Here is a 42,214-nt window from a genome sequence, read left to right on the forward strand (position 1 = left end):
CCCTCGCGGATCACGTCTTTTGGAGCGCAGCATTTTTGACACCCCAAAACGGCGTGTGCGATAACCCCCGGTCAAGCCTTTTCTCACCACCCACAAGGAGTGGCAGGCGATGTTCACGGGCGTGAAGGTCTTCTCCGCGACGAAGGCCAAGGAGCGGGAAGAGTTGGGTGAGAACGTCACCCGCTGGATCAAGAGCAACGCGGACCTGGAGATCGTGGACCGGGTCGTGTGCCAGTCCTCTGACAACGAGTTCCACTGCTACACGCTGGTGCTCTTCTACAAGCACGCGAAGCCGCCGGCCTGACCGCCGCGCGTCCCCTGGACTCTCCTCCCGGGCCCGTCCTCTTCCAGGCACTCACCTTTGTCGGTGCGTGCGGGGAGGCCGGGCCTTTCCGTTTCCGTATGTTATGGTCCGCGCCGTGGCGCGCTTCGGGGACGACAGCGGGGAGGAGGACCGGCAGCTACGCACGGACGCCCTGCCGGCGATGCGCTCGGCGCGGGTGCGGGTGCGGCTGTTGGTGCTGTCCGGCCCGGACGCGGGCCAGAGCTACCCGCTGGCGCCCGGGCGTTACCGGGTGGGCGCGGACGCCAGCTCGGATGTGATCATCGCGGACCGGGCGGTGTCTCGCAGCCACCTGCTGCTGGACGTGCGCGAGGACAGCATCCAGGCGGTGGACGTGGGCTCGCGCAACGGCTCCTTCTGCGAGGGCATGCGCTTCACCACCCTGGAGGTGCGCCCCGGCGCGGTGCTCACGCTGGGCACCACGGAGCTGAAGCTCGTCCCGGAGGGAGAGAAGGCGCACACCCTGCCCCTCTCCAACCGTGAGCGCTTCGGCAACCTGGTGGGCCAGAGCCGCCGGATGCGCGAGGTCTTCACCCTGCTGGAGCGCGTGGCCCAGGGCGAGTCCGACGTGCTCATCCAGGGCGAGACGGGCACCGGCAAGGAGCTGTGCGCGGAAGGACTGCACCTGCATGGCGGGCGCTCCAAGGGGCCCTTCGTCATCGTGGACCTGGCGGGCGTGGCGCCGCAGCTGTTGGAGTCGGAGCTGTTCGGCCACGTGAAGGGCGCCTTCACCGGCGCGCAGGCGGACCGGGCGGGCGCCTTCGAGCGCGCGCACGGCGGCACCCTCTTCCTGGATGAAGTCGGAGAGCTCCCGCTGGAGGTGCAGCCCCGGCTGTTGCGCGCGCTGGAGCGCCGGCAGGTGAAGCGGGTGGGCGCCAATGACTACCGCTCGGTGAACGTGCGGGTGGTGGCGGCCACGCACCAGGACCTGGAGGGCGCGGTGAAGACGGGCCGCTTCCGCGGAGACCTGTTCCACCGGCTCGCGGTGCTGCGCGCGACGCTGCCGCCCCTGCGCGAGCGGCCGGAGGACATCCCGCTGCTCATCGACACCGTGCTGGAGCGGATGGGCAAGCCGCCCAGTGCCCTGTCGGACCAGACGCGCGCCCTGCTGGCCCAGTACCCGTGGCCGGGCAACGTGCGGGAGCTGCGCAACGTGGTGGACCGGGTGGTGAGCCTGGGTGAGTCCGCGCTGCCGGAGCTGCCGGACGCGCCGGTCGCGCGCCCTGCCCTGTCGCCGGACCTGGATCCGGAGGACACGCTGTCGCTGGCGCTGGAGCTGCCCTTCAAGGAAGCGAAGGAGCGCCTCATCGAAGGCTTCGAGCGCGACTACCTGCGCACGGTGCTCGAGCGGTGCGGCGGCAACGTCTCCAAGGCGTCGCGAGAAGCGGGCATCGACCGCGTCTACCTGCGGAAGCTCCTGCGCAAGCACGGGCTGGTGTCCGGGCCGGACTGACGGCGGTCCCCTGCCCCCACCCGGAGTCACGGTCCCCGTGGCCCGGGTGACACTGGGGCGGGCCTCCCTGCCGGGGGTGGTTGTCGGTGCGGGTTTCCGCCCCATCTTGGGAGCACCAACGCACGAGAGGTGGGTGCCATGCGCCAGGGATGGGGGAGGTGGCTGTTCGTCGGGGGGCTCGTGCTGGGCGTCAGCGCGTGCCAGTCGCGGGACGGGGCTGTCTCGGAGAGTGGCATGGTGCCGCGGCTCGCGGTGTTCCAGGCCGGGGCGGCGGTTCCCACGGAGGAAGGCACCGGCGGGAGCGGAAGCGGAGGCTTGGGCTCGGTGGTGGCGGAGGACGTGCCGGACTTCTACGGCACGGTGACGATTTCGGGCGCGCGGGGCTTCACGGTGCGCGACGACGACGGCGTGGAGCGGCCGTTCGTGGTGGCGCCGTCCACGCGAATCCTGCGCGACGGAAAGCGCGTGGCCCGCGCCCAGCTGTCCCCGGGTGTGCAGGTGCACACGACCTACGGCGAGCGGCTGGGGTCGTGGGTGGCCACGGACGTGGAGATCTACTCCGGCACGCCGTCGCGGGACATGACGGCGACGGCGGGACCGGTGAAGCGCTGACGGGCGGGCGCTTGCGTCAGTAGACGGCGAGCGCCTGCGGCAGGTGGTAGCTGACGATGGTGAGCACGGGGATCTTCGGGCCCTCGTCCTCGTCGTCGGTGGTCATGCCGGAGGTGACGCGCAGGCCGTCGAAGCGCGCGAGGATGACGTAGTCGCGGCGGGTCTCCAGGAAGGGATCCGGCGCGGCGAGTCGACCCAGGGCTTCGCGGCCGGTCTCCTCGGAGAGGTTGTCGTAGGTGCGCTCGGAGGCGGACTGGGTGGTGCTCTCGCGGGTGAAGATGGAGCCGCCCACGCGGCCCTCGCCGGTGATCGCCGTCCGTCCGCCCAGGTCGCCGGAGGCCTGCGTCACGGTGTCGGTGTGGTAGGCGATGCCGACCTCGCGGCGGGAGGCCACGGACTGGAGGCCCTGCTCCACCAGCCACAGCGTGGGGCGCTCCCCTTCCGAGCGCTGGTCGGCCACCTGCGCGCGCAGGAGGACGTAGCGGCCGCGGTAGGTATCCGGCTGGGCGACGGCGGACGCGAGCGAGAAGATGGGCACCTTGCGCGCGTGGAGCAGGCGCAGCTCACCGTCCACGCTGCCGCCGCGCTGGGCCACGACGCGGGCGATGAGGTTGGCGGCATCCGGACGCACGCGCAGGTCTTCCGCCCACGCACTGCCCAGCACGGCGCCCAGCTGGGTGAAGCCGGGGGCCTCCGAGCACAGCTTCAGGGCCAGCCACGCGTCGTCGCGTGAAGTCGCCTGGAGCTTGCGGGCGGCGGTCTCGCACGAGGCGGGCGTGGAGTAGCGGGCCAGGAACGCGCGGGCGTCATGCGGCGACGTGGGCGGTTGCTCCGCGACGACGGAGCGCTTGGGCGCGGGGGGCGGCGTCCGCGGCGGAGGCGAGTCCGTGAGGGCGCGGTCCTCCAGCGCGACGTGGGAGTGCGAGGCACCGCAGCCGGTGGCGAGCGCACCCAGGAGGGTCAGCAATGGAAGACGGGGCATGGCGCGAGGCTCCTTGAAGTGCGACAGCACGGTGGACGCGCTACAGCGAGGCGGAGTCGGTGTGCTGCGAGTTCGCGCGCGACGGCGACTGGCGCGGAATGGACGCGGACGGGGGCAGCATCATGGAGCAGGCGTCGTGGCAGCGCTCGTCCATGCACGCGAGCGTGGTGGGCCCTGCCTGCTGCCGCGACACGGCCGCGTAGCAGCTCTCGCCGTTGCCGGGGCACTGGCTGCGCGCCGCGCACTCACAGCAGGTGGAGGCCACGGAGGCCATCAACTGCACATCCTGGAGCACGGAGGACAGCGCGCGGTAGCAGGCGCGAGCCGCGGGCGCGAAGCGGCCCTTGGAGTCCACCACCGGCGTATTGCCTTCGATGCCGCAGCGGCCCACGACGTCCGCGTACTTGCGCTCGCAGACAGCGACGAGCTTGGGGTCGGGCGAGCCGTCCCGCGCGTTGCTCACGGCCTCCGAGCAGAGGGCGCGAGATGCGTCCTTCAGCAGCTTGATGTTGGCGGACTCCACGTCCGAGTTCGCGTTCTTGGGAGGCGGCGCATCCGCCTCGAACACGCACTCCTTCCCCGCACGCAGCGTGTCGATGGTGCACGACCACGCGGTCGGAGACGCATCCACGAGCGGGGGCGCCCCCAGCGCTTCGGGAGGCAGGGACGACGGCGCGGGGCCGGACGGCGCGGCGCCGAGGAAGAGCAGGGACAGGAGCATCGCCTTCATATGGGACGCAGCGTAGGACTTTGGCCCGCGCCGCTCAAACCGCTCCGCCGGGTGGGTGTTTGTCCACCATCATGTCCGTGGGTCCGGGCGGACCAGTCTCCTCCAGCATCGGAAGGGCCTTCGTCCGGTGAATGACGATGGGCGGCTCGATGAGCCGGGGCGGTGTCGCCCGCGTGTCCGTCGGGTCCGGAATCCACACCGGATCCTCGGGAGAACGTCCCCGCTTCCACCGTCGCGGCACCCGCCGGAAACCCACCGGGTACACCGTGAGCTGGCCGTCTTCGTCGAAGTGGAGCCGGAGGAAGTTCTTCCAGTCCGGAATCGACAGCGACGAGAACGCCTCGTTGGGGTGACAGGAGAACACGTTGAGCGACAGCAGCAGGTACACGCCCACCACCAATGGCCCTATCAGCGCGCCGCCGCCAAACAGCAGCAGCCCGCTGAGGAAGTCCCTCCGCAGGCTCCATTGAAGCTCCGCCGCCAGTGGCGCGGCGACGGCGGATACGCCCCAGGTGAGCAGCAGCGCCACCGCCAGGTGCACCAGTCCATGCACGATGCCGGCGGTCTTCTTCCAGAGCGGCCCCCGGCGGCCATCCGCGAACGCGAACGTGCCCAGCACCACGCCGGCCCCCAGCACCAACGAGCCCGTGCTCTGCACCCCCGCGTTGATGACCTCCCGGAACGAAGGCGCCCCCACGGCGCCCTCATTGAGGTTCGCGGCAATGCCCCAGCCCAGCAGCGTATAGACGACGCCCATGAACACGCCGAACCACGGGTTGAGCGCGGTGAACAGCAGGTTGCGCCAGGCGAGCCACTGGGACGCCCGCTGCGGCGGGTAGCTCGCCTTCTGCACGAAGCCGCCTGGACTCTGATCCACCTTGGGCAGGTGCGTGGGATGCAGGAACGCCCCTCCCCCACCCGCGATGATCTTCTGCCGCCCGTCCGCGTTCTCGTGCCGGCGGTAGTGGTGCAGGTCTCCCGCCAGGAAGACGCTCACCTTCTTGCCCAGCACCTTCTGCTCCAGGAAGTCGATGTTGTGATCCAGGAAGCCGCGCCCCGCGCGAGGCATCACCTGCTGCTTCACCCACGCCGGTTCCGCGTTGCAGAGGATGATCCGGTCCGTGCCGCGCATCTGTGCGGCCACCTTCTGGAAGAACTCCACCTGCGGCGCGTCCAGGTCGGACTCCAGCTGCATGTCCGTGCCCAGCAGCCACCAACCGTGCGGCAGCCTCAGCGCGAAGTAGCTGCGCTGCTGCTGCGTGCGCCAGCCATTGGAGCGCCGGCCCTGGCAGAACAGGCGCGTGAAGGACACCAGTCCGTCGTACCAATCATGGTTGCCGGGCACCGCGAACAGGTGCGGCCGGTGTCGCCGCTTGTTCAACGCGTCCTCGTACGGCACCACCGTGCGCGCCTGGTACTCGTCCACGCTCGCGGTCGGATAGACCTCGTCCCCTCCGAACACGAGCACGTCGCCGCCCCGCGTGACGTGCGTCTCGCCGGACTCGCCCGTGAGCGCCAGCTCCGGCGCCATCACCGCGGACGCCACCGCGTAGGTGGAGTCCCAGCCGTCGCCCAGGTCCGCCACGTAGTCCAGCCACAGCTCGTCGCGCGGATGACCGGTGTCGTCCACCGAGTAGTCGAAACAGAGCGGCTGCGGCCGGGATACGGCGTCCAGCAAACGCCGGTCCGCCTGTCGTCCGAACGTCCCAGACAGCAGTGCCTTCATCCCTGACTTCGCGAGCACGGTCGGGTCGAACCACGACACCATCTTCCGGCCCGGAGGCGTCTGTGGCTCGGGCGTGGGCTCGACGCGCTGGCCCGGAAGGCGGCTCACATCGGAGGCGCGGACGGCCATGGCCCCTCCTCCGTCGCCCGCCACGCACGTTCCCGAGTGCCCCTGCGGTGCGAATCAATGAGCGCATCCGCGAACCGGTCCGCGAGCGCGGCGATGGTGAGGCTCGGGTTGGGCCCGACGGGGCCCGGCATCATCGAGCCGTCGGCCACGTACAGCCCCGGGTGGCCAAAGGCCTCGCCCGTCGCATCCACCACGCCCTCCTCAGGCCCGCGTCCCATGGGACAACCGCCCAGCGGGTGCACGGTGATGACCCGGCTCAAGTAGCTGAGTGGGTTTTGCAGCAGCCTCCCCTCCAGCGTCCGAGCGATGTCCGCCATCGACTGGCGCACCTGCTGGAAGTACTCGCGCGAACCGCTCATCCGCCAGTCGATGGCCAGCATCCCGTCGTCCGTCAGCCGCATGTGGCCGGTGGGAAGGTCGCGCCCCATGCCCAGCAGCGGCAACGACGTCGCGGAGCCCAGGCAATCCCCCAGCAGCTCGGCGATCTCCTCGCTCACGTCGGAGTCGTGCGTGCGTCCCGTCCACCCACGAATCAGGCGCCACGCCAGCTTGAGGCCTCGCTCCACCAACGGCGCCTGATACGCGCCCTCGTAGAGCCAGTTGACGAACTCCGGGTAGCCCGCGTCCTCGATGTAGTAGCCCCGGCCCGTGCCGCCCTCCTCCTGGCTCCGGAAGTGCAACGCGCTGGTGATGACCGGCCCGTGCCCTCCCTCCAGGATGCGAGGCAGCTGCTTGCCGGTGCTCGAATCGTGGCACTGGCGCATGAAGCCCAGCAGGTCTCCGTTGCCGCAGAAGCGCGTGCCCAACCGTCCGCTCAGCCCGGGGAAGCTCCGCTGGTTCTTCAGGAGCAGGAACGGGGTGCCGAAAGTGCCCGCCGCCAGCACCAGCCGGTCCGCCGTCACGGTGCTGCGCGGCAACATGGACTGCGGGCCTTCGCGAGGCACGTCCTCCGGCGTGTCCGTGTGGTCCAGGTACCGCACCACGTAGCCGCCCCCCTCCGAGGGCCACAGCTCCGTCACCTCCGCGCGCGTGCGCAGCTCCGCCCCCGCGTCCTTCGCCGCGGACAGGTACGTGTAATCGAGCGTGTTCTTGCTGCCCGTGTTGCAGCCGATGTCGCACTCGCCGCAGAGGTGACAGGTGGTGCGCGTGCGGCCGTGGAGGTTGGGATGCTCCTCGCGGATGGGCTCGCCCGGAACGGGCACCTCGCCGGGGTTGCCGAACGTCACGGCCAGCGGTGGCAGCTGCCAATCGCCCGCGCGGCCCAGGCGCTCGGCCGCGAGCTTCATGGCCAGCGTCTTCGCGGTGGAGGCGTACGGCGGATGCTCCAGCGGATAGCGCTGCACGTGCATCATCCGCTCCACCTCATCGTAGTGCGTCTCCAGATCCGCGCGGGTGACGGGCCAGTTCTCGTAGCCTCCGTCAAGGAGGTCCTCGTGGATGAAGGTCTTCTCGTCCTTGCGCAGCAGCACGTTCGCGTAGATGAGCGACCCGCCTCCCAGCCCCGCGGACACCACGCCGCCCAGCCCCTGGAAGGACCAGAGGTTGAACAGGCCGTGCATGCCCTTGCGAGGGTCCCAGAAGTTGCGGCGCATGTCGTGCGGACTGCGCGCGAAGGAGCCCGGCGGATACGCCTTGCCCCGCTCCAGCACGCACACCCGCAGGCCTGCTTCCGCCAGCCGCCACGCCATCACCGAACCGCCGAAGCCCGAGCCCACGATGACGACGTCGAAGTGCTCAGCCTTCGTGGCCATGCGTGGCCTCCTCTGCGCGCTCGCGCACCGGTGCCTCCGGGGCGTAGAGGTCCCAGAGCGCGCCCAGGAACAGGTGGCCGAAGCGGGCCATCATGCCCGCGCCCTCCACGCCCCCGCGCGACGAGCGCATGCTGGCCACCAGGTGGAGCAACTCGCGCATGCCCAGCACCAGGACGCCCGCGCCCACCACCGGGCCGCGCGCGTCCACGCCCGCGTGCAGGTAGCTGTAGAGCCGCGTGGTGTCGCGCCAGAGGTCCGGGCCCGGGTCGTCACGCAGCGTCTTCGTGCCGTCCAGATAGTAGTCCTGGCCGTTCGCCTGGAAGCGCAGGCCGTAGGTCATGATCTTCGTGCGCGGATCATCCGTGCTGCGGAAGAGGTTGAAGCTCCCCTCGCGCACGGGCAGGTCCATGCCCAGCGGCTTGTATTGCACGTGCGCCACCAGCCGGGCCGCGTGGTCCGGGTCGCGGATGAACGCCTCCATGTCGTCGATGGTGATGGTGCAGTGCATGGTGAAGGGCGTGGAGCGCCCGTCGTGGGCGCCCGCCTCGGGGTCGGTGGTGCCCATCGCGAGCGGACCGGCCATGGTCTCGCGGAAGGTCAAGTCATAGGCGGGTTCGGTCATCTGCGTGATCTCCGGGGTGAGGGGCAGGCCCTGGCCGTCCGCCACCGCCAGGTAGCGACAGGCGTCCGAGTAGCCCTGGTCGATGAGGGTCGAGGCCGTGACGTGGCCCGCGTAGAAGTCCGGGTCCAGGGGCAGCGGGTGCTCGGGCCTGATGAGGTGCACGGTGATGGGCCGCACGTGTCCCGGCACGTGCTCGCCCGCGAGGATGCGCGTGTTGAGCTCGCGCACCTGCTCCAGCTGGGCGAAGAGCGCGCCGTTCGCGCTCAGTTCAATCATGTGGACGTACTGGCGGAAGAAGCCGTCGGCGTAGGTGGACGTGTTGCCGATGCACCAGACAATCCACACCTCGTCCGCGCCCCGGTGCACGGCCTCCATCACGTTGGCGTCCTGGATCCACACCGAGTCCAGGTACAGGTGGCTGTCCTTCACCACCGGGGGCATGAAGAGCGGCAGCGAGATGCCGGCCACCAGCAGGTCGCGGTCCACGTCCGTGTGCGGGATGGCCTCGTTCGTCTTCCGGGCGAAGTCACACACGTTGAAGGTGCCGGAACGCTCGCGGTTCGCGCGGATGGCGTCCACATCCACGCCCAGGTGCGGGAAGACGCGCTGGACGATGCCGTCCGCGTCCCCCGGCGCGGTGAGCTTCCAGGGCCGCGCGTATTCGTCCAGCGGCATCAGCGACACGAAGTCCTTCACGTCCAGCGTCCGCCACCGCTCACACATCTCCGCGGGGGACTGGCCGGACAGCCACATCGCCAGGGTGATGATGCCGCCGGACGTGCCGTCCGCGTGGGTGAAGGACAGCCGCGCGTCCGTCAGCGCGCGCAGCACGCCCGCCTGCCACGCGACGCGCATGCCGCCTCCCGCGAGCACCAACGAACGCCGGGGAGCCTCCGCCGGGGACACCTGGATGGCTATGCCCTCGTCGAACGTGCGCTGGAGCCGCCGCGAAGGCACGCCATTCCGGGTCGCATCCGCGACACGCAGCGCGCTGACGGAGGGGCTGGTGGCCTCCGGAGCCGCTACTTCTGTCTGCGGCCTGAGCACGGTGATGATCTGCTCGCGCTGGCGCAGCGACGCGTAGAACCCCAGCACCAGCACCGCGGACAGCGCGTCGACCGCAGCCACCCCCAGCGCCAGGGGCGACAGCAGGTCGCGCGCCACGCCCGCCGCCACCATCCCGCAGGCCCCCACCTTCTGGAGGCCGGTCCACAGGAAGGCGGCGGGGTTCGCGCGAGGCTCGTGCAGGCCGTGCAGGAGCAGGCCGCCGAACAGCACCATGAACATGCCCACGATGCGGAAGAAGTGCGCGGGCGCGGCGGACGCATCCGCGTGCAACAGCCGTAGCTCCAGCCCCGGCAGGAACATCTGCGCCGCGCCGGTCGCGACGGTGATCCACCCGATGGCCGCGAGCGCCCAGCGCCACGGGCGCCCGCGGACGCGGGCCTGGCGCTCCAGCCATCGCGACGCGGCCGGGCTCATGCGTGGGCCTCCCGGCGCGAAGGCACGGACAACCCCAGGCGCCAGCGCTCTCCCACCGGCTGCTCCGCGCGCAGCACCCGGTGCACGAAGTAGCCCAGCGTGAGCAGCCACTGCACCGTCCACAGCCCCACGCGGATGCGGTTCATCCGCATCCACGCGCCCAGCACCTCCGTCAGCCGTTCGGGCGACGTGATGCCGGCGGCCATCTCGTCGTTGTACGGGAAGATGTAGATGCGCGTGAGCAGCGTGGCCACCACCACCGCGACGAGCACGCCCAGCGGGTACCAGCGAAGGGCCGTCTTGCGCTCGCGCCACGCCAGCACTCCGGCGGACAGCAGCATCACCGCCGTCATCCAGGTGAAGAACCGCGTGGCCGCCTGCACCTGCGGCACGAACTGCAGGTAGTAGTTGTCCACCGTGAGCTGGGGCGCGATGGGGAACGTGAAGAGGATCAGCGACCAGCCCGTGCCCAGGTACATGGACGTGCACAGGAACAGCAGGCACGCGTTCCCCAGATCCAGGCGGCCGCCGCGCTTCATGGCCGCGTTTCCTCGGGCAGGGGCGCCACGGCCTGGAGCACCCTCGGCGGCGCTCCGTCCGACTCCGGGTCCGGCATGGGCGTCTGGTCCTGGCCCAGGTCCACCACGCTCTCGAGCCCCTCCGGATACGTGTCCGGAGGCAGCGTGGGCTGGGTGAGGAACCACGCCTCGAAGTGGTCATCCAGCACGCCGCTGGACGAGGGGAAGAACCCGGTGAGGAACGGGCGCGGGGAGATGCTCAATTCCCGCAGCACCTGCACGCGCGGATGGTCCCCCACCTCCAGCGTCCCCCACGCGCGCTTCCCCACCCGGAAGCCGAAGCGGCCCCGGAAGTAGATGGTGGACTTCATCAGCATCCCCCGGAAGGCGCAGTAGTTCACCGCCGCCATCCGCAGCGGAAGCCACGCGAGCTTCGGGCGCTCGATGCGCACGCGCACCGCCTGCTGGCCGCCCTCCTCGTAGCGGCTGCTCACGGAGCCGTTTTCCACCCGGAAGTCCAACCGGGCCAGGTGCTTGGGCATGCCCCAGATGCCCTTGCCGCCCTTCACGGAGACCTCCGTATTCACCGGCAGGTCCACCACGTACTGCCCCACGCCGAAGCGCTTCTGGAACAGCAGGGGCAGGAGCGGAGGCGAGGGCCTGCGTCCATGCGTGCACGCGAGCGCGATGCTGAACTCGATGTACGCGCCAATGTCCGTCCGCTTGTAGTCGATGACGGAGACGAGCAGCACACCGCGGTCGCGCGACAGGCGCAGCGGGTGCAGTTCATTGCCGGGCAGCAGGGCCGCGGCGCGGCGAGCGTCCACGGTGAAGGCGGCCACCATCGCCGGTGCCCCCTTCGAGTCCACCGGCAGCGCGTACGGGATGTCGTCCACCCGCGAATAGCGGCCGTACTGGGTCTGGATGCGTCGAGGCAGGAACATGGCTTTGCCTTTCGTCAGTGGAGCGCGGAGCGATCCAGCTCGGAGAGGATGAGGGGGAAGACATCCTGGGACGCGCGCTTGCCCATGAAGACGTCCAGGTGGCCGTAGCCCGGCAGGAGGTGCAGCGCGTGCCGGCCCGGGTGGAAGTGCTCCAGATGTTCGAAGCTGCGGCGTTGGCTCTCCGCGAGGAAGCAGCGGTTCTCCTCGCCCGCGAAGAAGACGAAGCGCGCGTCCGTCTGGGGCTCGCGCACGCCCAGGTCCTCCGGCAGCGCGCGGAAGCCCTCCACGGGCACCAGGTGGCCGGCGCGCACGCACTGGTACATCTGCTTGAAGAAGCTGAAGGGCACCGGACCGAACTCGTGCTGGAGCCAGTCGTGCGTCTGGGCGTTGAGGTTCTCGTGGCGCCACAGCACCGGGAAGCCCGTGCCGTAGGTGAAGCTCGTCCAGCGGCAGACCAGGTTCTCGCACTCGTGATGCGTGGCCTGCACCACGCGCGTCAGCATCCGGGCCGTGCGCGTGGGGCCGCCGTAGGCCCACTGCGGATCCAGGAAGGGCGTCAACTGCGCGACCAGCGGCACGGCGTAGTGGAGCTTCACCTTCGCGGTCGCGGGCACCACCGGGTGCAGTGACACCGCGTTGGTGATGATGAGATCCACCTCTGGAAGGAGCCCCGCCACCGCGGCCATGGTGAAGCTGGTGGATCCCTGGCAGTGGATGACGGCCTTGATCTTGTCCGCGCCCGTCTTCTCCCGCACGGTGCGGATGGCGGGCGGGTGGTCCAGGACGGCGGCCTGATCCAACGTCCACTCGCCCGGCTCCACGTCCATGCTGGCGCGCCAGTTCTCCAGCCACACGTCGTAGCCGTCTTCAATCAGCGCATCGACCACGGTCTGGCGCACCGGCGCGCGGAAGATGTTCCCGCGCACGCCGGCTCCGTGCACCAGCACCACCGGCCCCTTGTCCGCCTTCTCGACACCGCGCAGGTGAACCAGGTGCAGCGCGCGGCCGTCACCCGCGAGGAAGGGAATGATCTCCTCGGTGTAGCGCGGCTCATGGATTGTTTCCGCGGACATGACGGCATCCCCCCACTCCGCAAACGTTGGGCGGTGCGCGGAGGCCGACAACCGGCGTGCAACCCCACCCGGGGCGCCGCTCGCTGCACCAGACCGGGACCACGGGCAACGGCGCGGCGCCTCCCTGTCACGCCGCCCGTGTCAGCCCTTGGGGTGCTATGCGTGGGGCATGAACGCGGACTCAGGCTGGAGCGACTACGAGGGCGGCGCGACGCTCGGCGGCATGGGCAGCCAGGGCGGCACCATCGTGCGGGACGAGGGCTTCCGCGGCCTCCTGCGCCTGACATATGAGTCGGATGACTCGCGGTCCTTCCATGTCGTCACCTGCGGCATCTCCGGTTGGTTGTTGCATCCGCGCTTCTTCGACAACGCGGCGGAGGCGCTCCACGCTTTCGACTCCATGAAGCCCGCGCTGGAGGAACTGGGTACGACGCTCCCCGAAGGCGGTCCCCGCTCCACGGCGGACGGACGGGCAGCAGGTCCACTGCTCGCCGCCTTCCGCGTGCGCTTTTCCTGAGTCGCGGACCTTCCGCGCAAGGATTGCTTAAGGTTCTCCCGAGATAACCCGGTTCGCCATCCGGTCAGCCCCGGGCGGCCCCGAGGGCGGCACTCTCGCCGCCCCTGGCTCCCGAGCTCCCGGAGGAACCCCGGATGAAGAGCGAATCCCCTCAGGACCTTTCCCCCAAGGTCGTCACGCGCCGGAGCATCTTGCGCGGCATTGGCCTGTCGCTGGCCGCGGTTCCCGTGGCGAAGCTGCTCGTCGCCTGCGGAGGCGACGACACGACGGGCGACGACACGAACACCGGAGCCGACGCGGGCACGGGCACCGACGCGGGAGTGGTGGACCCGGGCTTCTGGGCCACGGGCGGCACCGCGGCGATGACGGCCGCCGCCGCGTATCCGGATCCGTTCGCGTCCGGCCTGGGCACGGTGTGCAACCTCGCATGCGAAGCCACGCTGGGGCCCTGCTACGCGACCACGGTGGACCGCAAGGACATCAGCGAGGGCCATGACGGCCTGCCGGTGCGCCTGGCCTTCCTCGTCGTGGACGAGTCCTGCAAACCCATCCCGGGTGCCACGGTGGACATCTGGCACGCGGGCCCGGAAGGCCTCTACTCCGGCGAGGACGCAAGCGACTTCTGCACGCCCGGAGACGCGACGGCCCGCGCGGCGCGGTGGTTCCGCGGGGTGCGGACCACGGACGCCAACGGGCGCGTGGACTTCGACACGTGCTTCCCCGGTTGGTACAGCAGCCGCACCATCCACATCCACTTCACGGTGCGGGTGAACGGCCAGGAGTTCGTCACGTCGCAGCTGTTCTTCGACGACTCGACGAGCGACGACATCGTCAACAGCCAGCCGCTCTACAACACGCGTGGCGAGCGCGACACGACCAACCAGAACGACACGGTGGTCTCAGGAGACGCGGTGGGCGACTACCTCTTCGCCACGCAGCGCATGTCGGACGGCGCGATGCTGGCGTCCAAGACGCTGGTCGTCCGCTCCTCGCTGAACACCGCGTCCTGCGCCATGCCGGGCGGCAGCGGCGGCGGTGGTGGGCCCGGCGGTCCTCCTCCAGGCGGCGACGGTGGCATGGGTCCCCCGCCTGGCTGGGATGGCGGCATGGGGCCTCCGCCGGGCTTCGACGGTGGCATGCCCTGAAATAGGGTGAGCCGGGCCACCCCGGAGTCCTCCGGGGTGATGTGTCCGAAGGGAGGCATGGCGCATGGGCGACCGCATCCTGCTGGTGGAGGATGACGACCAGCTCGGGTCCCAGATTGTCGGGCACCTGCGCTGCGCGGGCTTCGAGCCCGTGTGGTGGCGCGAGGGCCGGCTGCTGGTGTCCGGAGACCTGCCGGACGTGAGCCTCGTGGTATTGGACCTGATGCTGCCGGGCACCTACGGCCTGGACATGCTCAAGGCGCTGAGGACCTTCTCGGAGGTCCCGGTGCTCATCCTGAGCGCGCGCAACGACACGCTGGACAAGGTCCGGGCGCTGAAGCTGGGCGCGGACGACTACATGACGAAGCCCTTCTGGCCGGAGGAGCTGGTGGAACGCGTGCGAGCGCGTCTGCGCCGGCCCACGTTGCAGAAGGAGCAGGCGGTGGTGGAGGTGGGCCCGCTGCGCATCGACCTGCAGGGGCACACGGTGCAGGTGCAGGGGCGGCCGGTGGAACTCACGCGGGTGGAGTTCGAGTTGCTCGCGGCGCTGGCGCGCAGGCCGCAGGATGCGGTGACGCGGCAGTGGCTGGTGGAGCACGTGTTGGATCCGGAGCGTGAGGGCACGGAGCGCACGCTGGACGTCCACGTGTCGCGGCTGCGGCGCAAGCTGGGTCCGGTGAAGTGCGTGGAGACGGTCTGGGGCGTGGGCTACCGGCTGGTGCCCGGGGAGGATGCGTGAAGCTGCGGTTGCGGCTGGCCCTCACTGCGGTGGCGGTGACGGTGCCCGCGGTGTTCGCGCTGGTTCAGGTGGAGCACTCGGTGCGCCGCCGCACGACGGACGAAGTCATCATCGCGTCCACGCTGTCGCAGATGCAGTCCGGGGGCCGAGAACGCTGCGAGGCCACACCCGAGACCTGGATGGTCCGCTCCCGTTCACCCCAGCGTCCGCCGTGGGAGCGCGAAGGCCTGCCCGACGGCAACGGAGGCCCGCCCTCCGGCACGGTCGCGCCGAACGAGCCATCAGGCAATGGGCCCGCATCGGGAGGCCCCAGGCCCAGAGACGAAGGTCCGCCGCGATTGGGGGCCCGGGGGCCGCTGGGGCGGCGCCTGCCGCCAGTGAGCCTCTACCCGTTCGACGGCCAGTTCGTTTCGCGAAACCCGCAGGCACCGGCGCTGGACGACGAACTGCGCAAGGGCGTGCAGGACGACGGCGTGGGCGTGCGCCGCTACTCGAAGGCGGACGGCGCGCTGGTACAGGACCTGCTGTTGCGCATGTCCTGGGATGGAGGCCCCTGCGAGTACGTGCTCGCGCGTCGGGTGGAGCCCGCGGAGTCGCCAGAGGTGGGGCTGCCGCCGCTGTACGTCTGGGGAGTGCCCACACTCATCCTCCTGTCCGCGATGGTGGTGGCGCTGGGGCCGGTGGTGCAGCGCCTGCGCCGACTGACGGACGAGGTGCGAGCCTCATCGGGCAGCCGCTACGAGCAGCCCGTGACGGTGAACGGCACCGACGAGATCGCGGAACTGGCCCGAGCCTTCCAGCAGGCCCGAGCGGAGATCCAGGCGCAGATGGCGCACCAGCAAGCGCGCGAGCAGACGCTGCGAGACTTCCTGGCGAACACGACGCACGACGTGATGACGCCGCTCACGGTGTTGCAGGGGCACCTGGCAGCGATGCAGCAGCGGATGCGCGCGGGTGAGCCATTGGAATCGGGACTGATGCTGTCCGCGATGAACGAGGCGCACTACATGGCCTCGCTGGTGCACAACCTGGGAGCGGCGGCGAGGCTGGAAGCGGGAGCACCGCAGGTACAGCACGCGCCGGTGGACCTGAACGCATTGGTGTCACGGGTGCTGGGCCGGCACCAGCCCATCGCGAGGCCGCAGCGCATCGCCCTGGAGAGCGGAGTCCCGGCGACGCAAACCTGGGTGATGGGCGACGAAACCTTGCTGGAGCAGGCGGTCAGCAACGTGGTGCTCAACGGCATCCGTTACGGACGCGAGGACGGCCACGTGGCGGTGGTGCTGGAGACGACGCGCCAGCAGACCTTCCACCTGCGGGTCATCGACGACGGACCGGGCATCTCCGAGGAGGAGCGTTTCAGGATCCTGGAGCGCCGCTTCCGAGGCAACTCGGCACGAACACGAGAGCCGCAAGGCCAGGGCCTGGGCCTGAACATCGTGCACAACGTGGTGGAGCTGCACGGCTGGAAGATGACCCTGGCTCCCTCGGAGTACGGAGGTCTGGAGGTCGCCTTCACCGGTCCGCTGATGTCGCCACCGGGGTGACAGGAGGCAGGCTCTCAACGAACCAGAGCTGCTTGTGGCGAGGCTCCTTGTTGTACTGCTCCGCCAGCCACTCCAACTGCGAACGCCAGGGCGAGCGCGCGATCTCATATCGCACGCCGTTCTCGTCCTGGCGCAGCAGGACCCAATGCATGGGGCCTGGGCCTCGGGACGGAAGAGGAGGCAGAGGGTCCTGGTTCTCTACGAAATAGCCCTGCTTGTGTGCGCGATGATCCAGGAGGTCCGCGAAGCAACGAGCGGACCGTTCACGCGAAAAACTTGCCACCTCGAACGTGCCACCATGCGTGTCGATTCGAAGGACGCGCCAGCCGCCATGCCCATCGCGCCGCGTCCGCTCCTCGGAGGAGGGCCCCATTTGGAAGGGCTCTTCCGCGGGAAAGGAAAGGTGCGCGAGGACATGCTCGAACTCCGCTGTTTCTTCCGCGATGACCCTGGCGTTCCCGGTGAGGAAGTCCTGCGACAGGACGAACTCCAGACCGCACTGCGCCTCGAGCCACCACGTTTTGATGGAAGCCTCCACGTCCTTCCCTTCGAAGTTCGGAGTCCCCAGTTGGTCCAGGTCCGACAGCGAGAACGTCGCGCTCCCGACCTCGCGCAGGGGAGCCAGGCTGGGAGTCGAAACCTGCTTCAATGATGGAAGCCCGCGTTCCCAAGTGCCCATCAAGACGACCTTTTCACCACGTAGTTCACGAGCTCCGGCCATGCGGCCTCGAGCGAGTCCTGTGACGCTTCCCCGAAAAGAGCGATGGCGTCCACCGGCCGAGCCTCCCCGGTGAGCTGCTCGACGCACCATACCTCCAGCACATTCCGCAGTCCGAGCAGTGGTCCGTTGAGATTCTCCAGCGCCGCATCAGCCAGCAGCTCGCGAGCCTCGGCCCAGCGCCCAAGCAGGGCGAACATGACGACGGGGAATATCGTCAGCGCCAGCCGCCGGTCGGGAATGAAGTGGCGCAGCAATCTGGGCACGCCAACGAGCACCAGCAGCATCACCACTGCGTACGGCCAGGATTTCCGCATGGGCCGTCATCTACGCAAGTCGTCAGCAAATCCCGCGCCCCGAAGCATTCCACCCGGAGCCTGACTCACGGACTGCGGCCGTGGGCCCGCGACGTCGTGCATGCGCGAACACGAAGGTGAGCCACGGACAGACGCGCCCGCCCGGGCCCTGTTGCCTCAAAACCTGTCCGACTGTCGGACAAGTTTCCGCAGCATGGTCCCCAGGCTGCGCCGGCCCGTCAGTGGGCACAACGTCATGCGCGCACGGATACCAATGTGGTGCACGCACAGGGTCGCCCGCCCGGGCCCGGTTGCCTCAAAACCTGTCCGACAGTCGGACAGGTTTTCGCCCCATGCGGCCCGGGAGCGCGCTGGCCCGGCAAGCGACGCGGCGGGTGGGCCCGCACGTCCATGTCAGACCCCTGTGGTTGGATGGCGATGCTGGGACGAGGAAGGGGATGGGGATGGAACGGCGAGGACTCGTGGCCTATGTGGAGGCGCAAATCGAGCGCGACATCGCGCTGGGGCGGCTGCATCCGAGCGGGCAATTCGGCTCCGAAGCGAAGCTGGCGCGCCGCTATGAGGTGTGCCGGGGCACCATCCGCGAGGCGCTGCGGCGGCTGGCAGCGCGAGGCCTGGTGGTGCAGCGCCCCGGACGCAAGACGCGCGCGGTGCCGCTGGATGAGTCGCTGACGCTGGAGAACCTGGGGCTGGCGCTGCATGACGCGAGCAACCCGGATGCCCGGTGGCTTCTGGAGGGCTACTTCAGCCTCAAGCGGCAGGTGCTGGTGGAGCTTCTGGCCGACTGCTGCGCGAGGGCCTCGGACCTCGACTTGGACCGGCTGGGGAGCACGTGCTACCAGCTCCAGGACGCGGCGCGCTGGGAGTCGGGGGAAACCTGCGCGCAGGCGGAGTTCGAGTTGCTGCGGCATGCGGCGCGGGTGGCGGCGCGTCCGGGGCACGTGCTCCTCGTTCAGTCCCTGCACCGGGCCTTCCTGGGAGGCGCCGCCCAACTGCTGCCGCTCATGGGCGGAGCGGCGCTGCGCGAGTGGGCCTTCCGCGTGATGGCAATTCTGAACGAGCGCGACGTGCAGGCACTTCAGCATGAGCTGCCGGCACTGCTGAAGGCGCGCGATGAGCGCGTGCTGAACGCCTTCGCCCCTGCGCCCCAGTCACCTGCGTCCCCCGAGGCCCCATCCGCCCAAGAGGGACCCATTGGTACGCCCGCACAGGCCAGCGGCCTGGCGGATGAGGCGAAGGCACGCCCTGGCGTCGAGGAACGTGGCGCTGGCGACTCCGCGCAAACCACTGCGCAGGCGGTCGCGCAGGAGGCACTCCCCGGTGTCGAGGAGCATGGAGCCGACACCTCCAGGTCAACCACCGCGCAAGACGACGCCCTGGAGGTACGCCCCTATCTCGAGGAGCATGGCGCCGGTACCTCCGCATCAACTATCGCGCAGGGCGAAGCGTCGGAGCTGCACCACCACGACGAAAAACATAGCGCCGCCGATTCTGCATCAGCCGTTGCACATGACGAAGCGTCGAAACTGCACCTCCGCGGCGAAGAGCGTGGTGCCAGCGCCTCCTCATCAGCTCCCATACATGACGAAGCGACGGAGCTGCACCTCCGCGGCGAAGAGCGTGGTGCCAGCGCCTCCTCATCAACTCCCGCACATGACGAAGCGTCGGAACTGCACCTCCGCGGCCAAGAGCGTGGTGCCAGCGCCTCCTCATCAGCTCCCGCACATGACGAAGCGACGGAGCTGCACCTCCGCGGCGAAGAGCGTGGTGCCGGCGGCTCCGTGTCAGCCACCGTGCAGGACGATTCTGCGTCGTGTGCGGCGAGGGCCCTTCGCGTCCCCTCTCGCCCATGAAGCTCCGTACGCTGGCCCTTGAGTTGGAACGCTGGTGCCGGTGGGACCTGGACTCCGCCGCTTGCTCCGGACTTTCGCGCCGGCTTTGTCGGCGACCTTCTGGCGATGGGCTCCGCTCACGCCCACCGTGTCCGCCCCAATGCGGGGCGGACACAGTCCAGCTCCCCTCCCCCTCGCCAGGCCACGAGCTGGACGCGACCCGGCTTCCCTCCCCCGAAATCCGCTACCGCGTCGCGGCCCGGCGCGCTGGCGTCCGCCCCTTCACGGTCCGGTGCGCCTGCGCCTTCATCGCCGGCATGCGCCGTGCCTTGTGCGCCCGTGCCTTCACCGCCGGCATGCGCCGCGCCTTGTGCGCCCGTGCCTTCACCGGGCCCCGGCGCGCATAGCCCGCGGGCCGCATCGCCTTCTTCGTCACCACCGCCTTCTTGCGCTGCGCCGTGGCGCGGGCCGCGGGCCGCAGCGTTTTCTTCACCGCCGGCCGCTTGCGCATCGTCGGCCTCGCCTTGCGCGCCGGCACCATCTCCATCCGCCGCAGCTGCGACTCGAAGCGCGTCAGCGCCTTGCGGAACAGGGCCGCCTTGCGCCGCGTGTCCATGCGCCCGCCGATCACACGGCTCCCCATGGGGACGCGCATGGCCTCACGGCGCAGCCGGCGCGCCAGCTTTTCGTACTGGTCCACCATGCCGCGCGCGCGCCGCACCATCCCCATCAGCTCGCGCCGGGACAGCTCCATCAAGTTGCGCGGCGCGCTGGCCAGCACCAGCCGCATCTCCCGCGCGTTCATCAACGCCGTCCCCGTCTCCCGCATCTTGCGCATGTCCGCCCCCTCCCTCGGGTTCGCCAAACAGTCGCAACGTTTGGGGCCCCACCCGACAGCGGCAAGGAGGACGTGGCCGGGGCCTGCCCCACCGCCCGTCCCCGCGGAACAGGGCTGCTGTCCTGCACTCAGCCGGACGCGCTCACCGGAGGCGCGTCCAGCAGCACCGCCAGCTTCTCCAGCGCCAGCCGCGCACGCGTCTTCACCGTCCCCAGCGGTTGGCCCGTCTTCTTCGCGATCTCACTCTGGGACAGCCCGTCGAAATACCCGAGCAGCACCACCTCGCGCTGCTCCGGCGGCAACTGCGCCATCGCCGCCCGCACCCGCGCCTGGTCCTGCGCCGCGGCGGCGGAGTCATCCGGTGACGGCGGCGTCGCGCTCACCGGGGGCGGCTGCTGCGCCACCCCATCCACCATCCGCGACACCGTGCCCAATGAACGCAGTCGATCAATGGACCGCGTGCGCGCGATGGTCGTGACCCACGTCTCCAGTCCGCCGCGCGCCGGGTCGAACTCTCGCGCGCGCCGCCAGACCTCCAGGAAGGTCTCCTGCAGCACCTCTTCCGCGTCCGCCCGCGTGGGCAACAGCCGCACCCCGATGGCGAACGCCCGCGCGGAACACCTCGCGTAGACATCTCGCATGGCCGCGGCGCTGCCGAGTGCCACCTGCTTCAACAGGTCGCGGTCGGCCGACTGGTCACTCGCTTGCTGAGCAGCGGAGTCGTTGGGCGCCATGTTCGTCCCGGATACCGCAACCGGAGGGGCGGATCCCAGCTTCAACTATCAGGGCCCGTCTACCCGGTTCCTCGGGCTGGGCGACCGCTCCCTCCGTTCCTAACGTTGACAGGCCAACGCGACCAGGCGGCGGCCATCTTCAATCATCAACACCCGCGCAATGCCGCCTGGAGCCACTGACTCAGAGTCCTATAAGGGGCCGCCAGCCGATATGACCGAACGACTCGGAAGCGTGTTCATCGAGAACGTCCAGCCGGAGCTGGACGCGGGGCGCTACGCCATCAAGCGCGTCGCCGGGGAGAGCCTCACCGTCCGGGCGGACATCTTCAAGGAAGGCCACGACGTCCTCGTGGCCGTCGCCCGCTGGCGCCAGGTCACCCCCGCTGCCCAGAAGACGGACTGGGCGGAGGTCCCTCTCGCCTTCAAGAACAACGACGCCTGGGAAGGCTCCATCCCGCTCGCGAAGAACGGCCGTTACGAATTCACGATTGAAGCCTGGCCGGATCTCTTCCGCACGTGGGCGCACGAGCTGAAGCGCAAGGTGGACGCCGGCCGTGACGTGAAGAGCGAGCTGCTGGAGGGCGCTGCCCTGCTGGAAGGCGCCGCCGCTCGCGCCAAGGGCAAGTCAGCGGAGGACCACCGGTTGCTCGCCGAGGCAGGGGCCCGCCTGCGCACGCCGCCCACGCCGGACCACCTCCTCGCCGCGCTGTCTTCCGAGCTGGCGGACGCCGCGTCACGGCATCCGGACCGCACGCTCGCCAGCAAGTACGACAAGGTGCTGGAGGTGTTCGTGGACCGGGAGAAGGCGCGCAACGCCGCCTGGTACGAATTCTTCCCCCGCTCCGCGAAGCGCGACGGCAAGACGCACGGCACCTTCAAGGACGCGCAGGCCTGGCTGCCATACATCCAGAAGCTCGGGTTCGACACCGTCTACCTGCCGCCCATCCACCCCATCGGGCGCACCGCTCGCAAGGGCAAGAACAACAGCCTGCGCGCGGAGCCCGGCGACGTGGGCAGCCCATGGGCCATTGGCGCCACGGAGGGCGGCCACAAGGCCGTGCACCCGGAGCTGGGCACGCTGCAGGACTTCCGCGCGTTCGTGGACGCGGCGAAGGCGCACGGCATCGAAGTGGCGCTGGACCTGGCCTTCCAGTGCTCGCCGGACCACCCGTACGTGAAGGAGCATCCGGAGTGGTTCCAGCACCGCCCGGACGGCACCATCAAGACGGCGGAGAACCCGCCCAAGCGCTACGAGGACATCGTCAACTTCGACTGGATGGGCCCCGCTCGGGACGCCCTCTGGAAGGAGCTCAAGTCCGTCGTGCTGCACTGGGTGGACAACGGCGTGCGGACCTTCCGCGTGGACAACCCGCACACCAAGCCCATGCAGTTCTGGCACTGGCTCATCCGGGACGTGCAGGACCTGCACCCGGACGTGCTCTTCCTGTCCGAGGCGTTCACCCGCCCCAAGGTGATGAAGGCCCTGGGCAAGGTGGGCTTCACCCAGTCGTACACGTACTTCACCTGGCGCCTCTTCAAGGACGAGCTGCGCACGTACCTGGAGGAGATCACCCAGCCGCCCGTGGCGGACTACTTCCGCGGCAACCTCTGGCCCAACACGCCGGACATCCTCCCGGAGAACCTCCAGAACGCGGGGCCCGGCGCCTTCCGCGTGCGCGTGGCGCTGGCCTCCACGCTGTCGTCCGTGTGGGGCATGTACTCGGGCTACGAGCTGTGCGAGGGCCGCCCCGTGCCGGGCAAGGAGGAGTACCTGGACTCGGAGAAGTACCAGCTCGTCGCCTGGGACTGGGACCGGCCGGGCAACATCTCTGGATGGATTTCCAGGCTCAACGCCATCCGCAAGGCGCACCCCGCGCTCCAGCACTACCAGGCGCTGCGCTTCTTCGAGTCCGACAACGACCGCGTCCTCTTCTATGGCAAGCGCTCACCGGACGGCCTCAGCACGGTGCTGGTGGCGGTGAGCCTGGATCCGTACGCGCCACAAGAAGCCCTGCTCCGCGTGCCCATGGAATGGCTGGGCGTCACCGCGGAGGAGACCTATCAGGTGCAGGAACTGATGGCTGATCAGCGCTCGCTCTGGCAGGGCCCGGACGTGCAGGTGCGCCTGACGCCCGAACAACCCGCGGCCATCTGGGCCGTGTACCGCTACCGCCGCACCGAACACGCGTTCGACTACTTCGAGTGACTCCCTCCGAGAGGCGTATGGACCTGGATCCGCTTTGGTACAAAAAAGCGCTCATCTACGAGCTGCACATCCGCGCATTCCATGACTCGAACGGGGACGGCCACGGGGACATCCCGGGCCTGATTGAAAAGCTGCCGTACCTCCAGGACCTGGGCGTGGACTGCCTGTGGCTCCTGCCGCACTACCCGTCTCCGCTGCGCGACGACGGCTACGACATCGCGGACTACTACGGCATCCACCCGGACTACGGCACGCTGGCGGACTTCCAGCGGCTGGTGGAAGAGGCCCACAAGCGCGGACTGCGCATCATCATCGAGCTGGTGGTGAACCATACCAGCGACCAGCACCCCTGGTTCCAGGAGGCGCGCAGGGATCCCCAGAGCCCCAAGCGCAACTGGTACGTCTGGAGCGACACGGACGAAGCCTACAAGGGCGCGCGCATCATCTTCACCGACACGGAGCGCTCCAACTGGACGTGGGATCCGGTGGCCAAGCAGTACTTCTGGCACCGCTTCTTCAGCCACCAGCCGGACCTGAACTACGACAACCCCGAAGTGCAGGAAGCCATGCTGGACGTCATGCGCTTCTGGCTCAACATGGGCGTGGACGGGTTCCGCTGCGACGCAGTGCCCTACCTCTTCGAGCGCGAGGGCACCAACTGCGAGAACCTCCCGGAGACGCACGCGTTCTTGAAGAAGCTGCGCAAGACCATCGACTCCGAGTACCAGAACAAGGTGCTGCTCGCGGAGGCGAACCAGTGGCCCGCCGACGTGCGCGTGTACTTTGGCGAGGGCGACGAGTTCCACATGGGCTTCCACTTCCCGGTGATGCCCCGCCTCTTCATGGCGGTGCGCCGCGAGGACCGCACGCCCATCGTCGAAATCATGCAGCAGACGCCGGACATCCCGGACACCTGCCAGTGGGCCATCTTCCTGCGCAACCACGATGAGCTGACGCTGGAGATGGTGACGGACGAGGACCGGGACTACATGTACCGGGAGTACGCCACCGACCCGCGCATGCGCATCAACCTGGGCATCCGCCGCAGGTTGGCGCCGCTGATGGACAACGGCCGGCGCCGCATTGAATTGATGCACAGCCTGCTCTTCACCCTGCCCGGCACGCCGGTCCTCTACTACGGGGACGAAATTGGCATGGGCGACAACATCTACCTGGGCGACCGCAACGGCGTGCGCACGCCCATGCAGTGGACCGGCGACCGCAACGCGGGCTTCAGCCGCGCGGACTACGCGCGCCTCTTCGCGCCCGTCATCGCGGATCCCGTCTACGGCTACCAGTCCATCAACGTGGAGGCCCAGGAGCGGCAGAAGTCCAGCCTGCTCCAGTGGGTGAAGCGGATGATTGGCATCCGCCAGCGCTACCCCGTGTTCGCCATGGGCACCTTGCGCTTCCTCACCACGGAGAACCGCAAGGTGCTGGCCTTCGTGCGGGAGTGGGAGGGCCAGACGGTGCTCGTCGTGTGCAACCTGTCGCGCTTCGCGCAGCCGGGCGTGCTGGACCTGCGCGAGTTCGAAGGCAGCATCCCCGTGGAGTTGATTGGAGAGACGCCATTCCCCCGCATCAGCGACCTGCCCTATCAGCTGTCGATGGGGCCTTACATGTTCCTGTGGTTCCGGTTGGACAAGCCGCTGCAGGCGAAGGAGTAACCCCGCGTGACCCCCCTGGACCTGACCAAGCTGCCAGACTTCCTCAAGGCCCAACGTTGGTTCGCCGGCAAGGCGTGGCCCATCAAAAGTGTCAGCGTGGCGGACCACGTGAACATGGACCTGGGCACGTGCTCCTTCACCCTGGCCATCATCGAAGTCGTCTACGAGTTGGGAAATCCGGAGCGCTACCAGCTCCAGGTCCGGCACACGGCCGACGGACTGGTGAGCGCGCTGGAGGATGACGACTGCGTGCGCGCCGTCTTCAACCTCGCGCGCGAGGGCCGGCAGGTGGTGTCCGGCTCCGGCCGCGTGGTGGGTGAATGGATCGCCTCCACGGACAGCGGCGTGGCGCTGCCGGATCCGCTCTCCGTGCGCCGGCTCAACGTGGAGCAGAGCAACACCTCGCTGGTGCTGGGCGAGCGGGTCATCGTCAAGGTCATCCGCAAGCTGGAGGCCGGCGTGAACCCCGAATACGAGGTGGGCCGCTTCCTCGCGACGAAGACGTCCTTCCGCGCGACGCCGCAACTGGTGGGCGCGCTGAACCTGGAGGGCCCCGCGGGCGCGACGCTCGCGCTGGCGCACCGCTTCGTGCCTGACGCCGTGGACGGCTGGAAGTACACGCTGGAGCGGCTGCGCCAGGAAAAGGCGCTAAGCGAGCGCTTCCTCGGGGACATGCGAGACCTGGGCGCGCGGTTGGGAGAGCTGCACAAGGCGTTCGCCTCCGCGGAGCCGGAGGACCTGGCGTTCTCCCCGGAGCCGCTGCTCCAGGAGGACCTGCAGCGCTGGAGCGCGTCCATCGTGGGCGAGCTGGGCGTGACGCTGGCGGACGCCGGCCGGCTGCACGCGGACCTGGAGAACAAACGCGACGGCCTCATCGCGTACGCGAAGCGGCTGGCGCAGGTGGCGCCCTCCGGCCAGAAGATCCGCATCCACGGCGACCTGCACCTGGGCCAGGTGCTGCGCTCGGAGGGCCAGTGGCTGTTCTTCGACTTCGAGGGCGAGCCGTCCCGCTCCTTCACCGCGCGCCGTGAGAAGTACAGCGCGCTGCGCGACGTGGCGGGGATGATCCGCTCGTTCGACTACGCGGAGGCCACCGTGTCGCTGGAGGGCGGCCAGCCGCGCGGGCGCGTGGGCCCCACCCGCGACGCGTTCCTGGAGGGCTACCGCCAGGCGACGCGCGGCGCCACCTTCCTGCCCGACAACGATGAAGCCTTCAACGTGATGTTGCGCGCCTTCGAACTGGAGAAGCTGTTGTACGAAGTGCGCTACGAACTCGCCAACCGGCCGGACTGGGTGCGCATCCCCGTCGAGGCCCTGTTGCGGATGGAGGATGCCCAGTGAGGAAGCCTGCGGACAGAGCACAGGTGGACGCGGAGCTGCAACGCGTGGTGGAGCTGCGCCACCCGGAGCCCCACTCCATGTTGGGCGTCCACCCGGACGGCGACGCGGTCGTGGTGCGCGCCTACCGCCCGGAGGCCGTGGCCGTCCACGTCCTGCCGGAGTTCGGGGGCAAGGTGCCCATGCAGCACCGCACCGGCGGCGTCTTCGAGGCGCGCATCAACGGCCGCACGGAGCCCTTCGGGTACCTGCTGGAGGTGGAGTACCCGGGCAAGAAGGTCTTCACGCTGCGCGACCCGTACAGCTTCCTGCCCACCATCGGGGAGATGGACCTGTACTTCGCCGGCGAGGGCCGCCACGAGCGGCTCTGGGAGCGCATGGGCGCGCACCTCATCCACCACAACGGTGTGAAGGGCACGTCGTTCGCCGTCTGGGCCCCCACCGCCCGGGGCGTGTCCGTGGTGGGTGACTTCAACGGCTGGGACGGCCGCCTGCACGCCATGCGGCGCATGGGGTCCTCCGGCATCTGGGAGCTGTTCGTCCCGGAGGTCGGCGAGGGCACCCGCTACAAGTTCGAAATCCGGCCCGGCCACGGCGGCGGCCCGCTGCTCAAGGCGGACCCCTTCGCCTTCCGCACGGAGACGCCGCCCGCCACCGCGTCCGTGGTGCACGACCTGCAGCGCTACGCCTGGGGCGACAGCGCGTGGCTGGAGACGCGCGAGAAGCACGTGGACGCGGCCCAGCACCCGTGGAGCGTGTACGAGGTCCACCTGGGCAGCTGGCGCCGCGTGGTGGAGGACGGCGACCGGCCCATGACGTACCGCGAGCTGGCGCCGGAGCTGTCTCGCTACGCGAAGGAGCTGGGCTTCACGCACGTGGAGCTGCTGCCCGTGTCCGAGCACCCCTACGGCGGCTCCTGGGGCTACCAGGTCGGTGGCTACTACGCGCCCACCTCGCGCTTCGGCCACCCGGACGACTTCCGCTACCTGGTGGACTACCTGCACCAGGAGGGCATCGGCGTCATCGTGGACTGGGTGCCGGGCCACTTCCCGCGCGACAGTCATGCGCTGGGCCAGTTCGACGGCACGTCCCTCTACGAGCACTCGGATCCACGCCAGGGTTCGCAGCCGGACTGGGGCACGCTCGTCTTCAACTTCGGCCGCAACGAGGTGCGCAACTTCCTCATCGCCAACGCGCTGTTCTGGCTGGAGGAGTACCACATCGACGGGCTGCGCGTGGACGCGGTGGCCTCCATGCTCTACCTGGACTACAGCCGGAAGCACGGCGAGTGGGTCCCCAACCGCTGGGGCGGCCGCGAGAACGAAGAGGCCATCCAGTTCCTGCGCGAGCTCAACGACACCATCCGCCGCAAGCACCCGGGCGTCGTGGTCATCGCGGAGGAGTCCACCGCGTGGCCCAAGGTGTCCCAGCCCGTCAGCGAGGGCGGCCTGGGCTTCCACTTCAAGTGGAACATGGGCTGGATGCACGACACGCTGTCGTACTTCTCCAAGGACGCCGTCTACCGACAGTTCCACCACAACCAGCTCACCTTCGGCCTGCTGTACGCGTTCAGCGAGCACTTCATGCTGCCGCTGAGCCACGACGAGGTGGTCCACGGCAAGGGCAGCCTCTACGGGCGCATGCCGGGCGACGCGTGGCAGAAGCGCGCGAACCTGCGCGCGCTGTTCGCGTGGATGTGGGCCCACCCGGGCAAGAAGCTGCTCTTCATGGGCGGCGAGTTCGGCCAGCCAGCGGAGTGGAACCACGACAAGAGCCTGGACTGGCACCTGCTCAATGACCCGGGCCACAAGGGCATCCAGAACCTGGTGGGCGACCTGAATCGCATCTACCGCGACCTGCCCGCGCTGTACGACTCGGACAGCGAGCCCATGGGCTTCCAGTGGCTGCAGCCGGACGCGTCCGCGGCGAACGTGCTGGCCTTCGTGCGCCGCTCGCGCACGCCCGGCCGTCACGTGGTGTGCGTGGCCAACATGTCGCCGGTGCCTCGCGAGGATTATCGCGTGGGCTTCCCGCTCCACGGCCGTTATGTGGAACTGGTCAACACCGACGCCGGGGAGTACGGCGGCAGCGGCATGGGCAACCGGGGCCAGGTGCACACGGAGCCCACGGGTTGGGACGGCCAGCCCGCGTCCGCGACGCTCACCCTGCCCCCGCTGTCGGTGGTGTGGTTCACGCCGGGGTAGCACGCCCCGGCCTCACCGGAAGGATTTGGGGCATGGCGGCAGGAGCAGCGGCGAAGCGGAAGCTGGGAACGTCGGGCCTGGAGGTGTTCCCGCTGTGTCTGGGCGGGAACGTCTTCGGCTGGACGGCGGACGAGGCGACCTCGTTCGCCGTGCTCGACGCGTTCGTGGAGGGCGGCGGCAACTTCGTGGACACCGCGGACGTGTACTCGCGGTGGATCCCCGGCCACGTGGGCGGCGAGTCGGAGACGGTGCTGGGCAAGTGGATCGCCTCGCGCAAGGCGAAGGACCGCCTGGTGGTGGCCACGAAGGTCGGCGCGGAGACGGCGCTGGGCAAGGGCCTCACGCGCGAGCACATCGAGAAGAGCGTGGACGCGTCCCTGCGCCGCCTGGGCGTGGAACGCATCGACCTGTACTACGCGCACTACGACGACCCGAACACGCCCTTCGAGGAGACGCTCCGCGCCTTCGACGCGCTGGTGAAGGCGGGCAAGGTGAAGGCGCTGGGCCTGAGCAACCACACCGCGGAGCGCGCGCAGGAGGCCCTGGACACACAGAAGAGGCTGGGGCTCGCGCGCTACCAGGTCATCCAACCGGAGTACAACCTGGTCGAGCGTCCGAAGTTCGAGGGTGCGCTCCAGCAGGTGAGTGAGAAGGAAGGCCTGGCCGTGGCGCCCTACTTCGGGCTCGCCGCGGGCTTCCTCACCGGCAAGTACCAGGAGGGGCAGCCGGCTCCGGCGTCACCGCGCGCGGGCAACGTGCTCAAGAAGTACGGCAACGCGCAGGGCTGGGGCGTCGTCGCCGCGCTGAAGAAGGTGGCGGAGCGCCGGGGTGCCACGCCGTCACAGGTGGCGCTCGCGTGGCTCGAGACGCGGCCTACCGTGGTGTCGCCCATCGCCAGCGCCACGTCCGTGCCGCAGGTGAAGGAGCTGCTCGGGGCCTTCTCCCTGAAGCTGGAAGCGGACGACCTGCGCGAGCTGGACAGCGCGTCTTCGAAGTAGCGCCGTCTAGCCCTCGTCCGTGACGAGGACGGTCTTCAGACGTGCCAGGACGGGCTCTGGCACGTCGGTGAAGGACAGGCCCACCTCGAAGCGGGCCACGGCGTCCTTGGGTAACTTGATGGCCCAGACGATGCGCGCCGTACATTCCAGCGAGCTGCCGTCCGGAAGGAACAGTTCCAGATCCAGACGCGAGCCCACGTCCTGCGGATCATCCGAGTAGATGCGCGCGCCCCCGAGGCTGACGTCGAGCACCTGCTTCTTTTCGCCCACCTTCATGCGCGCGGGGCGCGAATAGAGGGGCGCGTGGATGCGGGGGAAAGCGCGGCGATCGATGTGAGAGGTCATCTGGAGTGTCACGTTCCGCCATCCTAACGTGCCTGTCACGAAACGGCACATCGCCCTCCCAGGCGAGGAGGCGGGCCGGTGGGTCGGACCACCTCCTCCGTGGGTTCGCGGCAACCCTACCCAGGAGTACCGCCCAGCCCCTCCAGCTCCGGTGCGTCCCGAGCCAGCTCGTCGCAGATGAGCGATTGGATGCGGAAGGCCAGCCGCGCCTCCTGGACCAGCTCCTGGGCCTCGCCCTCCGTCAGCGGCACCTCGTCCAGCCGGGCCACCAGCCGGCTCTGGAAGGCGAGCAGCTCCGCGGCGGACACCGCGTTGTAGAAGGCCGTGCCCCGGCCGTTCTCCAGCTCGAACGCCTGCGCGATGAGCTCCGAGCGCTGGGGCGCGGTGTAGAGGTCCTGGACGCAGCGGGCCCACGCATGGGCGATGAGCAGGTGCGGGGCCTCGGCCGCCACTTCGCGGATCCGCTCGGCGTGCAGCCGCGTCTCAGTGCAGGCGAAGGGCTTCGTGCGCGTGTCGCCGCAGAACCAGTCCAGGTCCGCCAGCAACGCGGAGGCCCGCCGCAGCTCCGGCAGCCGCAGCACGCGCGTGAGCGGGCCGTCCTTCAGCGCCGGCAACACGGACTCCAGCGCTTCGTAGACGACGTGCAGCTGGCGCAGGTGGTTCACGTAATGGCGCGCCCGCACGAACTGGCCATAGACGCCGCCGTTCCACGTGCCGTTGAAGAGCGCTTCCAGGAAGGTGGACTGCTCCGCCTGGCGCCGGGCGATCCCCGTCCCCTCCTCCAGCCGCAGCGACAGCCGCTGCGTGGACGGGAGGGCCTCGAGGGCCGTGGACGCGGAGGACAGGCGCTTGTCCCTCGCGGAGCGCTCGAAGCCGCCCCAGCGGATCGTCCCCCGGACGGTGCTCACTGCTTCCACCCGCCGGTGGGCGCCCCGTGGGCGGCGGCGGGAGCCGGCTCCTGCGCTTCCGCCTCGTGCGCGGGCGCGTGCGGCATCTCCAACTGGTGGATGGCCTCCACCAGGGTGTGACCCAGCGCGCGCAGGACGTCCTCCTCCAGGCGCAGCGTCACCGGCCCCACCGCCAGGTGGATGTGCCCACAGCTGCACCGCGTCACTTCAGCGCACGGGCCTCGCGCCAGCACCGCCCTGCAGCATCCCTGACCGAGCATCGCGTTCTCCAGATGATTTTGATTATCGAAATCAAAATCATGAAGCCACAACGCCCTTCCGCCGTCAAGCCCGGTCCACCCCGTTCTGATCCGGAGACCGGTGGTCAACACCTCAAAGACAGACATTAAAACACCAGACAAAGACAAGCATCGCAGTCAATTACATATGTCTGCATTTATTTGTTTCATGTCTCACGCCAGTGCCACTGACTGTCTTTTTGTTCATGTAGGCACGATCCTTTCCGACGCGGCGAAACTCCCTGAAGGTTTGTTCAGGCCTGTGCAGGGGTGCTCGGGGCGACGGGAAAAACGGCTGAAGGTTTGTTCAGGTCGCGTGCAGTCGGAGAACGCGGTTAGGAAAAGACGACCATGCGGCGACCCCTCGTGCTGACGACCTTCCTGGGCCTGGCGTGCCTCCTGGCCGGCTGCAAGTCCAACTCGACGAACGCCCCGGAGCCCTCCCTTTCGCTCCGGGACTCAGGCGTGGTGGACGCGGGTCAGCAACCTGTCTCCTGGAACCTCCAGGCGGCCCAGGTCCAGGTTCCGGAGGGCATGAGGGGCGCTCCGTTCGATGTGCCGCACTCCCTGAACATCCCAGCAGGCATGTCCGTAGCGGTCTGGGCGCGGGTGCCGGGCGCGCGTTTCATCGCATTCTCGCCGGAGGGCACGCTGCTCGTCTCCGTTCCCGGCCAGAACAAGGTGATGCAGGTGCGCCCCCGCGAGGGCCAGGCGCCGGAGGTGACAGAGTGGGCAGGCGGCCTGGGCCGGCCCCACGACCTCGTCTTCCACGAGCGCGACGGGCAGGTGTGGGTCTTCCTGTCGGAGAAGGACCGCGTCACGCGCTCGCGCTGGACGCCCGGTGAGACGGTGCGCGGCACGGTGGAGGCGGTCGTCACGGGACTGCCGGACGCATCCCTCCCGGAGCTGCACGGCGCCTACGGCCACGAGCTCAAGAACCTGGCGGTGGACTCACAGCACCGCGTGTACGTGGCCATCGCGTCCACCTGCAACGTGTGCCTGAGCGACACCACCAGCGACCCGCTGCGCGGCGCCATCTACCGGTGGGACTGGAGCGGCGGCTCACGCGAGCTGTTCGCCCGGGGCCTGCGCAACGCGGAGGGCCTTGCGTGGGAGCCGGGCACCGACACGCTGTGGGTGGCGGTCAACAACCGCGACAACACGCCCTACCCGTTCGACGACGGCACCGGGAAGTACGGCAAGGTCATTCCGGAGTACGTGGACAACCACCCGCCAGAGGCACTCACCTCCGTGCGGCAGGGCGGCCACTACGGCTGGCCCTTCTGCAACTCCAACCCGGACTCCCCCAGCGGCCTGAAGCACATGCCCCTGGACCGCGACTACAACCTCAACCGGGACGGCGCCAAGGCGGACTGCGCCGCGTTGGACAAGACGGACCAGGGCATCCAGGCGCACTCGGCGCCCCTGGGCCTGACGTTCTTCGACCATGGGGAGCTCAATCCGGAGTGGAAGCGCGGCGCGCTGGTCGCCTACCACGGCTCGTGGAACCGCACGGAGCGGACCGGCTACAAGGTCACCGTCTTCCCGTGGGACCTGGCCACGCACCAGCCCATGCAGGAGGTGGACCTGGTCACGGGCTTCAAGAACCCGGACCTGAGCGTGTGGGGCCGGCCGGTGGACGTGGCCCTGGCCCCGGGCGGCGGCTTCATCGTCAGCGACGACGCCGCCGGTGCTCTCTATCGCATCGCCCCCACCGCCCGGCCGTAGCCCGGCGGCGAGCGACTCAGCGCGACTCGCCGCGCGCCAGCTTCTCCACGTAGTCCGCGGGCAGCCCGGCGCTCTTCGCGCCGCGCACCAGCGCCTCCACGAAGCGCGGGCTCACCGGCCCGTCCGACGACGCACGGCGCGGGTTGGTCACGAACGCGGTGGCCTCCACCTCCTGGCCATCCACGCGCACGCGCACCGTGCGCTCCACGCACATGCTGGTGACGAAGCCCTCCTTGTGCTGGACGATGGGCCAGTCCTTGCCGGGGATCTCGAAGAGCCGCCCGTACACGCGCGCGCCCGGCGCGTCCGTCAGGCCCGCCACCCGGCCGCCCCACCAGCGCGACGGGAAGTCGTAGACAAGGTCCACGTCCAGCGCCTCGGCGAGCTGGCCCTCCGGCAGGTCGAAGAAGCCGTAGCTGTGCTGCTGCCTCCACTCCTCGAAGGCGGCCCGGTCCAGGATGGTCGAGTACGCGAAGTAGCGCCGGGGCGCGTTCGCGTCCGCCTGCTCGCGCGCCTTCATCACCTGGTCGTAGTGCGAATCCATTGTGTGTCCTCCCGCCTCTACCGCTCGCCCTTGCCGCGCGACAGGGCGCCGTCGCGGAACGCGCCCAGCACCCCGCCCACGTCCAGGCGGGACGTCTTGATGAACAGCCGCAGCGCGCGCTCCACGTGGTCGGCCAGCACGGCCATGCGCTCCAGCCGCCGCAGCTTCTCCGCCTGCACGCCGGCAGCACCCTCCGCCAGCCGGCGCGCTTCGGACAGGTCCGCGCGGATGCGGGTGACGAAGGCCGCCTCGCGCTCCTCCACCACGTGCGTCACCATCCGCACCAGGTCCGTCTCCGCCGCGTATCGCCACACCGTGTCCCGCGGCACGCGCACCCGCTGGATGACGCCCCATTGCTCCAGGTCGCGCAGCAGCATGGACACGCCGCCCTTGGACAGGTCGAGCTCGCGTTCTATCTCACCGGCTGTCAGCGGCTCGCCGCGCAGGTAGAGCAGGCCCCACACGCGGCCCTGGTTGCGCTTGAAGCCCCAGAACTCGATGACGTTGCCCACCGCCTCCACGGCGATGGCCTCCCATGGCGCCAGCCGTCCATTCTCCGGCGGCGCGACGGTCTTCTGGCTCCCGGGATCCCCCCCCGTCCACAGGTAGCCCTTCATGCAGCGCGTCCCTTCACCTGCTCCGCGATGCCCTCCGACAGCCGGTGCGCCCAGCTCATCAGCTCCGCACCCGCGGCGTCGTTCGCGAAGGGCCCCAGCTTGTCGAGCGCCGCTTCGATTTCGACGTTCATCATCTCCATGGACGCCTCCACCGCGCCGGCGGCCTCGATGGCGGCGCCAATCTCCCGGGTGCGCTCCGGGGTGATGACGGAGAACGCCCACGCGTCCTTGAGCTTGCGGCGCAGGGACTCGTCCCGCGACACCGCCAGCAGGATGGGCAGCGACGGCGTGCGCGAGTGCACGTCCGCGTACCGGGGCTTGCCCACGTCCGTGCCCAGGATGTCGCGGATGTCGTCGGCGATCTGGAACGCCACGCCCAGGTGCCGGCCGAAGGCGTCGAAGCGCGCCTGCGCCTCCGGCTGCTCCCCCAGCGTCGCCGCGGCCTTGCCGCACCAGCCGAACAGCGACCCCGTCTTGCCCTCGGCGATGTAGCGCAGCCGGGTGAGCGGCAGGTTCATGTCGCCGCGCGCCTCCACCTCCGCGATGGCCGCGCGGGTCATCTCCGTGACGATGGCCAGGCCGCTCTGCACCAGTCGCGCGTCCAGCAGGGACAGCCGCGACAGCGCCGTGGACAGGATGAGGTCGCCGCTCATCACCGCGACGATGTTGCCCCAGCGCGCGTTCACCGTCGGGCGGCCCCGGCGGAACATGCCCGCGTCCACCACGTCGTCATGCAGCAGGCTGGCCGAGTGGATCATCTCCGCCGCCACACCCACATCCACCAGCCGTGCGGCCGGCACCCCCACCACGCCACCGAACAGGCGGACGAGCATGGGGCGGGCCCGCTTGCCCCCGGCCCCCAGGCACAGGTGGCGCGCCGCATCCATCAGCGTGTCACCCTTCACGTCCGGGCCGACGTCGCCATCCGCGAGCAATTCGGTCAGACGCTGCTCCACCTGCCCCAGAAACTCCGTCAGCTCGTGAGCGACATCCATGTGCGCGGTCTCCTTCCGGGCCGTTCATATAGTTCAAGACCGCGTGAACTGCACCGAAATCCCTTCTGCCCTCCAAGCGAGCGGACAGTCAGCGGAAAGCGACGAATAAGCCCGGTTGGTGTCCGGCCGGGCTCGGTGGAGTCCTTGGAGGTCCGATTGAGAGGGAATGCGAGGCCGTGGGAAACGAATCGCAGTGTCCGCCGCCTTCCGTCGCCGCCTCGTCCAGAGCTTCGCTTCCCTCGCCACCGGCGTCCCGCTCTTCCGCCCTGGCGCCTCGCTGCCCGGCGCGTCCGCGCCCCTCCTGGGGGCCCCTCCGCCCCTGGATGGCCACCGCGGCCCGCCCCTGCACCGGCGCCTCCGTGCGTCGCTGAAGGTCTCCATCGTGGAGGGGATGTTCGCGGAGGTGTTCACCGCGTGCGCGGGTCCTACCGTGCTCACCGCGTGGGCCATCGCGCTGAAGCTGGGCCCCTTCCTGGTGGGCGTGATGACGGCGCTGCCGTTCTTCGCGCAGTTCGTGCAGTTCCCCGCCGCGTGGCTCACCCTCTGCTTCGGCCACCGGAGGGTGGCGCTGACGGCGGTGTGCCTGTCCCGGCTGGCCCTCTTGCCCATGGCGCTGTTGCCGTGGCTGGGCCTGTCCCTGGAAGGGCAGCAGCACCTGCTGCTCGCCGTGGCCGGGGCGTCCGCGCTGCTGGCGGTGGTGGGCAACAACGCATGGGTGGCATGGATGGGAGAGCTCGTCCCGGGCGCCGTGCGGGGCCGCTTCTTCGGCAAGCGCACCGCGCTCACCACGCTGATGGGCACGGGCGCGTCGCTCACCGCGGGCCTGCTGATGGACCGGTTGAAGGGGCTGGATGGGGTGGGCATGGCGCTGCCGCTGCTGGCGCTCGCCGCGTGCGTCATGGGCGTCGTCACCACGCTGATGATGGCCGCGCAGCATGACCCGGCGCCCCCGGGCAGCTCGCCGAAGCTGGAGCTCAAGGCGGCGCTCCTGCCCTGGAAGGACGACGGGGCCCGGCGGGTGCTGCTGTACCAGGTGGCGTGGAACGCGGCGGTGGGCGTGTCCGCGCCCTTCTTCGCGCTGCACAGCCTGCAGAACCTCAAGATGACCTTCGTCATCATGGCCCTGCACGCGGCGGCGGTGGCGGGCGTGCGCGTGCTGACGGCGCCCCTGTGGGGCCGCGCCATCGACAAGCTGGGCGCACAGCCGGTGCTGATGCTCTGCTCGCTGGGCATCAGCGCCATCCCCATGCTGTGGCTGCTGCCCTCCGCGGGGACGCTCTGGCCGCTGCTGTTCGACGTGCTCCTGGCGGGCGCGCTGTGGAGCGGCCACGGCCTGGCCATCTTCGCGCTGCCCCTGACGGTGGCGCCGCGCCGCGGCCGGCCCTTCTACCTGGCGGCCTTCGCCACCGCGGGCGGGCTGGCCTACGCGGCGGCGGCGGCCCTGGGCGGGGCGCTGGCGGCGCGCGTGCCCCAGCAGTTCATGCTGGGCGGCCACCTCTGGGTGAACCTGCACGTGCTCTTCGTCGTGTCGGCGGTGGCCCGGCTGGGGGCCGCCTTCCTCGCGGCCCGGGTGAACGAACCCGGCGCCGCCACCACGCGCACCGTGGCCCAGGTGGTGGAGCGGTTTACGCCCCGCCTCCGCCCGGCTACAGCCGGTAGTCGCGCACCATCGCCGCCACGCGCTCCGACAGGAGCTTGAGCGACACGGCGGACTCGCTGGTGGTGGCGATGCGCTTCACCGTGTCGCCCATCACCGTGTTGAGCTCGTTCACGGCGGTGAAGATCTGCTCGATGCCGGTGGCCTGCTGGTTCACCGTCTGCGAAATCTGACGGGCGGACACCACGCTGTCCCGCACGATGGAGGACAGCTGGCGCAGCGTGTCCCCGGACGTGCGCACCTGGGCCAGGCCCGTCTCCATGCGCTGCGTGCCCGCGGCCGTGATCTCCACCGTGGCGAAGATGGCGGTGCTGATGTCCGCCAGGATGCCGCGCACCTGGTTCGTCGCGCGGATGGACTGGTCCGCCAGGCCGCGAATCTCCCGGGCCACCACCGCGAAGCCCTTGCCGTGCTCCCCGGAGCGCGCCGCCTCGATGGCCGCGTTCACCGCGAGCAGGTGGGACTGGTCCGCCAGGTCCTTCACCGTCTCCGTGATGCCGGAGATCTGCTCGGTGCGCTCGCCCAGGGCCATGATGCGCTCGGCGATCTGCTCCACCTGCGCGCGCAGCGCCACCATCCCCTCGATGCTCTCGGTGATGGCGATCTCGCCCGTCTTGCCCAGCACCTCCGCGCGCTCCGCCACGTCGATGACCGTCTCCGCCGCACGCGACGCAACCACCGACGTCTGGCGGATCTCCTGCGCCGTCACCTGCGTCTCCTGCAGCGCGGCGGCGTGGCGGGACACCATCTCGTTCTGCCGGCCCGCGGAGTCGTTCAGGTGGTCCACCGAGCCGCGCAGCAGGTCCGACGAGCCCTGCAGCTGCTGCAAGAGGTCCTTCACCTTGGACACCATCAGGGAGAAGGCCTTTGACAGCTGGGCCACCTCGTCCGAGCCCTCCACGCGCACCGTCTCGCGCAGGTCGCCGTGCTCCGCGATGCGCTGGGCGGCCGCCGTCAGCTGCACCAGCGGCGCCGCCACCCGGCGCGCCAGCACGATGCCCACGACGACGAAGAGCGCGAGCGCCAGCACCATCACCACGCTCACCCCGGTGGTGATGGCCCGCACCTGCGCGCGCGCCGACGTGCGGTTGAAGCCCACGTGCACGGTGCCCGCGCCGTTCGCGAAGCGCGAGCTCACGTCCAACAGCTCCGCGTCCCGCACGTAGAACGTCGCCTCACCCTGCGCGCGCGCCAGCCGGTCGCGCAGCTCCCGCATCGCGGTGGCGTACTCGCCCGCCACCGCGCGCAGCTGCCCCGTCCCATCGAAGACGGCCACGTAGGCCACCTGGTGGTGGCGGACCGCCTGATCCAGCACCGCCTGGAGCGCCTCCGTCTGGCCCCCGGGCATCGCCGCGGGCAGCGTGGCCGCCAGCGCCGCGGGCAACGCGCCTCCCACGTCCCGGCCCTGCGCCTCGAAGGCGGAGCTGACGCGCGGGATGAGGTAGCCGAAGAAGAGGACAGTGAAGAACAGCGCCACCAACAGCGGCGCCAGCGTGAGCTTCTGCGAAAGGGAGAGTCGCATCCGGGAGCGGCGCCAAATCCAGAGGAAGTCTGGGAAACGTAGCCCCTCTGGACCATCCAGCGAGGTGCTGCATTGTGGACATCCCAGAGGAGCCGGCGCAATGGCTCCGCGCATCGAAAGCCCGTGAAAGTCAGACACCGCGCCCTGGGTAGCGACGAACCCGGGGCGCGGGCGTCATCCCGGCTTGAGTCAGCCGGCCTTGCGGTTGTTGGACGGCGCGCTCTCGTCCCACTTCTCCATCAGGGTGTTGGACGGGAGGGTCTCATCCAGCAGCTTGCGCGCGGCCTCGGCGCCGGTGACGGGCAGGCCCTTGCGGTCAATCAGGCCCAGCTGGACGAGCACGGCGGCCTGATCCCAGTAGATGTGCTCGTGGTAGAGCTTGTCGCCGCGGAAGTTCACCACCGCGACGAAGGCCGCCTCCACGTACTTCCCGGTGGGCGGGATGCCGGGGAGCATCCAGTCCATCTCGATGTCGTGGGTGAAGCTGAAGATGAACTCGTCCACCACGCGGTCGGCGCCCACGGTGCGCGACAGCAGGGTCATCTTCGTGTCCTTGGGGTTGGCGTGCACGAAGTGGTTTTCGTAGAAGCGGTGCAGGTACTCCGCGCCCACGCCACCCGTCATCACCGGCACGCTGTTGACGTACGGGTGCGACACCATGGTCTTCATGGTCGCGTCCGCGTCGCGGGCGGCGAACTCCAGCTCCGTGTGTTTGTCCCACAGCGCGGCCAGGTCGTAGCGCGGCCCCATCACGCGCTTGAGCAGCGCGAGGGTGCGCGTGTGCGCCGTCATCATCGAGGGCCGGTTCCAGGCCGGTGAGCCCTCGCGGAAGAAGCCGTGGCGCACGCCCTGGTACACGTACAGCTCCACGTCGACGCTGACGTGCTGCTTCACCCGCGCCACCGCGGCCGGAGGCACGAAGCCGTCCCACTCCGCGTAGTGGACCACCATGGGGGCCGCGTTCTCACCGCCCTGCGCGAGCACGTCCTCCATGCCGGGCGCGCAGTAGGCCACCGCGCAGTCCACGTGCGCGTGCGCCGCCAGCTGCGCGGCCAGCGTCCCACCCAGCCCGTAGCCCAGCGCGCCGACCTGCTTCTTGCCCCGCAGTCCCACCACCTCCGGTAGCGAGCGCGCCCAGGCCACCACCGGCTTCAGGTCCACCTCTTCCGGTTCTCCTCGTGAGGCGAGGTCGGGCACCACCACCACGTAGCCCTCTTCACTGAAGCGCTCGGCCATCAGCTTCAGGTGGGCGTTTCCCTCGAACGCCTCCACCATCAGCAGCAGCAGGGCCGGACCCGTTCCAGAGGCGGGGCGTCGCACCCACGCACGAATCGGGTCGCTTCCTTCCACGGGAATCCACGTCGAGTTGTCGTTCATTTGTCGCGCACCCTCCCCAAAGCGGACACATTTCACGCCCGGACGGACTGCCTCCCGGGCGTCTGGCATTGTAGCAAACCCTCCACATGCTTGCCTCATCTTATGAGAGGTTTTGATGTGGATGGATTGTTGTATGCCTTTTATGTGGAGTAATCAGCCACCACTGCAATGCAACATCCGTGACGCGAACGGCCTTGTGTCTCACGCCGTCATCGGCGTGGAGACGCCCGCGCACGCGGAGTGTGCGCGTGTCTCAACCAAAGCCTGACGCGGAAGACACAGGGAGAAGATCGTACCGACGTCCGGGGTCGATTCCACCCGGAGGGTGCCGCGGTGGGCCTCCACGATGCTGCGCGCGATGTAGAGCCCCAGGCCCAGGCTCTCGCGCTGGCCCGGGCCGTCGCCGCGTCGGAAGGGCTGGAAGAGCGTGGGCAGGAGGTGCGCGGGGATGGGGGCCCCGGCGTTCTGGACCTCCAGATAGACGGTGTCCACGCCCTGCTCGAAGGTGCGCAGGCGCACGGGCGTGTCTCGCGGGCTGTACTTGAGCGCGTTGTCCAGCAGGTTGGCCACCACCTGCGCCAGCCGGTCCAGGTCCCACACGCCCGGGAGGCTGTCGCGGGCGAAGTCGCACAGGATGGAGCGCTCCGGTTTCGCCGCGCGCAGCTCGTCCACGAGCTTGCGGCATAGCTCGTTGAGGTCGCCCGCGCCCGGCACCACCGGGATGCCGCCGCCCACGCGCGCACGGGTGAAGTCCAACAGCTGATCCACGATGCCCTGGATGCGCTCGCCGCCCCGGGCCACCCGCTCGAAGGCCTTTCGCTGGGCGTCCGGCAGCACCTCACGGGACAGCTGGACGTTGGCCGTGGTGAGGATGGCCGCGAGCGGTGTGCGGATGTCGTGCCCCACGATTCCCACCAGCTGCTGCTCGAGCTCCGTCGCGCGTTGCAGCTCCTCCTCCACGCGCCGGCGCTCCGCCAGCTCCAGCGCCTGCTGCCGCAGCTTCTCACCGCGCAGGTACAGCTCCACGAACACGGACACCTTGGCGCGCAGGATGTTCGGATCCACCGGCTTGAGCAGGTAGTCCACCGCGCCGTACTCGTAGCCCCGGGTGACGTAGGCCGCCTCGCGGCTGAGCGCGGTGATGAAGAGGATGGGCAGGTGCTTCGTGCGCTCGCGGGTGCGCACCAGACGCGCCGTCTCCAGGCCGTCCAGCCCCGGCATCTGCACGTCCATCAGCACGCACGCGTACTCGTCCAACAGCAGAGCCTTCAGCGCCTCGTCGCCGGAGCGCACCGACACCACCTGCTGACCGAGCGGCTCCAGGATGGCCTCCAGGGCGAGCAGGTTCGCCGGCGTGTCGTCCACCAGGAGGACGCGCGCGCGGGGCGCACCGGGCGCGTCATCGGTGCGGCGGTGAGACAGGTCGGGGACGGTGGTGAGTACGGGCGTCCTGGGAACAGGGGGCTTCAAGGAGGCGTTCACTCGGGCGTTGGGGGTGGAGCGGCTCGGCGGGCGGACGCGAGGCCGGGGCCCCCTAGGTGTCCGCCGGATGTCGGGCGCCCGCTTCCAACACAGCCCCTTCTCCGCCTTGTTCCCTGCACCTGTATTCAAAAGCCACAGCAAGACAGGAATTCACAATCAAAACTGACCCGTTGCAATTCCTGTCAGGGGCGTAGACTCCGCGTACATGACGCTCCCGGCTCCTCGCACCCTGCTGCTCGGCCCCACTGACTTACGCGCGCTCGTGGAAGGCGTGGGCCTGGACGTCCTGATGGACGAGCTCATCCACGCACTCACCGTGGCATTGAGGGAGTTCGACGAGTCCGTCCTGCAGGTCCCCAAGCGGGAGGGCTTCCAAGTGGTGAGCGACTCGCGGCCTTCCGGGACGATGGGCTGGATGCCCGCCCTGCGGCGCGGGGACAGCCTGACCATGAGGGTGTCCGCCTCCCTCCCCGGCAACCGGGGTGACTCGGGAATGCCCACCCTCGTCGCATCCCACAGCGTCTATGACGTGAAGACGGGCCACCTGGTGGCGGTGATGGACGGGGTGTTCGCCACGGCGCTGCGCACCGGCGCGGCGTCGGCGGTGGCCAGCCGCTACCTGGCGTCTCCGGACAGCCGGGTGCTGGGGCTGGTGGGCTGCGGTGCGCAGGCCGTGTCTCAGTTGCATGCGCTCAGCCGCGTGTTCCGGTTGGAGCAGGTGCTGGTGCACGACATCGATCCAGACGCGGCGCGCTCCTTCGTGCGGCGCGTGGCGTTCCTGGGGCTGGACGTGCGGCCCACGCTGCTGCCGGACCTGGAGATGCGCTCGGACATCCTCTGCACAGCGACCACCGTCGCCCCGGGCGCGGGGGCCGTCATCTCCGGCCACGCGCTCCAGCCGCATGCGCACGTCAACGCGGTGGGCTCGGACCAGCCGGGCAAGGCGGAGCTGCCCCTGGCGCTCTTGCGCCGCAGCCTCGTCGTGCCGGACTTTCCCGCCCAGGCGCGCCAGGAGGGCGAGTGTCAGCAGCTCCACCCGGACCAGATTGGCCCGGACCTGGCCACCGTGGTGCAGCAGCCGGAGGAGTTCGAAGGCTGGCGCGAGCGCAACACCGTGTTCGACTCCACCGGCCACGCGCTGGAGGACCACGTGGTGACGCGCCTGCTGTTGGAGCACGCGCGGCGCATGGGTCTGGGCACCCTGGTGTCGTTGGAGGCGCTGGGTGGAGACCCGTTGGACCCGTACTCGCTGGTGCGGGGTGACGTGGCCGGACGCGCCGAGTCGCCGCGCCGCGCCACCGGCAGCTGACGTTCTCCAGAGGGCGACCCGCCCGCCCGGACGACAGCCATTCCAGCGGGGGACACCCGCCTTCTTCGAGTAGCACCGGACGAAGACGCCGCCCCGATGCCCGGCCCCCACGCCGGATGTCGGGGCGGTTTCGTTTCACTCCCGGCACACAACTTCCCGCACACGCCGCCGATAATCGCGAAAGCACCAGCTATCCACTATTCCTGGAATCGTACACCATGACCGTCCGCACCCCCTCCACCCTGTCTCTTATACCACATCTGACGCTGCCGACGATCTTACGCGTG

The 42,214-nt window shown here is 69.6% G+C and carries 37 protein-coding genes; 16 read left to right on the forward strand and 21 right to left on the reverse strand.

Features of this window, described 5'->3' with window-relative positions; genetic code table 11:
• Positions 1-109 precede the first annotated feature (109 nt).
• The 3 genes from D7V77_RS10940 (at position 110) to D7V77_RS10950 (ending at position 2,408) form a co-directional block, all read left to right on the forward strand.
• Positions 110-304 (forward strand): hypothetical protein, encoded by a 195-nt coding sequence (locus D7V77_RS10940; RefSeq protein ID WP_014397120.1) that lies wholly within the window; start codon positions 110-112, stop codon positions 302-304.
• Between the two features lie 103 nt (positions 305-407).
• On the forward strand, positions 408-1,796 hold the full coding sequence (locus D7V77_RS10945; protein ID WP_120576212.1) for a sigma 54-interacting transcriptional regulator: 1,389 nt from the start codon (positions 408-410) through the stop codon (positions 1,794-1,796).
• A 138-nt stretch (positions 1,797-1,934) separates the two neighbouring features.
• On the forward strand, positions 1,935-2,408 hold the full coding sequence (locus D7V77_RS10950) for a hypothetical protein (protein ID WP_147452040.1): 474 nt from the start codon (positions 1,935-1,937) through the stop codon (positions 2,406-2,408).
• A 16-nt stretch (positions 2,409-2,424) separates the two neighbouring features.
• On the opposite strand, the gene D7V77_RS10955 is transcribed toward D7V77_RS10950, so the two are convergent.
• The 8 genes from D7V77_RS10955 to D7V77_RS10990 are packed head-to-tail and all read right to left on the reverse strand — an operon-like array spanning position 2,425 to position 12,365.
• On the reverse strand, positions 2,425-3,390 hold the full coding sequence (locus tag D7V77_RS10955; RefSeq protein WP_120576214.1) for a hypothetical protein: 966 nt from the start codon (positions 3,388-3,390) through the stop codon (positions 2,425-2,427).
• 40 nt (positions 3,391-3,430) lie between these two features.
• Positions 3,431-4,120 carry a hypothetical protein gene (locus D7V77_RS10960; RefSeq protein WP_120576215.1) on the reverse strand — a complete coding sequence of 230 codons (690 nt, stop codon included), beginning with the start codon at positions 4,118-4,120 and terminating at the stop codon, positions 3,431-3,433.
• A gap of 34 nt (positions 4,121-4,154) precedes the next feature.
• Complete coding sequence (locus D7V77_RS10965) at positions 4,155-5,975, reverse strand: metallophosphoesterase (RefSeq protein ID WP_120576216.1); 1,821 nt, start codon at positions 5,973-5,975, stop codon at positions 4,155-4,157.
• Positions 5,951-7,726 (reverse strand): GMC oxidoreductase, encoded by a 1,776-nt coding sequence (locus D7V77_RS10970; RefSeq protein WP_120576217.1) that lies wholly within the window; start codon positions 7,724-7,726, stop codon positions 5,951-5,953. Before D7V77_RS10970 ends, D7V77_RS10965 begins: the two co-directional genes overlap by 25 nt.
• Entirely contained in the window at positions 7,710-9,830 is a 2,121-nt protein-coding gene (locus D7V77_RS10975) for a patatin-like phospholipase family protein (protein WP_120576218.1), read from the reverse strand. The genes D7V77_RS10970 and D7V77_RS10975 overlap by 17 nt, the downstream gene beginning before the upstream one ends.
• Positions 9,827-10,369, reverse strand: a complete 543-nt coding sequence (locus D7V77_RS10980) for a hypothetical protein (RefSeq protein ID WP_120576219.1) — start codon at positions 10,367-10,369, stop codon at positions 9,827-9,829. The genes D7V77_RS10975 and D7V77_RS10980 overlap by 4 nt, the downstream gene beginning before the upstream one ends.
• The gene (locus D7V77_RS10985; RefSeq protein WP_120576220.1) at positions 10,366-11,292 is read right to left on the reverse strand and encodes an acetoacetate decarboxylase family protein; all 927 of its coding nucleotides are present in this window, start codon (positions 11,290-11,292) and stop codon (positions 10,366-10,368) included. The genes D7V77_RS10980 and D7V77_RS10985 overlap by 4 nt, the downstream gene beginning before the upstream one ends.
• Positions 11,293-11,306: 14 nt before the next feature.
• Complete coding sequence (locus tag D7V77_RS10990; RefSeq protein ID WP_120576221.1) at positions 11,307-12,365, reverse strand: alpha/beta fold hydrolase; 1,059 nt, start codon at positions 12,363-12,365, stop codon at positions 11,307-11,309.
• Between the two features lie 169 nt (positions 12,366-12,534).
• On the opposite strand from D7V77_RS10990, the gene D7V77_RS10995 reads away from it, so the two are divergent.
• The 4 genes from D7V77_RS10995 to D7V77_RS11010 all read left to right on the forward strand — a co-directional run bounded on the left by D7V77_RS10995 (position 12,535) and on the right by D7V77_RS11010 (position 16,313).
• Positions 12,535-12,882, forward strand: a complete 348-nt coding sequence (locus D7V77_RS10995) for a hypothetical protein (RefSeq protein WP_120576222.1) — start codon at positions 12,535-12,537, stop codon at positions 12,880-12,882.
• 134 nt (positions 12,883-13,016) lie between these two features.
• Positions 13,017-14,027, forward strand: coding sequence for a protocatechuate 3,4-dioxygenase (locus tag D7V77_RS11000; RefSeq protein WP_120576223.1), 1,011 nt, complete (start codon positions 13,017-13,019; stop codon positions 14,025-14,027).
• A gap of 64 nt (positions 14,028-14,091) precedes the next feature.
• Positions 14,092-14,766 carry a response regulator transcription factor gene (locus D7V77_RS11005; protein ID WP_120576224.1) on the forward strand — a complete coding sequence of 225 codons (675 nt, stop codon included), beginning with the start codon at positions 14,092-14,094 and terminating at the stop codon, positions 14,764-14,766.
• Positions 14,763-16,313: a cell wall metabolism sensor histidine kinase WalK gene (locus tag D7V77_RS11010; RefSeq protein ID WP_120576225.1), complete on the forward strand. Its 1,551-nt coding sequence runs from the start codon at positions 14,763-14,765 to the stop codon at positions 16,311-16,313. Before D7V77_RS11005 ends, D7V77_RS11010 begins: the two co-directional genes overlap by 4 nt.
• On the opposite strand, the gene D7V77_RS44650 is transcribed toward D7V77_RS11010, so the two are convergent.
• Entirely contained in the window at positions 16,282-16,992 is a 711-nt protein-coding gene (locus D7V77_RS44650) for a hypothetical protein (protein ID WP_233596804.1), read from the reverse strand. The two genes, D7V77_RS11010 and D7V77_RS44650, sit on opposite strands and share 32 nt — an antisense overlap.
• Positions 16,992-17,348 (reverse strand): hypothetical protein, encoded by a 357-nt coding sequence (locus D7V77_RS11020; protein ID WP_147452041.1) that lies wholly within the window; start codon positions 17,346-17,348, stop codon positions 16,992-16,994. The genes D7V77_RS44650 and D7V77_RS11020 overlap by 1 nt, the downstream gene beginning before the upstream one ends.
• Before the next feature lie 437 nt (positions 17,349-17,785).
• Here D7V77_RS11020 and D7V77_RS44655 point away from each other — a divergent pair, with 437 nt between their 5' ends.
• Positions 17,786-19,201, forward strand: coding sequence for a FadR/GntR family transcriptional regulator (locus D7V77_RS44655; protein ID WP_233596805.1), 1,416 nt, complete (start codon positions 17,786-17,788; stop codon positions 19,199-19,201).
• 223 nt (positions 19,202-19,424) lie between these two features.
• Here D7V77_RS44655 and D7V77_RS11030 read toward each other — a convergent pair whose 3' ends face one another.
• Together D7V77_RS11030 and D7V77_RS11035 are read right to left on the reverse strand one after the other, a co-directional pair.
• Positions 19,425-20,018, reverse strand: coding sequence for a hypothetical protein (locus D7V77_RS11030; RefSeq protein ID WP_120576227.1), 594 nt, complete (start codon positions 20,016-20,018; stop codon positions 19,425-19,427).
• 128 nt (positions 20,019-20,146) lie between these two features.
• Complete coding sequence (locus D7V77_RS11035; RefSeq protein WP_120576228.1) at positions 20,147-20,752, reverse strand: sigma-70 family RNA polymerase sigma factor; 606 nt, start codon at positions 20,750-20,752, stop codon at positions 20,147-20,149.
• A gap of 211 nt (positions 20,753-20,963) precedes the next feature.
• On the opposite strand from D7V77_RS11035, the gene D7V77_RS11040 reads away from it, so the two are divergent.
• The 5 genes from D7V77_RS11040 to D7V77_RS11060 are packed head-to-tail and all read left to right on the forward strand — an operon-like array spanning position 20,964 to position 29,165.
• A complete protein-coding gene (locus tag D7V77_RS11040; protein ID WP_120576229.1) occupies positions 20,964-22,958 on the forward strand; it encodes an alpha-1,4-glucan--maltose-1-phosphate maltosyltransferase in 1,995 nt (664 codons plus the stop codon).
• 17 nt (positions 22,959-22,975) lie between these two features.
• On the forward strand, positions 22,976-24,625 hold the full coding sequence (gene treS, locus D7V77_RS11045) for a maltose alpha-D-glucosyltransferase (RefSeq protein ID WP_120576230.1): 1,650 nt from the start codon (positions 22,976-22,978) through the stop codon (positions 24,623-24,625).
• Positions 24,626-24,631: 6 nt separating this feature from the next.
• Positions 24,632-25,966 (forward strand): phosphotransferase, encoded by a 1,335-nt coding sequence (locus D7V77_RS11050; RefSeq protein ID WP_120576231.1) that lies wholly within the window; start codon positions 24,632-24,634, stop codon positions 25,964-25,966.
• On the forward strand, positions 25,963-28,167 hold the full coding sequence (gene glgB / locus D7V77_RS11055; RefSeq protein WP_120576232.1) for a 1,4-alpha-glucan branching protein GlgB: 2,205 nt from the start codon (positions 25,963-25,965) through the stop codon (positions 28,165-28,167). The genes D7V77_RS11050 and glgB overlap by 4 nt, the downstream gene beginning before the upstream one ends.
• A 32-nt stretch (positions 28,168-28,199) precedes the next feature.
• Complete coding sequence (locus tag D7V77_RS11060; RefSeq protein WP_120576233.1) at positions 28,200-29,165, forward strand: aldo/keto reductase; 966 nt, start codon at positions 28,200-28,202, stop codon at positions 29,163-29,165.
• A 6-nt stretch (positions 29,166-29,171) separates the two neighbouring features.
• Here D7V77_RS11060 and D7V77_RS11065 read toward each other — a convergent pair whose 3' ends face one another.
• The 3 genes from D7V77_RS11065 to D7V77_RS11075 all read right to left on the reverse strand — a co-directional run bounded on the left by D7V77_RS11065 (position 29,172) and on the right by D7V77_RS11075 (position 30,678).
• A complete protein-coding gene (locus D7V77_RS11065) occupies positions 29,172-29,522 on the reverse strand; it encodes a PilZ domain-containing protein (protein WP_233596806.1) in 351 nt (116 codons plus the stop codon).
• A 104-nt stretch (positions 29,523-29,626) separates the two neighbouring features.
• Complete coding sequence (locus D7V77_RS11070; RefSeq protein ID WP_120576235.1) at positions 29,627-30,418, reverse strand: heme oxygenase (biliverdin-producing); 792 nt, start codon at positions 30,416-30,418, stop codon at positions 29,627-29,629.
• Positions 30,415-30,678 (reverse strand): hypothetical protein, encoded by a 264-nt coding sequence (locus D7V77_RS11075; RefSeq protein WP_120576236.1) that lies wholly within the window; start codon positions 30,676-30,678, stop codon positions 30,415-30,417. The genes D7V77_RS11070 and D7V77_RS11075 overlap by 4 nt, the downstream gene beginning before the upstream one ends.
• 369 nt (positions 30,679-31,047) lie before the next feature.
• Here D7V77_RS11075 and D7V77_RS43675 point away from each other — a divergent pair, with 369 nt between their 5' ends.
• Positions 31,048-32,424: a sorbosone dehydrogenase family protein gene (locus D7V77_RS43675; protein WP_158624380.1), complete on the forward strand. Its 1,377-nt coding sequence runs from the start codon at positions 31,048-31,050 to the stop codon at positions 32,422-32,424.
• A 16-nt stretch (positions 32,425-32,440) separates the two neighbouring features.
• Here the strand turns inward: D7V77_RS43675 and D7V77_RS11085 are convergent, their stop codons facing one another.
• Genes D7V77_RS11085 through D7V77_RS11095 form a run of 3 tightly spaced genes read right to left on the reverse strand, consistent with a single transcriptional unit; the run spans position 32,441 to position 34,580 of the window.
• The gene (locus tag D7V77_RS11085) at positions 32,441-32,968 is read right to left on the reverse strand and encodes a gamma-glutamylcyclotransferase (RefSeq protein ID WP_120576237.1); all 528 of its coding nucleotides are present in this window, start codon (positions 32,966-32,968) and stop codon (positions 32,441-32,443) included.
• 17 nt (positions 32,969-32,985) lie between these two features.
• Positions 32,986-33,585, reverse strand: a complete 600-nt coding sequence (locus tag D7V77_RS11090; protein ID WP_120576238.1) for a GbsR/MarR family transcriptional regulator — start codon at positions 33,583-33,585, stop codon at positions 32,986-32,988.
• Positions 33,582-34,580 carry a polyprenyl synthetase family protein gene (locus tag D7V77_RS11095; protein WP_120576239.1) on the reverse strand — a complete coding sequence of 333 codons (999 nt, stop codon included), beginning with the start codon at positions 34,578-34,580 and terminating at the stop codon, positions 33,582-33,584. The genes D7V77_RS11090 and D7V77_RS11095 overlap by 4 nt, the downstream gene beginning before the upstream one ends.
• A gap of 166 nt (positions 34,581-34,746) precedes the next feature.
• Here D7V77_RS11095 and D7V77_RS11100 point away from each other — a divergent pair, with 166 nt between their 5' ends.
• Positions 34,747-36,279: an MFS transporter gene (locus D7V77_RS11100; RefSeq protein WP_120576240.1), complete on the forward strand. Its 1,533-nt coding sequence runs from the start codon at positions 34,747-34,749 to the stop codon at positions 36,277-36,279.
• Here D7V77_RS11100 and D7V77_RS11105 read toward each other — a convergent pair.
• From D7V77_RS11105 to D7V77_RS11115, 3 genes are all read right to left on the reverse strand, one after another.
• On the reverse strand, positions 36,227-37,759 hold the full coding sequence (locus tag D7V77_RS11105; protein WP_120576241.1) for a methyl-accepting chemotaxis protein: 1,533 nt from the start codon (positions 37,757-37,759) through the stop codon (positions 36,227-36,229). The two genes, D7V77_RS11100 and D7V77_RS11105, sit on opposite strands and share 53 nt — an antisense overlap.
• A 189-nt stretch (positions 37,760-37,948) precedes the next feature.
• The gene (locus tag D7V77_RS11110) at positions 37,949-39,136 is read right to left on the reverse strand and encodes an alpha/beta fold hydrolase (protein WP_167547961.1); all 1,188 of its coding nucleotides are present in this window, start codon (positions 39,134-39,136) and stop codon (positions 37,949-37,951) included.
• A 201-nt stretch (positions 39,137-39,337) separates the two neighbouring features.
• The gene (locus tag D7V77_RS11115) at positions 39,338-40,606 is read right to left on the reverse strand and encodes a response regulator (RefSeq protein ID WP_233596807.1); all 1,269 of its coding nucleotides are present in this window, start codon (positions 40,604-40,606) and stop codon (positions 39,338-39,340) included.
• 217 nt (positions 40,607-40,823) lie between these two features.
• Between D7V77_RS11115 and D7V77_RS11120 the strand changes: the two genes are divergently transcribed.
• Positions 40,824-41,927, forward strand: a complete 1,104-nt coding sequence (locus D7V77_RS11120) for an ornithine cyclodeaminase family protein (RefSeq protein ID WP_120576243.1) — start codon at positions 40,824-40,826, stop codon at positions 41,925-41,927.
• Positions 41,928-42,214 lie beyond the last annotated feature (287 nt).

The sequence above is a fragment of the Corallococcus sp. CA041A genome (assembly GCF_003612075.1).
GTDB lineage: Bacteria > Myxococcota > Myxococcia > Myxococcales > Myxococcaceae > Corallococcus > Corallococcus exiguus.

Bases quoted from the DNA above. Each gene is read 5' to 3' on its own strand.
- D7V77_RS10960 (WP_120576215.1), bottom strand. From the start codon at position 4,120: ATGAAGGCGATGCTCCTGTCCCTGCTCTTCCTCGGCGCCGCGCCGTCC.
- D7V77_RS44650 (WP_233596804.1), bottom strand. From the start codon at position 16,992: ATGGGCACTTGGGAACGCGGGCTTCCATCATTGAAGCAGGTTTCGACT.
- D7V77_RS10990 (WP_120576221.1), bottom strand. From the start codon at position 12,365: ATGTCCGCGGAAACAATCCATGAGCCGCGCTACACCGAGGAGATCATT.
- D7V77_RS10970 (WP_120576217.1), bottom strand. From the start codon at position 7,726: ATGGCCACGAAGGCTGAGCACTTCGACGTCGTCATCGTGGGCTCGGGC.
- treS (WP_120576230.1), top strand. From the start codon at position 22,976: ATGGACCTGGATCCGCTTTGGTACAAAAAAGCGCTCATCTACGAGCTG.
- D7V77_RS11100 (WP_120576240.1), top strand. From the start codon at position 34,747: ATGCGAGGCCGTGGGAAACGAATCGCAGTGTCCGCCGCCTTCCGTCGC.
- D7V77_RS11040 (WP_120576229.1), top strand. From the start codon at position 20,964: ATGACCGAACGACTCGGAAGCGTGTTCATCGAGAACGTCCAGCCGGAG.
- D7V77_RS11075 (WP_120576236.1), bottom strand. From the start codon at position 30,678: ATGCTCGGTCAGGGATGCTGCAGGGCGGTGCTGGCGCGAGGCCCGTGC.
- D7V77_RS10945 (WP_120576212.1), top strand. From the start codon at position 408: ATGGTCCGCGCCGTGGCGCGCTTCGGGGACGACAGCGGGGAGGAGGAC.
- D7V77_RS10995 (WP_120576222.1), top strand. From the start codon at position 12,535: ATGAACGCGGACTCAGGCTGGAGCGACTACGAGGGCGGCGCGACGCTC.
- D7V77_RS11030 (WP_120576227.1), bottom strand. From the start codon at position 20,018: ATGCGCAAGATGCGGGAGACGGGGACGGCGTTGATGAACGCGCGGGAG.
- D7V77_RS11035 (WP_120576228.1), bottom strand. From the start codon at position 20,752: ATGGCGCCCAACGACTCCGCTGCTCAGCAAGCGAGTGACCAGTCGGCC.
- D7V77_RS44655 (WP_233596805.1), top strand. From the start codon at position 17,786: ATGGGGATGGAACGGCGAGGACTCGTGGCCTATGTGGAGGCGCAAATC.
- D7V77_RS11120 (WP_120576243.1), top strand. From the start codon at position 40,824: ATGACGCTCCCGGCTCCTCGCACCCTGCTGCTCGGCCCCACTGACTTA.
- D7V77_RS11105 (WP_120576241.1), bottom strand. From the start codon at position 37,759: ATGCGACTCTCCCTTTCGCAGAAGCTCACGCTGGCGCCGCTGTTGGTG.
- D7V77_RS10975 (WP_120576218.1), bottom strand. From the start codon at position 9,830: ATGAGCCCGGCCGCGTCGCGATGGCTGGAGCGCCAGGCCCGCGTCCGC.
- D7V77_RS11110 (WP_167547961.1), bottom strand. From the start codon at position 39,136: ATGAACGACAACTCGACGTGGATTCCCGTGGAAGGAAGCGACCCGATT.
- D7V77_RS10965 (WP_120576216.1), bottom strand. From the start codon at position 5,975: ATGGCCGTCCGCGCCTCCGATGTGAGCCGCCTTCCGGGCCAGCGCGTC.
- D7V77_RS10955 (WP_120576214.1), bottom strand. From the start codon at position 3,390: ATGCCCCGTCTTCCATTGCTGACCCTCCTGGGTGCGCTCGCCACCGGC.
- D7V77_RS11095 (WP_120576239.1), bottom strand. From the start codon at position 34,580: ATGGATGTCGCTCACGAGCTGACGGAGTTTCTGGGGCAGGTGGAGCAG.
- D7V77_RS11085 (WP_120576237.1), bottom strand. From the start codon at position 32,968: ATGGATTCGCACTACGACCAGGTGATGAAGGCGCGCGAGCAGGCGGAC.
- D7V77_RS11060 (WP_120576233.1), top strand. From the start codon at position 28,200: ATGGCGGCAGGAGCAGCGGCGAAGCGGAAGCTGGGAACGTCGGGCCTG.
- D7V77_RS43675 (WP_158624380.1), top strand. From the start codon at position 31,048: ATGCGGCGACCCCTCGTGCTGACGACCTTCCTGGGCCTGGCGTGCCTC.
- D7V77_RS10980 (WP_120576219.1), bottom strand. From the start codon at position 10,369: ATGAAGCGCGGCGGCCGCCTGGATCTGGGGAACGCGTGCCTGCTGTTC.
- D7V77_RS11000 (WP_120576223.1), top strand. From the start codon at position 13,017: ATGAAGAGCGAATCCCCTCAGGACCTTTCCCCCAAGGTCGTCACGCGC.
- D7V77_RS11005 (WP_120576224.1), top strand. From the start codon at position 14,092: ATGGGCGACCGCATCCTGCTGGTGGAGGATGACGACCAGCTCGGGTCC.
- D7V77_RS10940 (WP_014397120.1), top strand. From the start codon at position 110: ATGTTCACGGGCGTGAAGGTCTTCTCCGCGACGAAGGCCAAGGAGCGG.
- D7V77_RS10950 (WP_147452040.1), top strand. From the start codon at position 1,935: ATGCGCCAGGGATGGGGGAGGTGGCTGTTCGTCGGGGGGCTCGTGCTG.
- D7V77_RS11090 (WP_120576238.1), bottom strand. From the start codon at position 33,585: ATGAAGGGCTACCTGTGGACGGGGGGGGATCCCGGGAGCCAGAAGACC.
- D7V77_RS11020 (WP_147452041.1), bottom strand. From the start codon at position 17,348: ATGCGGAAATCCTGGCCGTACGCAGTGGTGATGCTGCTGGTGCTCGTT.
- D7V77_RS10985 (WP_120576220.1), bottom strand. From the start codon at position 11,292: ATGTTCCTGCCTCGACGCATCCAGACCCAGTACGGCCGCTATTCGCGG.